At 70.5% G+C, this 56,453-nt stretch carries 55 protein-coding genes (2 of these 55 running past the window's edge); 40 read left to right on the top strand and 15 right to left on the bottom strand.

Annotation, left to right across the window (positions count from 1 at the left end):
- The 4 genes from IE325_RS26640 to IE325_RS26625 form a co-directional block, all read left to right on the top strand.
- Positions 1-238, top strand: partial view of a HAMP domain-containing protein gene (locus IE325_RS26640; RefSeq protein ID WP_190072613.1) — the final stretch only. The gene continues 1,997 nt to the left of window position 1, outside the view; 238 of the gene's 2,235 nt are visible here — the last part of the coding sequence; the start codon falls outside the window, past its left edge; it ends in the stop codon at positions 236-238.
- A gap of 6 nt (positions 239-244) precedes the next feature.
- Entirely contained in the window at positions 245-1,813 is a 1,569-nt protein-coding gene (gene pgsB, locus IE325_RS26635) for a poly-gamma-glutamate synthase PgsB (RefSeq protein ID WP_190072585.1), read from the top strand.
- A gap of 63 nt (positions 1,814-1,876) precedes the next feature.
- A complete protein-coding gene (locus IE325_RS26630; RefSeq protein ID WP_019753111.1) occupies positions 1,877-2,359 on the top strand; it encodes a poly-gamma-glutamate biosynthesis protein PgsC/CapC in 483 nt (160 codons plus the stop codon).
- A 17-nt stretch (positions 2,360-2,376) separates the two neighbouring features.
- On the top strand, positions 2,377-3,453 hold the full coding sequence (locus tag IE325_RS26625; protein WP_190072584.1) for a C40 family peptidase: 1,077 nt from the start codon (positions 2,377-2,379) through the stop codon (positions 3,451-3,453).
- Between the two features lie 58 nt (positions 3,454-3,511).
- Here IE325_RS26625 and IE325_RS26620 read toward each other — a convergent pair whose 3' ends face one another.
- Positions 3,512-4,378 (bottom strand): hypothetical protein, encoded by an 867-nt coding sequence (locus IE325_RS26620; RefSeq protein ID WP_190072583.1) that lies wholly within the window; start codon positions 4,376-4,378, stop codon positions 3,512-3,514.
- A gap of 73 nt (positions 4,379-4,451) precedes the next feature.
- On the opposite strand from IE325_RS26620, the gene IE325_RS26615 reads away from it, so the two are divergent.
- The 4 genes from IE325_RS26615 to glmM all read left to right on the top strand — a co-directional run bounded on the left by IE325_RS26615 (position 4,452) and on the right by glmM (position 8,510).
- Entirely contained in the window at positions 4,452-5,696 is a 1,245-nt protein-coding gene (locus IE325_RS26615; protein ID WP_229912049.1) for a glycosyltransferase family 87 protein, read from the top strand.
- 206 nt (positions 5,697-5,902) lie between these two features.
- Positions 5,903-6,346: a 50S ribosomal protein L13 gene (gene rplM / locus IE325_RS26610; protein WP_190072581.1), complete on the top strand. Its 444-nt coding sequence runs from the start codon at positions 5,903-5,905 to the stop codon at positions 6,344-6,346.
- Between the two features lie 42 nt (positions 6,347-6,388).
- The gene (gene rpsI, locus IE325_RS26605; RefSeq protein WP_190072580.1) at positions 6,389-6,913 is read left to right on the top strand and encodes a 30S ribosomal protein S9; all 525 of its coding nucleotides are present in this window, start codon (positions 6,389-6,391) and stop codon (positions 6,911-6,913) included.
- 238 nt (positions 6,914-7,151) lie between these two features.
- Positions 7,152-8,510: a phosphoglucosamine mutase gene (glmM, locus tag IE325_RS26600; RefSeq protein WP_190072579.1), complete on the top strand. Its 1,359-nt coding sequence runs from the start codon at positions 7,152-7,154 to the stop codon at positions 8,508-8,510.
- Positions 8,511-8,624: 114 nt separating this feature from the next.
- Here glmM and IE325_RS26595 read toward each other — a convergent pair whose 3' ends face one another.
- On the bottom strand, positions 8,625-9,578 hold the full coding sequence (locus IE325_RS26595; protein WP_190072578.1) for a DUF389 domain-containing protein: 954 nt from the start codon (positions 9,576-9,578) through the stop codon (positions 8,625-8,627).
- A 31-nt stretch (positions 9,579-9,609) separates the two neighbouring features.
- On the bottom strand, positions 9,610-10,578 hold the full coding sequence (gene coaA, locus IE325_RS26590) for a type I pantothenate kinase (protein WP_190072577.1): 969 nt from the start codon (positions 10,576-10,578) through the stop codon (positions 9,610-9,612).
- 223 nt (positions 10,579-10,801) lie between these two features.
- Between coaA and IE325_RS26585 the strand changes: the two genes are divergently transcribed.
- Genes IE325_RS26585 through IE325_RS26580 form a run of 3 tightly spaced genes read left to right on the top strand, consistent with a single transcriptional unit; the run spans position 10,802 to position 12,633 of the window.
- On the top strand, positions 10,802-11,821 hold the full coding sequence (locus tag IE325_RS26585; RefSeq protein WP_190072576.1) for an ATP-binding cassette domain-containing protein: 1,020 nt from the start codon (positions 10,802-10,804) through the stop codon (positions 11,819-11,821).
- Positions 11,818-12,048 carry a hypothetical protein gene (locus IE325_RS46245; RefSeq protein WP_229912046.1) on the top strand — a complete coding sequence of 77 codons (231 nt, stop codon included), beginning with the start codon at positions 11,818-11,820 and terminating at the stop codon, positions 12,046-12,048. The genes IE325_RS26585 and IE325_RS46245 overlap by 4 nt, the downstream gene beginning before the upstream one ends.
- A 3-nt stretch (positions 12,049-12,051) precedes the next feature.
- Positions 12,052-12,633 carry an ABC transporter permease gene (locus IE325_RS26580; protein ID WP_268256372.1) on the top strand — a complete coding sequence of 194 codons (582 nt, stop codon included), beginning with the start codon at positions 12,052-12,054 and terminating at the stop codon, positions 12,631-12,633.
- A gap of 223 nt (positions 12,634-12,856) precedes the next feature.
- Here IE325_RS26580 and IE325_RS26575 read toward each other — a convergent pair whose 3' ends face one another.
- Positions 12,857-13,228, bottom strand: coding sequence for a hypothetical protein (locus tag IE325_RS26575; protein WP_190072575.1), 372 nt, complete (start codon positions 13,226-13,228; stop codon positions 12,857-12,859).
- Positions 13,229-13,317: 89 nt separating this feature from the next.
- Between IE325_RS26575 and IE325_RS26570 the strand changes: the two genes are divergently transcribed.
- The 4 genes from IE325_RS26570 to IE325_RS47095 all read left to right on the top strand — a co-directional run bounded on the left by IE325_RS26570 (position 13,318) and on the right by IE325_RS47095 (position 16,627).
- The gene (locus IE325_RS26570) at positions 13,318-13,722 is read left to right on the top strand and encodes a hypothetical protein (RefSeq protein WP_190072574.1); all 405 of its coding nucleotides are present in this window, start codon (positions 13,318-13,320) and stop codon (positions 13,720-13,722) included.
- 173 nt (positions 13,723-13,895) lie between these two features.
- Positions 13,896-15,743, top strand: coding sequence for a glutamine--fructose-6-phosphate transaminase (isomerizing) (glmS, locus tag IE325_RS26565; protein WP_190072573.1), 1,848 nt, complete (start codon positions 13,896-13,898; stop codon positions 15,741-15,743).
- Positions 15,744-15,842: 99 nt separating this feature from the next.
- Complete coding sequence (locus tag IE325_RS47100; protein WP_190072572.1) at positions 15,843-16,319, top strand: hypothetical protein; 477 nt, start codon at positions 15,843-15,845, stop codon at positions 16,317-16,319.
- Between the two features lie 68 nt (positions 16,320-16,387).
- The gene (locus IE325_RS47095; RefSeq protein ID WP_373315219.1) at positions 16,388-16,627 is read left to right on the top strand and encodes a hypothetical protein; all 240 of its coding nucleotides are present in this window, start codon (positions 16,388-16,390) and stop codon (positions 16,625-16,627) included.
- 296 nt (positions 16,628-16,923) lie between these two features.
- On the opposite strand, the gene IE325_RS26550 is transcribed toward IE325_RS47095, so the two are convergent.
- The 3 genes from IE325_RS26550 to IE325_RS26540 form a co-directional block, all read right to left on the bottom strand.
- The gene (locus IE325_RS26550; protein WP_190072571.1) at positions 16,924-18,090 is read right to left on the bottom strand and encodes an FAD-dependent monooxygenase; all 1,167 of its coding nucleotides are present in this window, start codon (positions 18,088-18,090) and stop codon (positions 16,924-16,926) included.
- Positions 18,091-18,117: 27 nt separating this feature from the next.
- Positions 18,118-19,554 carry an NAD(P)H-hydrate dehydratase gene (locus IE325_RS26545; protein ID WP_190072570.1) on the bottom strand — a complete coding sequence of 479 codons (1,437 nt, stop codon included), beginning with the start codon at positions 19,552-19,554 and terminating at the stop codon, positions 18,118-18,120.
- Between the two features lie 180 nt (positions 19,555-19,734).
- Complete coding sequence (locus IE325_RS26540; RefSeq protein ID WP_190072569.1) at positions 19,735-20,106, bottom strand: holo-ACP synthase; 372 nt, start codon at positions 20,104-20,106, stop codon at positions 19,735-19,737.
- Positions 20,107-20,205: 99 nt separating this feature from the next.
- Between IE325_RS26540 and IE325_RS26535 the strand changes: the two genes are divergently transcribed.
- The 5 genes from IE325_RS26535 (at position 20,206) to IE325_RS26515 (ending at position 24,720) form a co-directional block, all read left to right on the top strand.
- Positions 20,206-21,339, top strand: coding sequence for a L,D-transpeptidase family protein (locus IE325_RS26535; protein WP_190072568.1), 1,134 nt, complete (start codon positions 20,206-20,208; stop codon positions 21,337-21,339).
- Between the two features lie 38 nt (positions 21,340-21,377).
- Positions 21,378-22,550, top strand: coding sequence for an alanine racemase (gene alr, locus IE325_RS26530; RefSeq protein WP_190072567.1), 1,173 nt, complete (start codon positions 21,378-21,380; stop codon positions 22,548-22,550).
- Positions 22,551-22,710: 160 nt separating this feature from the next.
- Positions 22,711-23,952, top strand: coding sequence for an alpha/beta fold hydrolase (locus IE325_RS26525; protein ID WP_190072566.1), 1,242 nt, complete (start codon positions 22,711-22,713; stop codon positions 23,950-23,952).
- Positions 23,918-24,430 carry a tRNA (adenosine(37)-N6)-threonylcarbamoyltransferase complex ATPase subunit type 1 TsaE gene (gene tsaE, locus IE325_RS26520; RefSeq protein ID WP_190072565.1) on the top strand — a complete coding sequence of 171 codons (513 nt, stop codon included), beginning with the start codon at positions 23,918-23,920 and terminating at the stop codon, positions 24,428-24,430. Before IE325_RS26525 ends, tsaE begins: the two co-directional genes overlap by 35 nt.
- 119 nt (positions 24,431-24,549) lie before the next feature.
- Positions 24,550-24,720 (top strand): hypothetical protein, encoded by a 171-nt coding sequence (locus IE325_RS26515; RefSeq protein WP_190072564.1) that lies wholly within the window; start codon positions 24,550-24,552, stop codon positions 24,718-24,720.
- Here IE325_RS26515 and IE325_RS26510 read toward each other — a convergent pair.
- On the bottom strand, positions 24,717-25,271 hold the full coding sequence (locus IE325_RS26510; protein ID WP_190072563.1) for a hypothetical protein: 555 nt from the start codon (positions 25,269-25,271) through the stop codon (positions 24,717-24,719). The two genes, IE325_RS26515 and IE325_RS26510, sit on opposite strands and share 4 nt — an antisense overlap.
- Before the next feature lie 114 nt (positions 25,272-25,385).
- Here IE325_RS26510 and tsaB point away from each other — a divergent pair, with 114 nt between their 5' ends.
- The 4 genes from tsaB to IE325_RS26490 are packed head-to-tail and all read left to right on the top strand — an operon-like array spanning position 25,386 to position 27,901.
- Entirely contained in the window at positions 25,386-26,042 is a 657-nt protein-coding gene (gene tsaB, locus IE325_RS26505; RefSeq protein ID WP_190072562.1) for a tRNA (adenosine(37)-N6)-threonylcarbamoyltransferase complex dimerization subunit type 1 TsaB, read from the top strand.
- A gap of 26 nt (positions 26,043-26,068) precedes the next feature.
- A complete protein-coding gene (gene rimI, locus IE325_RS26500; RefSeq protein WP_373315222.1) occupies positions 26,069-26,542 on the top strand; it encodes a ribosomal protein S18-alanine N-acetyltransferase in 474 nt (157 codons plus the stop codon).
- Entirely contained in the window at positions 26,535-27,641 is a 1,107-nt protein-coding gene (gene tsaD, locus IE325_RS26495) for a tRNA (adenosine(37)-N6)-threonylcarbamoyltransferase complex transferase subunit TsaD (RefSeq protein WP_190072560.1), read from the top strand. Before rimI ends, tsaD begins: the two co-directional genes overlap by 8 nt.
- Positions 27,638-27,901, top strand: coding sequence for a hypothetical protein (locus IE325_RS26490; RefSeq protein WP_190072559.1), 264 nt, complete (start codon positions 27,638-27,640; stop codon positions 27,899-27,901). Before tsaD ends, IE325_RS26490 begins: the two co-directional genes overlap by 4 nt.
- Before the next feature lie 14 nt (positions 27,902-27,915).
- Here the strand turns inward: IE325_RS26490 and IE325_RS26485 are convergent, their stop codons facing one another.
- Positions 27,916-30,243 carry a beta-xylosidase/alpha-l-arabinosidase gene (locus IE325_RS26485; protein ID WP_190072558.1) on the bottom strand — a complete coding sequence of 776 codons (2,328 nt, stop codon included), beginning with the start codon at positions 30,241-30,243 and terminating at the stop codon, positions 27,916-27,918.
- Between the two features lie 139 nt (positions 30,244-30,382).
- On the opposite strand from IE325_RS26485, the gene IE325_RS26480 reads away from it, so the two are divergent.
- The 5 genes from IE325_RS26480 (at position 30,383) to IE325_RS26460 (ending at position 35,890) form a co-directional block, all read left to right on the top strand.
- Positions 30,383-31,498: a LacI family DNA-binding transcriptional regulator gene (locus tag IE325_RS26480; protein ID WP_190072557.1), complete on the top strand. Its 1,116-nt coding sequence runs from the start codon at positions 30,383-30,385 to the stop codon at positions 31,496-31,498.
- A 100-nt stretch (positions 31,499-31,598) separates the two neighbouring features.
- Positions 31,599-32,954, top strand: a complete 1,356-nt coding sequence (locus tag IE325_RS26475; protein ID WP_190072556.1) for a glycoside hydrolase family 10 protein — start codon at positions 31,599-31,601, stop codon at positions 32,952-32,954.
- An 86-nt stretch (positions 32,955-33,040) separates the two neighbouring features.
- On the top strand, positions 33,041-34,102 hold the full coding sequence (locus IE325_RS26470) for an LCP family protein (RefSeq protein ID WP_229912044.1): 1,062 nt from the start codon (positions 33,041-33,043) through the stop codon (positions 34,100-34,102).
- A gap of 110 nt (positions 34,103-34,212) precedes the next feature.
- A complete protein-coding gene (locus tag IE325_RS26465; protein ID WP_190072555.1) occupies positions 34,213-34,566 on the top strand; it encodes a YciI family protein in 354 nt (117 codons plus the stop codon).
- 46 nt (positions 34,567-34,612) lie between these two features.
- Complete coding sequence (locus tag IE325_RS26460) at positions 34,613-35,890, top strand: RNA polymerase sigma factor (RefSeq protein WP_190072554.1); 1,278 nt, start codon at positions 34,613-34,615, stop codon at positions 35,888-35,890.
- 3 nt (positions 35,891-35,893) lie between these two features.
- Here IE325_RS26460 and IE325_RS26455 read toward each other — a convergent pair whose 3' ends face one another.
- Entirely contained in the window at positions 35,894-37,084 is a 1,191-nt protein-coding gene (locus IE325_RS26455) for a class I SAM-dependent methyltransferase (RefSeq protein ID WP_190072553.1), read from the bottom strand.
- Positions 37,085-37,174: 90 nt separating this feature from the next.
- Here IE325_RS26455 and IE325_RS26450 point away from each other — a divergent pair, with 90 nt between their 5' ends.
- From IE325_RS26450 to groL, 4 genes are all read left to right on the top strand, one after another.
- Positions 37,175-38,191 (top strand): polysaccharide deacetylase family protein, encoded by a 1,017-nt coding sequence (locus tag IE325_RS26450; RefSeq protein WP_190072552.1) that lies wholly within the window; start codon positions 37,175-37,177, stop codon positions 38,189-38,191.
- Positions 38,188-38,988: a polysaccharide deacetylase family protein gene (locus IE325_RS26445; protein WP_190072551.1), complete on the top strand. Its 801-nt coding sequence runs from the start codon at positions 38,188-38,190 to the stop codon at positions 38,986-38,988. Before IE325_RS26450 ends, IE325_RS26445 begins: the two co-directional genes overlap by 4 nt.
- Positions 38,989-39,178: 190 nt before the next feature.
- Positions 39,179-39,487 carry a co-chaperone GroES gene (groES, locus tag IE325_RS26440; protein WP_190072550.1) on the top strand — a complete coding sequence of 103 codons (309 nt, stop codon included), beginning with the start codon at positions 39,179-39,181 and terminating at the stop codon, positions 39,485-39,487.
- Between the two features lie 116 nt (positions 39,488-39,603).
- Positions 39,604-41,232: a chaperonin GroEL gene (gene groL / locus IE325_RS26435; RefSeq protein WP_190072549.1), complete on the top strand. Its 1,629-nt coding sequence runs from the start codon at positions 39,604-39,606 to the stop codon at positions 41,230-41,232.
- Positions 41,233-41,302: 70 nt separating this feature from the next.
- Here groL and IE325_RS26430 read toward each other — a convergent pair whose 3' ends face one another.
- On the bottom strand, positions 41,303-41,995 hold the full coding sequence (locus IE325_RS26430) for an ester cyclase (RefSeq protein ID WP_190072548.1): 693 nt from the start codon (positions 41,993-41,995) through the stop codon (positions 41,303-41,305).
- A gap of 86 nt (positions 41,996-42,081) precedes the next feature.
- Here IE325_RS26430 and IE325_RS26425 point away from each other — a divergent pair, with 86 nt between their 5' ends.
- A complete protein-coding gene (locus tag IE325_RS26425) occupies positions 42,082-45,732 on the top strand; it encodes a hypothetical protein (protein ID WP_190072547.1) in 3,651 nt (1,216 codons plus the stop codon).
- Here IE325_RS26425 and IE325_RS26420 read toward each other — a convergent pair.
- On the bottom strand, positions 45,695-46,468 hold the full coding sequence (locus IE325_RS26420) for an SDR family NAD(P)-dependent oxidoreductase (RefSeq protein WP_190072546.1): 774 nt from the start codon (positions 46,466-46,468) through the stop codon (positions 45,695-45,697). The genes IE325_RS26425 and IE325_RS26420 overlap by 38 nt on opposite strands.
- Positions 46,469-46,565: 97 nt before the next feature.
- Entirely contained in the window at positions 46,566-47,234 is a 669-nt protein-coding gene (locus IE325_RS26415; RefSeq protein ID WP_190072545.1) for an MOSC domain-containing protein, read from the bottom strand.
- An 80-nt stretch (positions 47,235-47,314) separates the two neighbouring features.
- On the opposite strand from IE325_RS26415, the gene IE325_RS26410 reads away from it, so the two are divergent.
- Positions 47,315-48,211: a LysR family transcriptional regulator gene (locus IE325_RS26410; protein ID WP_190072544.1), complete on the top strand. Its 897-nt coding sequence runs from the start codon at positions 47,315-47,317 to the stop codon at positions 48,209-48,211.
- A gap of 58 nt (positions 48,212-48,269) precedes the next feature.
- Here the strand turns inward: IE325_RS26410 and IE325_RS26405 are convergent, their stop codons facing one another.
- Positions 48,270-48,599: a WhiB family transcriptional regulator gene (locus IE325_RS26405; protein WP_190072543.1), complete on the bottom strand. Its 330-nt coding sequence runs from the start codon at positions 48,597-48,599 to the stop codon at positions 48,270-48,272.
- A gap of 381 nt (positions 48,600-48,980) precedes the next feature.
- Between IE325_RS26405 and IE325_RS26400 the strand changes: the two genes are divergently transcribed.
- The 4 genes from IE325_RS26400 (at position 48,981) to IE325_RS26385 (ending at position 53,376) form a co-directional block, all read left to right on the top strand.
- The gene (locus tag IE325_RS26400) at positions 48,981-49,592 is read left to right on the top strand and encodes a response regulator transcription factor (protein WP_003948568.1); all 612 of its coding nucleotides are present in this window, start codon (positions 48,981-48,983) and stop codon (positions 49,590-49,592) included.
- Positions 49,593-49,897: 305 nt separating this feature from the next.
- The gene (locus tag IE325_RS26395) at positions 49,898-50,485 is read left to right on the top strand and encodes a sigma-70 family RNA polymerase sigma factor (RefSeq protein WP_190072542.1); all 588 of its coding nucleotides are present in this window, start codon (positions 49,898-49,900) and stop codon (positions 50,483-50,485) included.
- Positions 50,486-50,638: 153 nt separating this feature from the next.
- Positions 50,639-52,147: an IMP dehydrogenase gene (gene guaB, locus IE325_RS26390; RefSeq protein ID WP_190072541.1), complete on the top strand. Its 1,509-nt coding sequence runs from the start codon at positions 50,639-50,641 to the stop codon at positions 52,145-52,147.
- Between the two features lie 104 nt (positions 52,148-52,251).
- Complete coding sequence (locus tag IE325_RS26385; protein ID WP_190072540.1) at positions 52,252-53,376, top strand: GuaB3 family IMP dehydrogenase-related protein; 1,125 nt, start codon at positions 52,252-52,254, stop codon at positions 53,374-53,376.
- Positions 53,377-53,927: 551 nt separating this feature from the next.
- Here IE325_RS26385 and IE325_RS26380 read toward each other — a convergent pair.
- On the bottom strand, positions 53,928-55,136 hold the full coding sequence (locus tag IE325_RS26380; protein WP_190072539.1) for a nucleotide sugar dehydrogenase: 1,209 nt from the start codon (positions 55,134-55,136) through the stop codon (positions 53,928-53,930).
- A 262-nt stretch (positions 55,137-55,398) separates the two neighbouring features.
- Between IE325_RS26380 and IE325_RS26375 the strand changes: the two genes are divergently transcribed.
- Positions 55,399-56,453, top strand: the 5' portion of a protein-coding gene (locus IE325_RS26375) for a glycerol-3-phosphate dehydrogenase/oxidase (protein WP_190072538.1). The gene runs 652 nt beyond the window's last position; only the first 1,055 of its 1,707 coding nucleotides appear in the window; it begins with the start codon at positions 55,399-55,401; its stop codon lies beyond the right edge, outside the window.

The following is a 56,453-nucleotide window of genomic DNA, read 5'->3' as shown; positions in this document are numbered from 1 at the left end:
GATCGTGGTCTGCCTGGGCTGGATCCATCTGGTCGTGGTCCGGCCGCTGCGGGCGCTGGCGAGCAGCGCCGAGAAGCTGGCCGACGGCGACCTCAAGACCGTGCTGTACCCCCGCTACCACGACGAGGTCGGGGCCGTCGTCCGCAGCCTCGAACTGGTCCGCCAGCAGTTGCAGGCCCGCAGACAGAACCAGGCGCGCCGGAGTGCCGAGCCCCGGCTCGGCGCCGGAGGAAGGTGACCGGCCGTGCTCTATCTCTACTTCGTGCTGCTGATCGGCTCGGTGTTCCTGCTGATCGCGGGCATCATCGAGCAGCGCAGGCACTACGCCGCCCTGCACACCATCCCCTCCCGGGTGCTGGTCAACGGCATCCGCGGCAAGTCCTCCATCACCCGGCTGTGCGCGGGCGCGCTGCGCGGCGGTGACCTGGTCACCGTGGCCAAGACGACGGGCACCGCGGCGCGCTTCATCCACCCGGACGCCACCGAGGAGCCGGTCTACCGCAAGTTCGGCATCGCCAACGTGGTCGAGCAGATCGGCATCGTCCGCCGCGCCGCCACCTACCGCCCCGACGCCCTCGTCATCGAGTGCATGGCGGTCATGCCGGCCCTCCAGGAGGTCAACCAGAGCAAGCTGATCCGCTCCACGATCGGCGTGCTCTGCAACGTCCGCGAGGACCACCTCGCCGAGATGGGGCCGACCCTGAACGACGTCGCGCGCTCGCTGTGCCGCTCCATGCCGGAGGACGGCATCTGCGTCACCGCCGAGAAGGAGCGGTTCCACATCCTCCAGGAGGAGGCGGACGCCCGTAACTGCAAGCTGATCTACGCCGATCCCGACACCGTCACCGACGAGGAGCTGCGCGGCTTCAGCTGGTTCACCTTCAAGGAGAACGTCGCCATCGCGCTGGTCGTCGCCGACCTCCTCGGCGTCGGGCGCGAGGTCGCGCTGCAGGGCATGTACGACGCCCCGCCGGACCCGGGTGTGCTGTCCGTGGAGAAGTACGTCGCCCCCGACGGCAAGCGGCTCGCCTTCGCCAACGTCTTCGCGGCCAACGACCCCGAGTCGACGCTGATGAACATCAACCAGCTGCTCGACCTCGGCGCGATCCGCCGCCCCCTGAACGTCGTGATCAACTGCCGCCCGGACCGGGTGGAGCGCAACGGGCAGATGGGCGAGATCATCCCCGACCTCAAGCCCGACAACGTCTTCGTCATCGGGCACCCCGCGAAGAGCGCCATCGACGCCATCCCGGCCGACTGGCGCGACCGTGCCGTCGACCTGGGCGGCGAGCGCCGCTCGGCGGACGAGTTCATGCCGACGCTGCTCGGGCGGATGTCCGACGGCTCTTCGCTGGTCGCCATCGGCAACATCCACGGGCAGGGCGAGGAACTCCTGGAGTACCTCGCCGAGCTCCCGGCCGACGAGAGCGAGCCGGAGGTGGCGGCCGGTGACGCGGTCGCCGCGGCGCCGCATCAGCCGCAGCGCCTGGATCCGTACGCCTCGTACCCCACCGCCTACGAGGAGCGGTACCAGGCGTCGCAGACGCAGGAGATCCCGGTGATCACCATCCCGGCCCCGGCCCAGGCGCCGCAGCACTACGCCGAGGTGCCCCAGCAGTACCCCGGGAACCAGCAGTACGCCGAGGCACAGCAGTACGCCGAGGCACAGCAGTACGGCCAGGCGCACGGGGCAGGGCAGGCGGAGGTCTCGGCCTGGTTCCGCACCGCGCGGCCCGCGGCGCAGTCGTACGGCGAGGACCCCTTCGGCCGGCCGACGGACGACGACGGAGGGGGACACCCGCCGCGCGCCTGACCCGCCCGCCGGCCCTCGCCCGCCCCGCCGCCCGCACCCGTATCCCTTCGTCCGGAGACCCCGTTGACCACCGCCGCCCTGACCCCCGAGATGGCTGCCCTCGGCATCGCCATAGGCCTGTTCTTCTCGCTGCTCTGCTATCTCACGACCAACCTGTCGCCCGGCGGCATGATCACGCCCGGCTGGCTCGCGCTCACCCTCATCGAGGACCTCCAGCGCGCGGCCATGGTCGTGGGCGTGACGGCGCTGACCTACGGCGGCACCAAGATCATGCAGCGGCTGGTGATCCTGTACGGCAAGCGGCTGTTCGCCGCGGTGGTGCTGCTGGGCGTGCTGCTCCAGGCCACGGTGATGATCGTGCTGTCGATCGAGTTCCCGCTGCTGTACGGCAACCAGACGCTCGGCTTCATCGTGCCGGGCCTGATCGCCTACCAGATGGTGCGCCAGCCCAAGGGGGCCACGCTGCTGGCCACCGGCACCGTCTCCCTCATGGCCTACATCGTCGTCGCCGCCGGCCTGCTGCTCGGCGTCATGCCGACCGTCTGAGAACCGAGGAGCTAACGATGGCAGGGAAGAAGAAGTCGAGGCCCGTAGTCACCGGCCTGGTGCTGCTGGCGCTCGTCGGTACCTCCGGCTACCTCACGATCGAACTGCGCAAGCAGGACGAGCAGGGCGTCACCGAGGTGCGCAACGTCGGTGTCCTGGAGGGCGGCCGCAGCACCGGCGCCGCCACGGAGAGCGGCAAGGAGACCTGGTCGCGCCTCGAGAACCCGGCGCGGTCCGTGCTGCGCGGCTCCGACGGCCAGATCAAGGCCGTCTTCACGGACGGCGCCCGCACCGCGACCCTGAGCGGTCCGGCCCGCACCTTCCAGGAGCCCACCTCGACCGCGTCCAAGGTCAGCACCACGGACTGGGTGCGGCTGATGCCGGAGGCCTGGAAGAAGGGCGCCGAGTCGAAGAAGTGGTTCAAGGACTGGTACGCCGAGTTCAAGGACAGCAAGAAGGACGACATCTTCGCGTACGCCTTCCAGTACGTGGCGGGCGCGCCGGTGAAGAAGGACGCGCAGGGGGTCGCCTACGCCGGTGACGCGAACTTCGGTCCGCTGAACACGACCGGCGCCGAGGGCGGCGACCTGCGCCTGGAGCAGTCCGACTTCTACGACTACCTCGGCATGCAGTACCCGTTCCGGGACGGCGTCATCGGACAGCCGGAGAGCGCGAAGGCCCGCTCGATCGACTGCTCGGGCTTCATGCGCATGGTGCTGGGCTATCGGGCCCGCTACCCCCTGATGTCCTCGGACACCTCCGGCGACGGACTGCCCCGTACCGCCAATGGCATGGCCCGCTCCAAGGCGGGCGTCGACATCCTGCCGCTGGCCGGTATCACCGCGAAGGACCGGCCCTCCGCGATCGACCAGCTCCAGCCGGGCGACCTCGTCTTCTTCAAGCTCGACACACGGACGGGCGAGCGCCTGGACCACGTCGGCATGGTCCTCGGCCATGACACCGAGGGACACCTGATCTTCGTGTCGAGCCGCGAGGAGGTCAACGGGCCGACGATCGGCGATGTGGGCGGCGTATCGCGGCTGGACGGCAACGGGTACTACGCGAAGACGCTGAGGAGCGCGAAGCGACTGTGAGCCCGTGAGGCTGTGAGTGCCTCGGGGCCGACCGGTGGTCGGTCGGCCCCGGCCGGTGCTACTCGCTCGCCGCCGCCGAAGCCTGCGCCTCGCCCCGCCTGCGGATCTGCTGGAAGGCGAACTCGGCCAGGTCGTCGCCGGTCCGGAAGACCTTCGTGTCCTTCTCCGTCACATCCCGGTCGGTGGTGAAGCCGGAGATGGTGAAGTAGGCGTAACGGCCGTAGGAGTTCGAGGTCATCAGGCAGACCGTGGAGTTGCAGAAGTCCTTGATGCCCTTGCCGGACAGCGACCGGATGAAGTCCTCTTGGGTGTTCACCTGGCTCTTGACCTTCGTGGCCTGCGCCGCGGTGTCGAAGACGGCCACGCCGACCGTCGCCGCGATGCCGTCCTTGATGTAGGAGGCGCGCAGGAACCGGGTGCAGTCATTGGCAGTGAGGATCTTCGGGAGCCCGCCCTTGGTGGCCGCGGAACAGCTCTTCGTGTCGTCCGTCGCGCCCTTCTTGTACACCGTCTCGCCCACGGGCTGCTGGGTGCCGGGGAAGAGGATCTGCGCGCCGAGCGGGGCGGTGTCCTTGCTCTTGCTGGAGATGAAGTCCTTCGGGTCCAGCGGCGGCGGAGCGCTCGTCGGCGCGAACGACGGGGCCGAGGTCGTCTCGCCCGGCAGCTCCGAAGTCGGCTTGTTCGAGGCGGAGTTGCTGTCGTTCGCGGACACCACGGCCATGGCGACGGCGGCACCGATGGCGACGGTGGCCAGCGCGCCACCGCCGATGAACAGCAGCCGGCGCCGCTTGTTGCGGGTCTCGGAAGCCTCGGCGAGCGCGGCCCAGTCGGGAGTCTGATCGGCGCCGTCGTTCCACGGCTGCTGGGAATGCGGTGTCCAGGGATCCCACTGGGACTGGGGTCCCCCCTGCTGCCCATAGCTCATGGGGCGCATCTTAGACGGCCCACGGGTGTGCCGGTCCGCCCCAAGAGGCGCATGGGCACCTAGCGTTCACGTGGTGAGCGAGCGCAAAAGCGACATCTCCGGGTGGTTGGTACGACGCGCCACGTGGCATCTGTGGGTGGTGCTCGGGGTCGTACTGGGCGCCCTCGTGACGCGTACGGCCCGGGTGACCTCGGACGGAGGGATGGACAACGCCATCGTCGTGCGGGCGGCGAGGGTGTGGCTGGCCGGAGGGTCGCCGTATGACGACCCCCACTTTCTCTATTTGCCGAGCGCGGTGCTGGCGGCGGCTCCGCAGGCGATGGTGCCGCGGGGTGTGCTGAGCGTGGTGGTGCCGGTCGCGGTGGTCGGGTGTCTGGTGGGCGGCTGGGTGTGCGCGCTACGGCTGCACGGTGTGGGGCTGCGCACTCGTTTCGCGGCGCTGGGGCTGATCGGCCTCGCGGTGGGGTTCGCTCCCTTCGCCCACCTCGTCCTGCTGGGGAACTGGACGGCGACGGCGGCGCTCGCCCTGCCGCTCGCGCTGTTGCTGGCGGGGCGGGGGCGGTGGGTGGCCGCGGGGGTGGTGTGCGGGGCGGCGATCGCGCTGAAGCCGTTGCTGGCGCCGATGGGGCTGCTGTTCGTGTTCGCGGGCCGGTGGCGGGGGCTGGGGGCGCTGGTGGGGGTGCCGGTGGTGGCGTCGGTGGGAGCGGGGCTGCTGATGCCGGACCCTGCGGGGTTCTTCACGCGGACCCTGCCGTTTCTGCTGCGCGGGGACGACGGGTTCGTACGGCTCTATGAGGCGTCGCCGGGGGCGGTGCTGGCGCGGGTGGGGGCGCCGGGGGTGGTGGCCGCGGTGGTCGGGTTCGGGATGGCGGGGGTAGGGGTGGGGTGTGCTTATCGGCGGTGGCGGGGTGGGGAGGGTGAGGACGGTGGCGCGGGGGCGTCGCGGATCGTGGAGACGGCGGTGATGTTGATGCTGTCCGCGTTTCTGGTGTCCCGGCCGTCGTACGACCACTATCTGCTGGTGGTGGTGCCGCTGCTGGTGGCGGGAGCGGTCGGGCGGGGGCCGTGGTTGTGGATGGCGATGGTGCCGCAGTTGCCGGGGGTGGTGTGGCCCGGGCTGGAGGCGGTGGAGCGGCGGGCGTTTCGGGACGCGGTGACCTTGTGTGGGGTGGCGGTCACGGTCGCGGTGCGCTGCTGGCGGGCCGGCGGGAGTTTCTCGCCCCCGCCGCCCCTACCCGTCCCGTCCTCCAGGGGCTCCGCCCCCTGGACCCCCGCTCCTCAAACGCCGGAGGGGCTGAATCGGGCAGACCCGTTTTGACCCGGCCGTGGCGCCGCAGGTATCCTGCGTGTTCGTTGTGTATTGGCCTGCTCATTCTCACGGGAGTGGCCTCTACCTAGGTTCCCTGGAGCAGTTACCAGTGGGCGGCATACGGGCAGCGTCCCCGGCATTGTCGTCCCCAGCTGCACGATCGCTTCAGTGATGCCATGTGTCAGCACCCATCCACTGAAGAAGAAGGCTGCGAAGTGCGTACGTACAGCCCCAAGCCCGGCGATGTGACTCGCCAGTGGCACGTCATTGACGCTCAGGACGTCGTCCTGGGCCGTCTCGCCACCACCGCCGCGTCCCTTCTCCGCGGCAAGCACAAGCCGATCTACGCGCCCCACGTCGACACCGGTGACTTCGTCATCATCATCAACGCCGACAAGGTGCACCTGTCCGGCAACAAGCGGACCCAGAAGATGGCGTACCGCCACTCCGGCTACCCGGGTGGTCTGCGCTCCGTCCGTTACGACGAGCTGCTGGACAAGAACCCCGAGAAGGCCATCGAGAAGGCCGTCAAGGGCATGCTCCCCAAGAACTCCCTGGGCCGTCAGATGCTCTCGAAGCTGAAGGTCTACAAGGGTGACCAGCACCCGCACGGCGCGCAGCAGCCGCAGCCGTACGAGATCACCCAGGTCGCGCAGTAAGTCCGGCCACCCCCTAAGACTGAAGAGAATCTGAGGAGAATCGTGGCCGAGACCACTGCCGAGCAGCCGCTCGACGAGAACGTCGAGAACATCGACATCGACAGCTACACCACCGAGTCCGAGGTTCCGGTGGAGGGTGAGTACACCTCCGAGTCCCTCGCCTCGCGCTTCGGTGAGCCCCAGCCGGCCGCCGGCCTGGGCCGCCGTAAGAACGCCATCGCGCGCGTTCGCATCGTGCCGGGCACCGGCAAGTGGAAGATCAACGGGCGTACGCTCGAGGACTACTTCCCGAACAAGGTGCACCAGCAGGAGGTCAACGAGCCGTTCAAGGTTCTTGAGCTCGAGGGTCGCTACGACGTCATCGCCCGCATCGCCGGTGGCGGTGTCTCCGGCCAGGCCGGTGCGCTCCGTCTCGGTGTCGCCCGCGCCCTGAACGAGGCCGACGTCGACAACAACCGCGGCCCGCTGAAGAAGGCCGGCTTCCTCAAGCGCGACGACCGTGCGGTCGAGCGCAAGAAGGCCGGTCTCAAGAAGGCCCGCAAGGCCCCGCAGTACAGCAAGCGCTAAGCGCAGGCTGCCTCTGCTCGTACTCCGGTACGCCCGAGTACTCCGAACGCCCCGGCGGCACGCCACTGTGCCGCCGGGGCGTTCGTCTTATCCATGGGCTCGGGCGTATAACGGCACAAGACGTTCTAAGGCTTGTGTGATCCGATGCCCAGGCATGGAATGCCTGGAAGCGGCCGGCTCCGCTTCCGGAGTTGCTTCCGGAGTCACTTCCGGAATTGAAGTTTCCTCAGGAGGACAAGTGGGACGACTCTTCGGCACGGACGGCGTGCGGGGTGTCGCCAACGCGGATCTGACGGCCGAGATGGCGCTCGGTCTCTCCGTGGCGGCGGCGCACGTACTGGCCGAGGCGGGCACCTTCGAGGGCCACCGGCCGACCGCGGTGGTCGGACGGGACCCGCGCGCGTCCGGGGAGTTCCTGGAGGCCGCCGTGGTGGCGGGCCTGGCCAGCGCGGGTGTCGATGTGCTGCTCGTCGGTGTGCTGCCGACGCCCGCCGTGGCGTATCTCACCGGCTCGCTCGGCGCCGACCTCGGCGTCATGCTCTCCGCCAGCCACAACGCCATGCCCGACAACGGCGTCAAGTTCTTCGCCCGCGGCGGCCACAAGCTCGCCGATGAGCTGGAGGACCGGATCGAGGCCGTGTACGAGGCCCACCGGCACGGCGAGCCGTGGGAGCGGCCGACCGGTTCCGGGGTCGGGCGGGTGCGGTCGTACGACCAGGGCTTCGACGAATACGTCGGTCATGTCGTCGGCGTCCTGCCGAACCGGCTGGACGGGCTGAAGATCGTCCTCGACGAGGCGCACGGTGCGGCGGCGGGCGCGTCGCCGGAGGCGTTCACGCGGGCCGGGGCCGAGATCGTCACCATCGGCGCCGAGCCGGACGGGCTCAACATCAACGACGGCTGCGGGTCCACGCACATGGACAAGCTCAAGGCCGCGGTCATCGAGCACGGCGCCGACTTCGGCGTCGCGCACGACGGGGACGCCGACCGGTGCCTCGCCGTGGACCACACCGGTGAGGAAGTGGACGGCGACCAGATCCTCGCCGTGCTCGCGCTCGCCATGCGGGAGCGGGGCGTGCTGCGGTCGGAGACCGTCGTGGCGACCGTGATGTCCAACCTCGGCTTCAAGCTGGCGCTGGAGCGCGAGGGGCTGAAGCTGGTGCAGACGGCCGTCGGTGACCGTTATGTGCTGGAGGAGATGAAGGAGCACGGCTACGCCCTCGGCGGCGAGCAGTCCGGGCATGTCATCATCCTCGACCACGCGACGACGGGCGACGGCACGCTGACCGGGCTGCTGCTGGCGGCGCGGGTCGCGCAGACCGGCCGTACGCTGCGGGATCTCGCGGCCGTCATGGAGCGGTTGCCGCAGGTGCTGATCAATGTGCCGGACGTCGACAGGTCGCGGGTGAAGACGTCCGCGGAGCTGGCGTCGGCGGTGGCGGAGGCCGAGCGGGAACTCGGGGCCACGGGACGGGTGTTGCTCAGGCCGTCGGGTACCGAGCCGTTGGTGCGGGTGATGGTCGAGGCCGCGGACATCGACCAGGCGCGGTCGGTGGCCGGGCGGTTGGCGGATGTGGTGAAGTCCGCGCTCGGGTAGTTGGTTGTGCCGGGTAGGGGGTTGAGGGGTTCTGCCTCGTCGCGGGCTGCGGGTTCGTTGTGGCTTGTCGCGCCCGCGCGGCAGTAGCCGCAGGTTGGTACAGCCCCGCGCCCCTTACGGGGCGCTGCCCTGGCCGGCGCTCGTGTGTCCGCGTTGCTTCGACCACAGCCACTTCTGGGCCAGCAGGGTGAGCGTCCCCGCGAGGACGATGCCCAGCAGGTTCAGCAGGAGCTGTTCCGTGGAGCCCCAGGTCTGCTTCGTGTCGCCGTAGCTCAGGGCCACGGCCGCGTTGGCGGCGGCCGGGACCGTGGTGACCGAGATGGCCACCCCGACCAGGGCGCCGGACTTGGCGGAGGTCAGGGAGAGGGTGCCGGCGATGCCGGCCAGGACCGCCACGATGAACGAGAAGGCGTCGGGGGCATAGACGAACGCGGTGTTGGGGCGGTCGCCTTCCAGCTGTTCCTCGGAGAACTGACCCAGTGCGTCCATGAACCAGCTGAAGCCGACCGTCACCGCCATGGCGACGGCGAACCCGGCGACCAGCGCGATCAGGGAGCGCAGCGCGAGGCGGGGGGCCCGCTGGATCAGGGCCGTACTGAGCCCGGCCAGCGGGCCGAACTCCGGGCCCACCGCCATCGCGCCCACGATCAGGATCGCGTTGTCCAGTACGACGCCGCAGGCAGCGATCATCGTGGCGAGCGTGATGAAGGCGAGGTAGGTGACGGAGAGCGTCGACTCCTCGTGCGTCGCGTCCGTCAGGTGCTCCCACAGCACCGCGTCCGCGCCCTCGCCGGGCGCCTCCTCCTCGGCCTTGTCGGCCCGCTTGGACAGCGACAGGTCGATGTTCTCGACGGCGATCGAGCCGGTGTCCTCGATGCCCAACTCCTGTAGCCCGGTGAGGAGTTCGTCGCCCGCCTCGCGCGCGACGTCGCACAGCACCACGTCCCCCACGGGGTTACGGGCGGCGCCGGCCAGGACGGCGAGGTGGGCCGTGCCGACCGTGTTCTCGATCAGGCGGACCACGTCGTCGGTCCGGTCGGCCGGGGTGATCAGACGCAGATGCAGCATGACGCCTTTTTAACAGGCGTCCGTAACGCACCTACAGCTTGCGCAGGCTCAACCGGCGCACCTTGTGGTCCGGGCCCTTGCGGAGGATGAGGGTGGCGCGGCCGCGGGTCGGGGCGATGTTCTCCACCAGGTTGGGTTTGTTGATGGTGCGCCAGAGGGTGCGGGCGTAGTCGAGGGCCTCGTCCTCGGAGACCTGGGTGTACTTGCGGAAGTACGAGTTCTGCTTCTGGAAGGCGGTCTGGCGCAGCTTCTTGAAGCGGTTGAGGTACCAGCGCTCGATGTCCTCGGCGCTCGCGTCGACGTACACGCTGAAGTCGAAGTAGTCGGCGAGGCCGACGCGGGTGCGGCCGTCCTTGCCGGGGAGGGCGGGCTGCAGGACGTTCAGCCCCTCGACGATCAGGATGTCGGGGCGGCGGACGGTGAGCCGCTGGTCCGGGACGATGTCGTAGATGAGATGGGAGTAGACGGGCGCCGTGACCTCGTCCTTGCCGGCCTTGATGTCGGCGACGAAGCGGGTCAGCGCACGGCGGTCGTAGGACTCGGGGAAGCCCTTCCGCGACATCAGGCCGCGGGCCTGGAGCTCCTTGGTGGGCAGCAGGAAGCCGTCCGTGGTGACCAGCTCGACGCGCGGGTGCTCGGGCCAGCGGGAGAGCAGGGCCTGGAGGAGGCGGGCGACGGTGGATTTGCCCACGGCGACGGAGCCGGCGACCCCTATCACGAACGGTGTGCCGGACTGGGAGCCCTGCTCACCGAGGAAGGTGTTGAGCGCCCCTCTGAGGCCGTCGGTGGCACCGATGTAGAGGTTGAGGAGCCGGGACAGCGGGAGGTAGATGTCCCGCACCTCGTCGAGGTCGATGACATCGCCCAGGCCGCGCAGCTTCTCGACCTCCTCCGCGGTGAGGGGGAGCGGCGTCTTGTCACGCAGGGCGCTCCACTCGGCGCGGGTGAGGTCGACGTAGGGAGTCGCCTCCGGGCGGGGCCGGTGGGCGCTCCGGGGCATCGAGGAGACCGGAGAGATCACAGTCCATTGTTACGGGAGTGCGAACGGATGGTGGGGTGGGATCCGTCACGCGGAGCTGATTGGAGCTGATCGGGGCTGATTGGGGCTGATCGGGGCTTGTTTTCGGGCGAACCGGGACAAGGTGGGGAATGTCAGTGGCGTGCGTCACAGTTGTGGGAGAGGTGGGCTCGGGCCGGGGTCCATGAACGCCGAGGGGTGACCCATGACGACGTATGCGATAGAGGCGGAAGGCCTGGTCAAGCGGTTCAGGGAGACCGAGGCGCTGGCCGGGGTCGACCTGGCGGCCAGAAAGGGCTCGGTGCTCGGGCTGCTGGGCCCCAACGGCGCGGGGAAGACGACCGCCGTACGGATCTTCGCGACACTGCTGCGGCCCGACGGGGGCCGGGCCCGGGTGGCCGGGCACGACGTGGTCCGCGAGGCCGGGGTCGTACGGGCCATGGTGGGACTGACCGGGCAGTACGCGGCGGTCGACGAGAACCTGACCGGCACGGAGAATCTGCTGCTCATCGGGCGTCTGCTGGGGCTGCCTCGGCGGGAGGCGCGGGCGCGGGCCGCCGAGCTGCTGGAGCGGTTCCAGCTGTCGGATGCGGCGGGGCGGGCCACGAAGACGTACTCCGGGGGTATGCGCAGGCGCCTGGACCTGGCGGCCAGCCTGGTGGGCCGGCCCAGCATTCTCTTCCTCGACGAGCCCACCACCGGCCTCGACCCGCACAGCCGCGGTGAGCTGTGGGACCTGCTGCGGGGGCTGGTCGCGGACGGGGCGACGGCCCTGCTGACCACGCAGTATCTGAACGAGGCCGATGTGCTCGCCGATGACATCGTGGTGATCGACAAGGGGAGGGTGATCGCCGAGGGCACGCCGGATCAGCTGAAGTCGCAGGTCGGCGGGCAGGTGCTGGAGCTGCGGCCGGTGCTGGCGGACGATCTCACGCGGGTGCACGCGCTGGTGGCCGAGGCGGCGGGACCGCAGACCCAGATCGAGGGCGAGACGATCACCGCGCCGGTGAAGGACCCCGAGCTGATGCCGACCGTCGTGCGCACGCTCGACCGCGAGGGGATAGCGGTGGGGGAGCTGGCGCTGCGGCGCTCCTCGCTGGACGAGGTGTTCCTGGCGCTGACGGGGCACCGGGCGGAGCCGGACGGCGACGGCGATGTCGCGGCCGTCAGGGACGGTGAGGGTGAGAGTGAGGGCGAGCGGGAGAAGGCGGTGAGCCGGTCATGACCGCCACCGCCACGACCGTCACGGCGCCGATCTCCAGGTCGGGCCGGGTGCGCCCGCTGGACGGGCTGCGGCAGACCTTCACCATGGCGTGGCGGAGCCTGGTGGCGGTCAAGCACAACCCGCTGGAGCTGGTGGACTACAGCATCACGCCGATCATGTTCGTGTTCCTGTTCACCTACGTTCTGGGCGGGCAGATGGCCGGATCGCCCGAGGCGTATCTGAAGTAAGCGTTGCCGGGGATCATCGTCCAGAACACGCTGTTCATGACGATGTACACGGCGATGGCCCTGAACACCGACCTCACCAAGGGCGTCTTCGACCGCCTGCGCAGCCTGCCGATCGCCCGCTCCGCCCCGCTCATCGGCCGCATCACCGCGGACCTCGCCAAGCATCTGTGGGCCCTGCTCCTGATGATCGGCCTGGGGCTGCTGCTCGGCTTCCGGATCACCGGGGGAGTGGACGGGTTCCTGCTCGGGACGCTGCTGGTGATCGTGTTCGCGGCGGCGGTGTCCTGGAGCGCGGTGCTGATCGGGATGCTGGCGGGCGACGCGGAGAAGGTGCAGGCCTTCGCTTTCACCATCATCTTCCCGATCACCTTCACCAGCAGCGCGTTCGTGATGGTGGACACGATGCCGGGGTGGTTGCAGGCATGGAGCGATGTGAACCCGGTGACGCATCTGTCGGACGCGTTCCGGGGGTTGCTGCTGGGCGGGCCGGTGGCCGAGCCGGTGCTGTGGTCGTTGGTCTGGGCCGTGGGGATCGCGGTGGTGTTCTATCCGCTGGCCATGCGGGCGTACCGGGCGAAGACGTGAGGAAGGCTTCAGCGGCGGCCGGGACGGCGGCTGGGTCCTCTCCCGTCGCACTCACATGGACGACCGTTTCGCCTTTGAACAGGATGACGACACCGAGGTGAGCCCTGCTGCCGTCCCGCTCGACCACGGCCCCTGAAGCCGTCGGCACAGGCTTCGACCGCTTCACTCAGGGCTTCCAGGGCGGCCGGCGCCGCTGCCTCGTCGTACGACACGAGCACCACCGTCACGGGCGCCGACCGGCCGCCTGCCGTACCTGTGTGCCGGACGGCTTGCCGACGGCGGTGCCCGCGAGGGCGTACGCCACCGGGGCGCAGGCCGCGTCGGACGGCCGTACGTCGCCCTGGCGGATGGTCACTTCCGCGTCCGGAGCCGTCACCGAGAACCCGGCCACGTCTGTCGACGCCAGTGCCAGCTCGCCGAGGCCCGTAGCGGCCGTCCCGCCCGGGCTGGCCTCCATCCCCGCCTTCAGGCCGAGTTCCGACGATCCACCCCCTCCGCTCCTCTCCGTGCAGCCGGAGAGGACCGCCGTCAGGCACAGCGTGAATGCCGCACTCAGCCGTCCAGGGGTCGCTGTGGCTTCGCGTGCTCCTGGCATCAGCCCACCGCATTCTTGGCGTTCCAGCCGTTGCTCACCAGTGGTGTAGGCGCCGACGGCGGAGGTGCCGCCCTGATCTCGGCTTGCTCGTGGAGGCGGTCACCGCGTGGCGGGAAGGTGTGCCGTTTGACGAGTTGGCGTCGAGATTCGAGTTCCTGGAGCTCGATGAATTCGCCGGGGCGCTCGAAAGGGGAGAACCCACCGCTTCGCAGTGGTCCGGCCTTCTGGCCTCCGGCTTTCACGGGAGGCAACGGAACCTGCTGAGTCGCCTCCATGTGAATGAGATGCTGCGGCACATGTTCCCAACGATCACGCACGGTGCTGTTCGCCTGTGTGTGGATCTGTTCGACGGAACGAGCCGTCAGGTCCTTGTGCAGGAGCTGGACGGAGATCGCTACGAGGCCACTCGCCCCGGGATGCCCGGTGCCGACTGGGTCGAGGTGCCGACCGGCGATCTGATCGCCTACCTGCGAGCCGCCTTGAGTGAACGGTGATCTCGGCAGATCGATGAAGTCGAAACCCCGCCAGTCACCCTGGCGGGGTTTCCTCGCTCGATCCGCGCCAGGACCCCTTCACCATCCAGTGGGCTTCGTACCCTGGTGGGAATTTCCGAATTCGGGCACGCTACGGCCCTTTCGGGCGCCGTTTCGGTCGTAGGCTGCCGCGCATGTGCGGAATCGTGGGATACGTGGGGTCGCAGTCGGCGCTGGAGATTGTTACCGCTGGGCTGAAGCGGCTGGAGTACCGGGGGTACGACTCGGCGGGGGTTGCCGTGCTGGCGGATGGAGGGCTGGCGGCTGCCAAGAAGGCGGGGAAGCTCGTCAATCTGGAGAAGGAGCTCAAAGAGCGGCCCCTGCCGACCGGGAGTACCGCTATCGGGCATACGCGGTGGGCCACGCACGGCGGGCCGACCGATGCCAATGCTCATCCGCATCTCGACAACGCCGGGCGCGTTGCCGTCGTGCACAACGGGATCATCGAGAACTTCGCCGCGCTGCGCGCCGAGTTGGAGGAGCGGGGGCATGAGCTCGGCTCCGAGACCGACACCGAGGTCGTCGCGCATTTGATTGCGGAGGAGTTCTCCGGGTGTGCCGATCTCGCCGAGGCGATGCGGCTGGTGTGCCGGCGGTTGGAAGGAGCCTTCACGCTGGTCGCCGTGCATGCCGATGAGCCTGATGTGGTGGTGGGGGCGCGGCGGAACTCGCCGCTTGTGGTGGGGGTGGGGGAAGGGGAGGCCTTTCTTGCCTCCGATGTCGCCGCGTTCATCGACCACACTCGGGCTGCCATTGAGCTGGGGCAGGATCAGGTTGTGGAGTTGCGGCGGGATGGTGTGTCCGTCACCGGGTTCGACGGGCGGCCGGCCGATGTGCGGTCGTATCGCGTCGACTGGGATGCCGCCGCCGCGGAAAAGGGCGGCTACGACTACTTCATGCTCAAGGAGATCGCCGAGCAGCCGAAGGCTGTCGCCGATACGTTGCTCGGACGTATCGATGCCAGCGGTTCACTGACGCTGGACGAGGTTCGGATCAGTGCCTCCGCGCTGCGGGAAGTCGACAAAGTGGTGATTGTGGCGTGCGGTACGGCTTTTCACGCCGGGTTGATCGCCAAGTACGCCATCGAGCACTGGACTCGGATTCCTTGTGAGGTGGAGCTCGCGAGTGAGTTCCGGTACCGGGATCCGATTCTCGATCAGCAGACCCTCGTCATCGCCATCTCGCAGTCCGGGGAGACCATGGACACGCTGATGGCGCTACGGCATGCCCGTGAGCAGGGGGCTCGGGTGCTGGCGATCTGCAATACGAATGGGTCCACCATTCCTCGGGAGTCGGATGCCGTGCTTTACACGCATGCCGGGCCTGAGGTTGCGGTTGCCTCGACCAAGGCGTTTCTGACTCAGCTGGTTGCCTGCTATCTGGTCGCCCTGTATCTGGGGCAGGTCCGTGGGACCAAGTGGGGTGATGAGATCGGGGCCGTCATCCGGGAGCTGTCGCGGATCTCGTGTGAGGTCGAGCGGGTTCTGGAGACCATGGAGCCGGTACGGGAGCTGGCGCGGTCGTTGGCCTCGAAGAACACGGTGCTCTTTCTTGGGCGGCATGTGGGGTATCCCGTTGCCCTTGAGGGGGCGCTGAAGCTGAAGGAACTCGCCTATATGCATGCCGAGGGGTTTGCGGCGGGGGAGTTGAAGCATGGGCCGATCGCGCTGATCGAGGACGATCTGCCGGTGGTCGTGGTGGTGCCTTCGCCTCGGGGGCGGTCCGTGCTGCACGACAAGATCGTGTCCAACATGCAGGAGATTCGGGCGCGGGGGGCTCGGACGATCGTGATCGCGGAGGAGGGGGACGAGGCGGTGGTGCCGTATGCGGATCATCTGATTCGGATTCCGGCTACGCCGACCCTGCTTCAGCCGCTTGTGGCCACGGTGCCGCTGCAGGTGTTCGCGTGTGAGCTGGCCACCGCCCGGGGTAACGAGGTGGATCAGCCTCGGAACCTGGCCAAGTCGGTGACCGTGGAATGAGCTGACCTCGATGGGGTGAACGTTTACTCGCTGCTCGAAAGGGTGAACGTATCCAGATCTTCTGGATCTTCGGTCCAATGGGCCATCAAGGTTGCGCACATGGTCACATCAGCTCACGAGGGCATGCACCGCATCTTTCAGGAGCGGCCCGAGATTCTGGCGCCCGTGTTCGGGGTGTTGGGGGTTCCCTTATCCGCGAAGGCGACCGTGGATGCCGTCACCACGGACGTGACGGAGACCCGGCCGCTGGAGCGGCGCGTGGACACGGTGCTGCGCGTCGGGCCGTCCGACGGCGAGGACTTCCTGCTCGCGGTTGAGGCGCAGTCGGGCAAGGTCCCGGGCAAGGAGGCGAGTTGGGCGTACTACATCGCCTATCTCCAGGCGAAGTTCGGGTTGCCCGTGTTGCTGCTCGTGGTCTGTCAGGACAGGGCCACGGCCAAATGGGCTGCAGGCCCCTTCGACTGCGGCACGCGCGGTTGGACGGCTCTGCGGACACACCCGCTGGTCGCCAGCCCGGAGAACCTGCCGGTGATCACCGATGCGCGGACCGCGGCCAAGAACCTCGACCCTGGGTAAGACTCCAGCCGGAGAGAAATGGAAGGACATCATGTCGTTCGTCAGCTACTTCCCCGGCCGGGGGGGCGGTGCGTGAGGCGGCCTACCTGGAAGGCAAGGCTGAGGGCAAGGCTGAGGTGATCCTGTCCGTGCTGGAGGTGCGCGGCGTCCCCGTACCGGACAGTGTGCGTGAGCGCATCTCCTCCTGTAACGACCTCGACCGCATGGACGCCTGGCTGAAGCGTTCCCGTACGGTCGAGCGGGCCGAGGATCTCTTCGCCGAGGACCCGGAGGTTCCGGGTACCAGCCCTGATGGGCGTGAGCGTTGACGAACCTGCAGCAGCGCTTGACCCCGGAGCTGCAAGAGGAAGTCTCAGGCATCGCCACCTCGCTCATGGTGGGCGTCGCCTTGGGGCTCGAACCAGGGAAGGCCAGAGCCGAACTCCATGGAAGGTACAAGGAGATCCTCAAGCGGGAGGGGCCGTGCTGGAGGTGCGGGGAATCCCCGTATCGGACAGCGCGTGTGAGTGCATCACCTCGTGCACTGATCTCGACGTCCTCAACCTCTGGCTCGACCGATCTCTGACGGCCGCGGCGGTCGAGGACCTGTTCGCAGGCCCGGCTCCTAGCCCCGTACCCCCACTCCCCACGCCGACGCCTGCGGCATAAACCTGTGCGCAGCCGCGTACGCCGCCATACGGGCATTCCGCTCCTCCGCCTCCGGGCCGTCCGGCAAATGGAACTCGCTGCCCGCTTGTGCGGAACGGGACTGCATGCTCGTGGCGCCCGCCAGCCGGCGGCGGACGTAGCGGTCCAGGGCGTCGGGTACCCCGGCCGGTGTCCCGCCCGTCAGGACATCGCCCAGTACCGCCGCATCCAGAATCGCCTGCGCAGCCCCCTGTGCCTGGAACGGGACCATCGCGTGGGCGCTGTCGCCCAGGAGGGTGACGCGGCCGAGGTTCCAGTGGGTGAGGGGCGTGCGGGTGTAGATGCCGTAGCGGTACACCTCACCGGCGCGTTCGAGGGCGCTGCGCACCCGGGGGTCCCAGCCGGTGAACTCGCGTAGTTGTTCGCCGGGGTCCGCCTTCGCCGTCCATGACTCCTGGGCCAACTCGCCCGTGCTGAACACCGCCACGACGTTGAGCAGTTCGCCGCGCCGCACCCAGTAGTGGACGAAGTGGCGGTCGGGGCCGAGCCAGACGGCGAGTGGGGGCAGGCCCAGGTCCTTCACCTCGGACGATGGCAGCAGGGCACGGTATGCGGCCGTTCCCGAGAACACCGCCTCGTCCTTGCCGAAGAGCCACTGGCGGGCCGAGGAGCGGATTCCGTCCGCCGCCACCACGAGGTCCGCGGTGAGGCGCTCACCCGTCGCCGTCATCACCTGGGCGTAGTCGTCGTGCTGGCCGATGGCGACGACCGGTGTGTTCAGGTGGAGTGATTCCGGGGGTACCGCTGCCGCCAGTGCGCTGTGCAGGTCCGCTCGGTGGAGCAGCAGGTACGGGGCGCCGAACTCCTCCTCCGCCTCCCTGCCCAGCGCGTAGCGGCAGATCTCCGAGCCGTCCGACCAGGTGTGGAAGCTGACGTGGGCCGGGTGGGCCGCCCGTGCCGCCACCGTGTCCAGGACGTCCAGGCGGCGTAGCTCCCGGGTGGCGTTGGGGGCGAGTTGGATTCCGGCGCCCACGTCCGTGAAGCGCGGTGTCTGTTCGAGCAGCGTCACCTGGACGCCCGCGCGGCGCAGGCTCAGCGTCGCCGCCAGGCCTCCGATGCCGGCTCCTACCACGATCGCCCTCATGTGGCGCTGCCCTGCAACGCAGAACCGTCAGCCCCGTACATCCCGCCAAGCCCCCGGAATCCCCTCGGCCACATCATGCGCCCCCACCGGCGCCCCGTCCGCCGCGAATCTCGCCGAGAGACCATGGAGATACGCCGCCACGCTCGCAGCGTCCAACGCCGGGAGCCCCGCCGCCAGCAGCGATCCCGCCAATCCCGACAGCACATCACCGCTGCCTGCCGTGGCCAGCCAGCCGGTTCCGGTCGGGTTGACCCGTACCGCGCCTGTGCCGCCCGCCCCTGCCACCAGCGTCGTCGAACCCTTCAGCAGCACCGTCGCCGCATATCGCCCCGCCAACTCCCGTACCGAAGCCAGCCGGGCCCCCTCGACCTCCTCCCGGGAGATGCCGAGCAGGGCCGCGGCCTCGCCGGCGTGCGGGGTCATCAGAGTGGGTGCCGTACGGCCACGTACCGCATCCGCGTGCGCCAGGCGCAGCCCGTCCGCGTCCAGCAGCACCGGTACGTCCGCCGCCAGCACCTCCGCCACCGTCGCCGCGTCGTCCCCGGCGCCCGGGCCGACCACCCAGGCCTGGACGCGCCCGGCCTTCTTCGGGCCCCCGTCCGACACCAGCGTCTCGGGGAACCGGGCGATCACCGCGTCCCCGGCCGGACCGACGTAGCGAACGGCCCCCGCCCCGCCTCGCAGCGCTCCTGCCACCGCCAGTACCGCCGCGCCCGGGTAGCGGGCCGAGCCCGCCGCGATGCCCACCACGCCCCGCCGGTACTTGTCCGTCTCCGGTGAGGGGAGTGGCAACAGCCTTGCCACGTCGGCGTGTTGGAGCGCCTCCAGCTCCGTCGCGTCCGCCGGCGGCGCCAGTCCGATGTCCACCAACCGCACCACACCGGCGTACTCCCGTGCCGGGTCGATCAGCAGGCCCGGCTTGTGCGTGCCGAAGGTGACGGTGAGGTCGGCGCGCAGAGCCGCACCGCGTACCTCGCCCGTCTCGACGTCCACGCCGCTCGGCAGGTCCACGGCGACCACGGCCGCACGGGACCGCTCGGCCGCCTCGGCCAGCGGTACCGCCTCCGGACGCAGGCCGCCCTTGCCGCCGATCCCGACGATGCCGTCGACGACGAGATCCGCGCGCTCGATCAACTCCTCGGCGCCGGCCACCCCCACCGACCGGCCGCCCGCCCGCCGCAGCGCCGCCAGGCCCCCCGCGTGCGCCCTTTCCGGCGACAGCAGCACCGCGGTGACACCCGCTCCGCGCCTCGCCAGCCGGGCCCCGGCGTACAGGGCGTCACCGCCGTTGTCGCCGCTGCCGGTCAGCAGCACGACCCGGCTGCCGTACACCCGGCCCAGCAGGTCCGCGCAGGCCGCGGCGAGTCCGGCCGCCGCCCGCTGCATCAGCGCGCCGTCCGGAAGCCGTGCCATCAGCTCCCGTTCGGCCGCCCTTACCGTCTCCACGCCGTACGCAGTCCGCATACGGTCGAGTCTCCCGCACGCCTGCCCCGGAAGCCGTGGATTCAGCCCTCCGCCACCACCATCGCCGGCGCGAGGCCGGGGTCGTGGCTCAGCGGCACATGGGGTGGACGCATGCTGAGTTCGGCCGTTCGTGGCGCATACGGTCGGGTCTCCCGCACGCCTGCCCCGGAAGCCGTGGATTCAGCCCTCCGCCACCACTACCGCCGACGCCACGCCGGCGTCATGGCTCAGCGACACATGCCACGAACGCACGCCCAGTTCGGCTGCCCGTGCCGCCACCGTCCCCGTCACCCGCAGTCGCGGCTGCCCGCTGTCCTCGACGCAGACCTCGGCGTCGGTCCACAGCAGGCCGGCCGGTGCGCCCAGCGCCTTGGCGAGGGCCTCCTTCGCGGCGAAGCGTGCGGCGAGCGAGGCGATGCCCCGGCGGTCGCCGCTGGGCAGCAGCAACTCGCGCTCCAGGAACAGCCGTTCGGCCATCCCCGGGGTGCGCGCCAGCGCCGCCTCGAACCGGTCGATCTCGGCCACGTCGATGCCGACGCCGATGATGCTCATGCCGAGCACCCTATGGGGCCCCGGAAAGATGGTCCTCAAACGAGTGACCCCGCCGCGCGGCGTCCCCGCGCGGGCGGGCCCTCACGCTTCCCTGTGCGCATGATCAGCAGACGTATCGCATGCCGCAGCGTCGCCGTGCTGCTCGCCGGGGCGGTGCTGTTGCCAGTCCCCGCCGGCAGCGCCACGGCGGACTCCGTGGATTCTGTGGACTCCGTGGACGCGGTGAACTCGGTGGATTCCGTGGACGCCGAGGGTTCGGCGGGCTCGATGGACTCCGTGGACGCGACCGGCTCGGTGGACGCGACCGGCTCTATGGACTCCGTAGACGCGACAGGACCCATGGACTCCGTGGACGCGACTGGCTCCAAGGACTCCGTGGACGCGACTGGCTCCATGGACCCCGTGGACGCGACCGGCCCCATGGATCCCGTCCCCCCGGCCCCCGGCCCGCAGGCCGTCGAGCTCGTGCCCGGGCTGCCCTTGCACCTGCTTCCGCCCCGGCAGATGGACACGCCCGACCAGTCGTTGCCGCCGAAGGTGTACAAGCCGAGCAAGAAGGAGGACGCCGTCGAGCCCAAGGACGCGCCGAAGAGCGCGTACGACCTCGTGGAGTACGTCGATCCCATCGACGCCTTGGGTGGCGTGACGTGCAGCGAGGAGGACGGGCTGCGGCAGCGGGAGATCGAGCGGTGGCTGAAGCGGCCGGTCGACGGGGAGCAGTCGAAGGGCGACTGCAAGGCCATCCGTGCCTTTCAGAAGAAGTACGGCATCAAGCCCGCCATCGGCTACGCCGGTCCCGTGACGTGGGCCACCATGCAGTTGGTCGCCGCCCGCAAGAACCCGAACGCCGACAAGAAGTGCCCCGTGCGCAAGTACCGGGTCGCCTGTGTGGACCTCGACCAGCAGCTGGCCTGGGTGCAGGACGGCAAGCGCGTCGTGTTCGCGCCCGTGCCCATCCGGAGCGGACGCGAGGGATACGGGACGCGCAACGGCTGGCACGCGGTCTACTGGCGGCACAAGAACCATGTGTCGACGCTGTACAAGAGCCCCATGCCGTACTCCCAGTTCTTCAGCGGGGGCCAGGCCTTCCACGGCGTCTACGGCAACATCTTCACCGCCGTCGGCTCCCGGGGCTGCGTCAACATGACGCTGAGGGACGCCCGGAAGCTGTGGGGGCTGCTGAAGAAGGGCGACCGGGTGTACGTGTGGGGACACCGGCGCGAGGACTTCTAGGCGGCGTTGTCGGACCCCTCTGAGACACTGGGGGCGCGATGACAGAGACAACAGCCCTGCGGACCGCGCCCCTGCGGGCCCGCGCCGAGATCGATCTGGCCGCCCTGCGGGCCAATGTGCGGACCCTGCGTGCCCTCGCGCCGGGCGCGGCCCTGATGGCCGTCGTCAAGTCGGACGCGTACGGCCACGGGGCGGTGCCGTGTGCCCGCGCGGCCGTCGAGGCGGGCGCGACCTGGCTGGGTACGGCGACGCCGGAGGAGGCCCTCGTGCTGCGGGCCGCCGGGCTGCGCGGTATGCGGATCATGTGCTGGCTGTGGACGCCGGGCGGGCCCTGGCGGGAGGCGATCGAGGCCGACCTCGACGTCTCCGTCAGCGGGATGTGGGCCCTGCGCGAGGTCACCGCGGCCGCCAGGCAGGCCGGCGCCCCCGCTCGCGTGCACCTCAAGGCCGACACCGGGCTCGGCCGCGGCGGCTGCCAGCCGGGTGACGACTGGGCCGAGCTGATCCGTGAGGCCCTGCGCGCCGAGGCCGAGGGGCTGATCCGGATCACCGGGCTCTGGTCGCACTTCGCCTGCGCCGACGAGCCCGGGCATCCCTCCATCGCCGCCCAGCTCACCTGCTTCCAGGGGATGGTGGCCTACGCCGAGGAGCGCGGCGCCCGGCCCGAGGTGCGGCACGTTGCCAACTCGCCGGCCACGCTCACCCTCCCGCAGAGCCACTTCGACCTGGTGCGCACCGGCATCGCGACCTACGGCATCTCACCCAGCCCCGAGCTGGGCGGCCCCGCCGACTTCGGGCTGCGGCCCGTGATGACGCTCTCGGCGTCGATCGCCCTGGTCAAGCAGGTGCCGGGCGGCCATGGCGTGAGCTACGGCCATCGGTACATCACCCCGGGCGAGACCACCCTCGGCCTCGTCCCCCTCGGCTACGCGGACGGCATCCCGCGGCACGCCTCCGGCGCGGGGCCCGTGCTGGTCGGCGGCAAGTGGCGGACGGTCGCCGGGCGGATCGCGATGGACCAGTTCGTCGTCGACCTGGGCGGGGACGAGCCGGAGGCGGGCGCGCAGGCCGTGCTGTTCGGGCCCGGCGACCACGGTGAGCCCACCGCCGAGGACTGGGCACAGGCGGCGGGGACGATCGCGTACGAAATCGTCACCCGGATCGGAACGCGCGTTCCACGCGTCTACGTCCATGAGAGTGCCTCGGTGTGATGTGGCCCGTGCATGTGATGCGTCTTCGTGACGTGGCCATGTGACGCGGGCAATGTGATGTGTTCGTCCGCATGCGGTTATGTGAATGAGGAACGAGACGGGTAACCGGTAGCGGGGCACCTCCGGACCCATGGCACCACCCAGCGAAGAGGAGCGGTACGTGAGCGAGAGCAGTGCGGAGGCCGTCGCGGCCGTCGCCTCCGCCACGGGGGCGGCCGCGAACTGGCGCAGGGCGACCGGCATCGCCGGTGCGGCGATAGGCGTGATCGCGGCGGGCGCGGCCGCGGGCGTCGCCATAGAGCGGATGACAGTGGGCCGCGGCATGCGGCAGAAGGCCAGACTCGCCCTCGACTCGGCGGGACCGTACGGCTCGTTGCGCGGCACTCCCGGCAAGGCGTACTCCGACGACGGCACCGAGCTGTACTACGAGGTCGACGACATCGACCCCGAGGCCGCTCCCGCCCTCACCCCGCGCCGGCGACGGCTCTTCGGCCGCAAGGCGCCGGCCCCCGTCACCGTCGTCTTCAGCCATGGCTACTGCCTGAGCCAGGACTCCTGGCACTTCCAGCGGGCGGCCCTGCGGGGCGTCGTACGCACCGTGCACTGGGACCAGCGCAGCCACGGCCGCTCGGGGCGCGGCGTCGCCCAGACGGAGGAAGGCAAGCATGTCGACATCGAGCAGCTCGGGCGGGATCTGAAGGCCGTCATCGACGCGGCGGCTCCCGAGGGGCCGCTCGCGCTGGTCGGGCACTCCATGGGCGGGATGACCGTGATGGCGCTGGCCGACCAGTTCCCGGACCTGATCCGCGACCGGGTCGTCGCCACCGCCTTCGTCGGTACGTCGTCCGGGAAGCTCGGCGAGGTCAACTTCGGGCTGCCCGTCGCGGGAGTGAACGCGGTGCGGCGGGTGCTGCCGGGCGTGCTCAAGGCGCTGGGGCAGCGGGCCGAGCTGGTGGAGAAGGGGCGGCGGGCCACCGCCGATCTGTTCGCCGGGATCATCAAGCGGTACTCGTTCTCGTCCCGGGACGTCGACCCGGCCGTCGCCCGGTTCGCCGAGCGGATGATCGAGGGGACGCCGATCGACGTGGTCGCGGAGTTCTACCCGGCCTTCGCCGACCACGACAAGACCGAGGCGCTCGCCCTCTTCACTGACATGCCGGTGCTCGTCCTGGCCGGTGTGGGCGACCTGGTCACGCCGAGTGAGCACAGCGAGGCCATCGCCGACCTGCTGCCGGACGCCGAGCTGGTGCTCGTGCCGGACGCCGGGCACCTGGTGATGCTGGAGCATCCGGAGGTCGTCACCGACCGTATGGCCGACCTCCTCACCCGGGCGGGTGCCGTGCCCGCAGGAGCTACGGTTAGTGGCTATGGAAGCACCAGCAGCACCGCACAACGCGGGTGACCTTCAGCTGACCGTCACCTCTCCCGACCAGATGCGGGAGCTGGGCCGCCGACTCGCCAAGCTGCTGCGCGCGGGCGACCTGGTGATGCTCAGCGGGGAGCTCGGCGCGGGCAAGACGACCCTGACGCGCGGGCTCGGCGAGGGGCTGGGGGTCAGGGGCGCGGTCACCTCCCCCACCTTCGTGATCGCCCGTGTCCACCCGTCCCTCGGTGACGGCCCGCCGCTCGTCCACGTCGACGCCTACCGGCTGTCCGGCGGCCTCGACGAGATGGAGGACCTCGACCTCGATGTCTCGCTGCCCGAATCGGTGATCGTCGTGGAGTGGGGCGAGGGCAAGGTCGAGGAGCTGACCGAGGAGCGGTTGCAGCTCGTCATCCACCGGGCCGTCGGGGACACGACGGACGAGGTACGGCATGTCACCGTGAGCGGGCTCGGGGAGCGTTGGGAGACGGCCGACCTCACCGTGCTTTCGGCCTGAACATTCCGACAAGGCGTCGGGAAGATATTGCGTTCGCGGTGTCGTGCGTGGTCACATGGTACCCAGTCCGTAGTTAGGTCTACCTAACTACGCCCGCCCCCGGCTCCCAGGAGGCGTCCATGTCGGCATCGGAGCACACACAGAACCCTGTCCAGCCGCGGCCCCGAGCGGTCGCCGGGGTGTCCATGCGGGATCTCCTGGCGGCCGGTGCCGCCGCGAAGGCGATCTCGACGCCGCCGCGCGAGCCGGAAGCCGAGCGGCCGGTGACGAGGCACCGCGAAGCCGCCTAGCGGATCACGATCACCGGACGGCCGACCGTCGCGAAGTCCCACATCGCGTTGCCGTTCGCACTCGACTCGCGGATGCCGCCCGTCTTCACGGTCGGGTCGGGGTTCGCCGTGGCGCCCTTGACTGCGGTGCTGAAGCCGATGGTGACGCCGTCCACCGTGGCGAAGCGGACGACATGCTCGACGGGCATGCCGTCGGTGCCGGTGACCGCGTTGGACCGGGACGAGACCGCGTACGCGCCCGGCAGGGGGTCGACCGATCCGGGGGAGACGCGGTACGTCCGCTTGACCTCGCCGTCCGTGTCGACCAGCCACACCCGGTCGTCGTCCAGGGAGTACACGACCCGTCGCCCGGTGCCGGACCCGGAGGGCAGCGCGTCCGGGTCCTTCTTGTCGCGGGGCGCCTTGGACGTACTCACCGCGGGTGAGCGGTCGGCGCGCGGCTTGCTCAGCTCGGCCGGGACGGTCGCCGAGGCCTGGAAGGCGAGGAAGCCCACGGTCGCGAGGGCGGCCGTGGTCAGCCCCACCACGATCCCGGAGCTGCTGCCTGCCACCGTCGTCCACCTCAGCGTTCGCGTCGTACCTGGTGATCCAGTGCGACCGTAGCAGCCGTCGGGCGCCGGGCCGGGGCGGCGCTTCCCGGGGCGCGGGCGCCGTAGGCTGTTTGCGTGCTCTTGCTCGCTCTGGATACCGCCACCCCCGCCGTCACCGTCGCGCTGCACGACGGCACGGACGTCATCGCCTCCTCGAGCCAGGTGGACGCGCGCCGGCACGGCGAGCTGCTGCTGCCGGCCGTCGACCGCGTCCTCGCCGAGGCCGGACTCGAACTCGACGCCGTCACCGGCATCGTCGTGGGCATCGGACCCGGCCCCTACACCGGGCTGCGCGTCGGCCTGATGACCGCCGACACCTTCGGACTCGCCCTCGGCATCCCCGTGCACGGCCTGTGCACGCTGGACGGCCTCGCCTACGCGGCCGACATCGAGAAGGGCCCGTTCGTCGTCGCGACCGACGCCCGGCGCAAGGAGGTCTACTGGGCGCGGTACGCCGACTCCCGCACCCGGCTGACCGACCCGGCCGTGGACCGGCCCGCCGACATCGCCGACCGGGTCGCCGGACTGCCGGCCGTCGGCGCGGGCGCGCTGCTCTACCCCGAGACCTTCCCCAGAGCCCATGAGCCCGAGCACGTGTCGGCGGCGGCGCTCGCGGCACTGGCCGCCGAGAAGCTGGCGGCGGGCGAGGAACTCCCGGCCCCCCGGCCGCTGTATCTGCGCCGCCCCGACGCCCAGGTCCCCAAGAACTACAAGGTGGTCACCCCCAAGTGACACAGCCGACCGTGGTGCTGCGCGAGATGCGCTGGTGGGACATCGACCGCGTGCTGGAGCTGGAGAAGGACCTGTTCCCCGAGGACGCCTGGTCCCGGGGCATGTTCTGGTCCGAGCTGGCCCACGCGCGCGGGCCCGAGGCGACCCGGCGCTATGTCGTCGCCGAGGGGCCCGAGCGGGTCGTGGGCTACGCCGGCCTCGCCTCCGCCGGGGACCTCGCCGACATCCAGACCATCGCCGTCGCCCGCGACCACTGGGGCACGGGGCTCGGCGCCCGTCTCCTCACCGAACTGCTGCGCGCCGCGACCGACTTCGAGTGCGCCGAGGTGATGCTGGAGTGCCGTGTGGACAACGTCCGCGCGCAGAAGCTCTACGAGCGCTTCGGCTTCGAGGCCATCGGCTTCCGGCGCGGCTACTACCAGCCGGGGAACGTGGACGCCCTGGTGATGCGACTGACCACCCCCGAGAACTCCGTACAAGGAACCGAGATCAATGGCTGACTCGCGCGACGAACCCCTCGTCCTCGGCATCGAGACCTCCTGTGACGAGACCGGTGTCGGCATCGTCCGCGGCACCACCCTGCTCGCCGACGCCGTCGCCTCCAGCGTCGACGAGCACGCCCGCTTCGGCGGCGTCGTGCCGGAGGTCGCCTCCCGGGCCCACCTGGAGGCGATGGTCCCGACCATCGACCGCGCGCTGAAGGAGGCGGGGGTGAGTGCGAGGGACCTGGACGGGATCGCCGTCACCGCCGGTCCCGGGCTCGCCGGTGCCCTCCTGGTGGGCGTATCGGCGGCGAAGGCATACGCCTACGCGCTGGGCAAGCCGCTCTACGGCGTCAACCACCTCGCCTCCCACATCTGCGTGGACCAGCTGGAGCACGGCGCGCTGCCGGAGCCGACGATGGCGCTGCTGGTGTCCGGCGGCCACTCGTCGCTGCTCCTGTCCACGGACATCACCTCGGACGTACGACCGCTCGGCGCCACCATCGACGACGCGGCCGGCGAGGCCTTCGACAAGATCGCCCGTGTGCTGAACCTCGGATTCCCCGGCGGCCCGGTCATCGACCGCTACGCCCGCGAGGGCGACCCGGACGCGATCGCCTTCCCCCGCGGACTGACGGGCCCGCGCGACCCGGCGTACGACTTCTCCTTCTCGGGCCTGAAGACGTCGGTGGCCCGCTGGATCGAGGCCAAGCGGGCCGCGGGCGAGGAGGTACCGGTGCGTGATGTGGCGGCCTCCTTCCAGGAGGCGGTCGTGGATGTCCTGACCCGCAAGGCCGTCCGCGCCTGCAAGGACGAGGGCGTCGACCACCTGATGATCGGCGGCGGAGTGGCCGCGAACACCCGCCTCCGGGCCATGGCCCAGGAGCGCTGCGAGGCGGCCGGCATCCGACTCCGCGTACCCCGCCCGAAGTTGTGCACCGACAACGGCGCGATGGTGGCGGCCCTGGGCGCCGAGATGGTCGCCCGCAACCGCGCCGCGTCCAGCTGGGACCTGTCGGCCGACTCCTCCCTGCCGGTGACGGACCCCCATGTGCCGGGCACCGACCACTCCCACGACCATGTGCACGAGGTCAGCAAGGAGAACCTGTACTCGTGACGATCGCGTTGATGTGGGAGGCACGGGCGGTTCCGGGCCGGGGCGAGGAACTCCTCGCGTGGGCCCGGGGGCAGGAGTTGGCGGTACGGCCGCTGCGCCGGGAGACGTTGCGGGCTGCGGGGGACCGGGTGCTGGTGATCACGTGGTGGGATGCGGAGCTCGACGCCGAACTGCCGGAACTGCCCGAACCGGAGGGGGAGTTGGTCACTCGGGCGGTGCATCGGTGGCGGTTCGAGTCGGTGGGGATCGAGGGGGCTTGAGCGGCGTGAGGTAGTCAGCCCGACGACGCCCGCACCTCCGACTCGCACCGCAGTCGCCGGTCCACGCCCAACTCCCGTACAGCACCGGTGAGTTCCAGCCGCGCGGCGTGCCGTACGTCCGCGCTGGACGCGCCCAACCGCAGCTCCAGCACCCCGGGTTCGACCACCTTCCGCCCCGAGCGGTCCGTGAACCCCGACAGGTCCGCATGGAAGCGGAACGTCACCTGTCGCGCCTCGCCCGCTTCCAGCTCCACCCGCTGATAGCCGATCAGGCGGACGTCCGGCCGGGTCACCGACGCCACCGGGTCGTGCAGGTACAGCTGGACGACCTCCGCGCCCGCCCGCTCGCCCGTGTTGCGGACGGTGAGGGAGAGGTCGTACGTGCCCTCTGTCGTGATCTTCGGTGCCGTGCCCTGGAAGTCGGTCCAGGTGAACTTCGTGTACGACCGCCCGTGGCCGAATGCGTACAACGGCGTCGGGTCCAGATTGCTGACCTCGCCCGCCAGGCCCAGCGGCGGCTGAAGGTACGTCCATGGCTGGCCGCCCGGCACCCGCGGCACGCTCACCGGTAGTCGGCCCGACGGGTTCACGCGGCCCGACAGCACTCCCGCCACCGCCGGGCCGCCCTCCTCGCCGGGGAAGAACGCCTGAACGGCCGCCGCCAGCCGTCCCTGCCAGCGGCCCAGGGCGTAGGGGCGGCCGGTCAGCAACACCAGGACCACCGGGACGCCCGTCGCCACCAGCGCGTCCAGCAGGTCGGCCTGGGCGCCGGGCAGGCGGAGGTCCGTGACGTCGCAGCCCTCGCCCGAGGTGCCACGGCCGAACAGGCCCGCACGGTCGCCCAGTACCGCCAGGCAGACGTCCGCCTCCGACGCCCGAGCCACCGCCTCATCGAAGCCGGACGTGTCGGGGTCCAGGACGTCGCAGCCCTCCGCGAAGGTCACCTTGGCGTCGGGGAGTTCGGCGCGCAGGGACTCCAGGATCGTGGGGATCTCGATGCCCATCGGCACCTCTGGGTGGTGCGTGAGGACGTGGGACGGGAAGGAGTAGCAGCCGAGCATCGCCAGGGCGTCCGCCGCGCGCGGGCCCACCACGGCGATGCGGGCGTCGGGGGGCAGGGGAAGCGTGTCGGCCTGGTTGTCCAGCAGCACCACCGACTCCTCGGCCACCCTGCGGGCCAGCACGCGGTTCGCCGGGGAGTCCAGGTCGATCCGAGACCCGGTCGGCGGCTCCGGGGTCCAGTCCTCGTCCAGGAGGCCCAGTTCGCACTTCTGGCGCAGGACTCGGCTGGTCGCCCGGTCCACCAGGTCCTCCGGGATCTCGCCTGCCCGGACGGCTTCGACCAGCGGTTTTCCGTAGCACTTGATGGTGGGGAGCTCTACGTCGATGCCCGCCGCCAGTGCCACATGCGCCGCCTGTGCCGGGCTGCCCGCCACCCGGTGCAGGGTCTCCAGGAAGCCGATGCCGAAGTAGTCGGCGACCACCGTGCCCGTGAAACCCCACTCCGTGCGCAGGAGTTCGGTCAGCAGGGCCGGGTCCGCCGACGCCGGTACCCCGTCCGTCTCGTTGTACGCCGCCATCACCGACCGCGCCCCGCCCTCGCGCAGCGCCATCTCGAAGGGAGGCAGCGTCACGTCCGCGAGCTCCCGGACACCGGCCCGTACCGGTGCCAGGTTCCGTGCGCCCGCCGAGGACGCGTACCCGGCGAAGTGCTTGAGCGTCGCGATGACGCCGGCCGACTCCAGGCCCCGTACGTACGCCGTGCCGATCGTGCCGGTCAGGTACGGGTCCTCGCCGATGGTCTCCTCGACGCGGCCCCAGCGCGGATCGCGTACGACGTCCAGGACGGGGGCCAGGCCCTGGTGGATGCCGGCCGAGCGCAGGTCCTCGCCGATGCGGTGGGCCATCTCCTCGATGAGCCCGGGGTCGAAGGTGGCTCCCCAGGCCAGCGGGACCGGGTAGGCCGTGGCCTGCCACGCCGTGAAGCCCGCCAGGCACTCCTCATGGGCCACTGCCGGGATGCCGAAGCGGCCCGCCTCCGCGATACGGCGCTGGGCGCGGGCCAGTGCCTGCGCGCCCAGCGCCGGGTCGACGGGGGCGGTGCCGAAGGAGCGGGTGAGCTGGCCGAGGCCGAGGGTGATCAGCTCGTTCCAGTCGTAGTCGGCGGTCATGTCGTGCTGGTGCGGGGCGACTCCGTCGGTCCGTGCCTCGCCCTCCGTGGCGGCGCCCACCCATACGCCGTACAGCTGGGCGGTCTTCTCCTCCAAGGTCATCCGGGAGAGGAGGTCGTCGACGCGGGCGGCGGCGGGCAGGGAGGGGTCGCGCCAGGGGGCGGTGGTCATGAAACTCCTGTCGGAAGCTCCTGTCGGGGCGATGGCCCACTCGACTCGCGAATGTTTCGTTGTTCACCTCGAATGTTCCGGAACCTAGGTGTGGTGAGAAGGGTTCGTCAAGAGGTCGCGCAGGGATACGATCGCCGCCATGACTGCCCGTGAACCCGCTGAAACCCGGACGTCGCCGGGTGAAACCCGGAAGACACAGTCGGAAACCCGGACGACCACGACTACGGCGCCGACGGCCGGCCGGTCCACCCAGACCGCGACGCTCGCCGAGATCGCCCGCGAGGCCGGTGTTTCGGCGCCGACTGTTTCGAAGGTCCTGAACGGACGTGCCGATGTCGCCCCGGCCACCCGCAGCCGGGTCGAGGAACTGCTGCGCGCCCACGGCTACCGCCGACGGCGGGCCGAGGCCAGCCGTTCGCCCCTGATCGACCTGGTCTTCCACGAGCTGGAGAGCGCGTGGGCGATGGAGGTCATCCGGGGTGTGGAGAACGTCGCCCGGGACTCGGGGCTGAGTGTGGTGCTGAGCGAGAGCGCGGGGCGGCTGACCCCCGGGCGGACCTGGGCCGACCAGGTCGCCGCCCGGCGTCCGCACGGCGTGGTCCTCGTACTGTCCGGCCTCGACGAGTCCCAGCGCGCCCTGCTCACCAGCCGTTCGATCCCGTTCGTGGTGATGGACCCGGCGGGCGACCCGGGCGCCGACGTGCCGTCCATCGGCGCGACCAACTGGCAGGGCGGGCTCGCAGCCACCCGGCATCTGGTCGAGCTCGGCCACCGCAGGATCGGCGCGATCACCGGGCCGTCCCGGATGATGTGCAGCCGCGCCCGCATCGACGGCTATCGAGCGGCACTGGAGACGGCCGGGCTGCCGGTCGACCCCGGGCTGATCCGGCCCGGCGACTTCCATCACGAGACCGGGTACCGGCAGGGCCTCGAGCTGCTGCGCCGCCCGGACCGGCCGACCGCCGTCTTCGCCGGCAACGACCTCCAGGCGCTCGGGCTGTACGAGGCCGCGCGCGAGCTGGGGCTGCGGATCCCGGAGGACGTGAGCGTGGTCGGCTTCGACGATCTGCCGATCGCGCGCTGGGTGGGGCCGCCGCTGACGACCGTGCGGCAGCCGCTGACGGAGATGGCGGAGGCGGCGGCGAAGCTGGTGCTCGATCTGGCGCGGGAGGAGGGGGCGCCGGTGGCGACGCGGGTGGAGCTGGCGACGAGTCTGGTGGTGCGCAGCAGTACCGGGGTGCCTCCGGCGGTTTAGCGGGAGAGGGCTGTTGCTGTATTGACGGGTGTTGCGTGCCGCTTCACACTGCACCGAAGCCAGTCGGATGTTCGACCGAAACTTTCGGAGGCGCCCGCACATGAGAACGCTGAGATCTCTGAGAACCGGCTTATCCCTGGCTGTACTTGGCACCTGCGTGGCGGCGCTGTTCACCGCGCCCGCGGTGTACGCCGCCGACCCGCCGCTGCGCGACCTCGCCGCCGCCAAGGGCAAGGTCATGGGCACGGCCGTCACCGGATCCAAGCTCACCGGCACCTACGGCGACATCACGGCACGGGAGTTCAGCGCGCTGACCCCCGGCAACGCCATGAAATGGGGCTCGGTCGAGCCCACACGCGGCAGCTTCAACTGGGCCGAGGCCGACCAGATCGTCGCCTTCGCCGAGGCGCACGGCCAGCAGGTGCGCGGCCACACCCTGGTCTGGCACAGCCAGAACCCGGGATGGCTGACGAACGGCAACTGGACGCCGGCCGAGCTGGGCGGGCTGATGAACGACCACATCGCGCTCGAAGTCGGCCGTTACAAGGGCCGGCTGGCGACCTGGGACGTGGTGAACGAACCCTTCAATGAGGACGGCACCTACCGCCAGACCCTCTGGTACAACGGCCTCGGCGCCGACTACATCGCCCAGGCCCTGACCGCGGCCCGCACCGCCGACCCGAGCGCCAAGCTGTACATCAACGACTACAACGTCGAGGGCGTGAACGCGAAGAGCACCGCCCTGTACAACCTGGTCAAGTCGCTGAAGGAGCGGGGCGTACCGATCGACGGGGTGGGGCTCCAGGCCCACCTCATCCTCGGCCAGGTCCCGTCGAGCATGCAGCAGAACATCCAGCGGTTCGCCGATCTCGGCGTCGACGTGGCGATCACCGAGCTGGACATCCGTATGCAACTGCCCTCGGACAGAGCGAAGCTGACCCAGCAGGCCGCCGACTACAAGGCCGTCATGAACGCCTGCCTGGCCGTGTCCCGGTGCGCCGGAGTCACGGTCTGGGGCTTCACCGACTCCGACTCCTGGATTCCGTCCACCTTCCCGGGGCAGGGCGCGGCGACGCCGTACGACGAGAACTACGCGCCGAAACCGGCGTACCACGCGATCGCCGAGTCGCTGGGCGGCGGCACGACCACCCCGCCGCCCACGGACGCGTGCACGGCGGCCTACAGCGTCACCAGCGAGTGGAACACCGGCTTCACCGGGCAGGTCCGGGTCTCCTGCTCGGGCGCGGCACTGTCGTCCTGGAAGGTGGGCTGGACCTTCGGTGCCGGTCAGCGGATCACCCAGGCATGGAACGCGAGTTGTACACAGTCGGGGGCGGCTGTCATCTGTTCCAACGCCTCGTACAACGGGACAGTTCCCGACGGCGGTTCGGTGACCTTTGGGTTCAACGGGTCGTGGAGCGGGAGCAATCCGGTGCCCGTGGTGGCCCTGGGGTGAGGCGTCGGCCGGGAAGTCTGAGAATTTCCGAAGAAAAGCGGTTCCGGCGTCCTCGCCCGTAATGATTCGGACGTACGTTCCTGCCTGTGACGGGACTTGGCGAGAACGGACGGGACACGGACGGGGACGACGGCAGACACCCGGGCCGGCGGCCGACAGCGCTCAAGGCCGCCGGCCTCGTCCTCGCGGCCACCCTGGCCCTGGCCGTCGCCGCGGCGGGCTGGGTCTACTGGCATCTCAACGACAACATCAAGAGCGTCGACATCGACAGCGCGCTCGGCGACAACCGCCCGCCCAGGGCGATGACCACCCCGTCGCCCTCGGCATCCCCCCTGCCCACGGGCTCGCTCAACATCCTGGTCCTGGGCTCGGACTCGCGCGCCGGCGAGGAGAACCACGAGCTGGGCGGCGGCAGCGCCGGGGGCGGGGCCCGCTCGGACACCGCGATGGTGGTGCACATCGACGCCGGCCGCACCGGGGCGACGTTCGTCAGCATCCCGCGCGACACCCTGGTCACCCGCCCGTCCTGCCCGCTGCCGTCGGGCGGTTCGACCGGGGTGTCGTACAGCTCGATGTTCAACAGCGCGTACGCGGTCGGCGGCCCCGTGTGCGCGGTCAAGACCGTCGAGTCCATGACCGGCATCCGTATGGACCACTACATCGAGATCGACTTCTCCGGCTTCGCCCAGCTGGTCGACGCTCTCGGCGGCGTCACCGTCACGACGGACGAGGACATAGACGACGAGGACAGCCACCTCACCCTCGCCGCCGGCACCCACCACCTCGACGGCGAGCAGGCCCTCGCCCTGGCCCGCACCCGGCACGGCATCGGCGACGGCAGCGACCTGGGCCGCATAGGCCTCCAGCAGAAACTGGTGAAGGCCCTGCTGGACCAGGTCGCCGCCACGTCCCTCCTCACCGACCCCGCCCGGCTCTACCGGGTCGCCGACGCGATGACGGCCGGTCTGACCACCGACACCGGCCTGGACTCGCTGAGCGAGCTGATGGGCCTGGGCCGCAGCCTGCGGGGGCTGTCGGCGGAGGCGGTGCGGACGGTGACGCTGCCGGTGGTGCCTGCGGCGTCGGACCGCAACCGGGTGGTGGCCCAGGAGCCGGAGGCGGGGAAGCTGTGGGCGTCGTTGCGGTGAGGAAGAAGTCCGCGAAAAAAAACCGGGGCGCGTGTCGATCCGGCGGTCCGCCGTTCGACGCAGTGGTGAGAGGCCGGGAACGACCCGGTCGCCGAACCACAGGAGTCACCATGCCGCGCTATCTCTCCATGATCCGCGTAGACGAGTCCGCCGCCGCCCAGGGACCCAGCGAGGCGCTGATGCAGCGGATGGGCGAGCTGATCGAGGAGATGACGAAGGCGGGCGTCCTGCTCGACACCGCCGGACTGACCCCGACAGCCGAGGGCTCCCGGGTGCACTACGAGGGCGGGCAGCTGTCCGTGACCGACGGGCCGTTCACCGAGGCCAAGGAGGTCATCGGCGGCTATGCGCTGCTGCAGTGCAAGGACCGGGCCGAGGCGATCGAGTGGACCAAGCGGTTCCTCAAGATCCATGAGGAGCACTGGACCATGACCTGCGAGGTGCGGGAGATCGTGGCGGGCTGAGCCGGTTCCTTGGCTCCATCGCCGTACGGGTGTCTGATGGTGGGTTGTGGAACCACAGCCCACCGCCGACCCACGGCCCACCACCGACCCGCGCGGAACCGTCGAGACCGTCTTCCGGATCGAGTCCCCGCGCGTCATCGCCACCGTCACCCGCATCGTCCGCGACGTCGGCATCGCCGAGGAGCTCGCGCAGGACGCGCTGGTCGCCGCGCTGGAGCAGTGGCCCCGAGACGGTGTCCCGGACAACCCCGGGGCCTGGCTCATGGCCGCCGCCAAGCACCGTGCCGTGGACCTGGTCCGGCGTCGCGAGAACTACGCCCGCAAGCTCGCGGAGATCGGCCGCGACCTGGAGACGACGGCACCGCCGGAGGAGCCGTCCGACCCCGAGGACATCGACGACGACCTGCTCCGCCTGGTCTTCACCACCTGCCATCCGGTCCTGTCGCCGCAGGCCCGCATCGCCCTCACCCTGCGTCTCCTCGGCGGCCTCGCGACCCCGGAGATCGCCCGGGCCTTCCTCGTCCCGGAAGCCACGGTCGCCCAGCGCATCGTCCGAGCCAAGCGCACCCTCGCGACCAAGAACGTCGCCTTCGAGGTCCCGTACGGCCCCGACCGCGAGGCCCGCCTCGGCTCGGTCCTGGACGTCATCTACCTGATCTTCAACGAAGGTTACGCGGCGACGGCGGGCGACGACCTGCTGCGCCCGGCGCTGTGCGAGGACGCGCTGCGCCTGGCCCGCCTCCTCTCGGGCCTGATGCCGAAGGAGCCGGAGGTGCACGGCCTCGCCTCCCTCCTCGAGTTCCAGGCGTCCCGCACGGCCGCCCGCACCGGCCCGTCCGGCGAACAGGTGCTCCTGAAGGACCAGAACCGCAGCCGCTGGAATCGCATGCTCATCGCCCGCGGCATCACGGCCCTGTCCCGCGCGGACGCCACGGCCACGGGCGCCCCCGGCCCGTACGTCCTCCAGGCCGCGATCGCCGCCTGCCACGCGCACGCGTACACCTACGAGGAGACCGACTGGAAGGCCATCGCGACGCTGTACGGCCTCCTCGCCGCCCGAGCCCCTTCCCCGGTCGTCGAGTTGAACCGCGCGGTCGCCGTGTCGATGGCCGACGGCCCGGAGCCCGCCCTGGAGATCGTGGACGCGATCGCCGCCGAACCGGCCCTGCGGGACTACCACTTGCTGCCGAGCGTGCGCGGCGATCTACTGCTGCGTCTCGGCCGTACGGTGGAGGCGCGGGCGGAGTTCGAGCGCGCGGCGGGGCTGACCCGTAACGAGCGGGAGCGGGAGATGCTGCTCAAGAGGGCGGACGGGGCGATGTGATGACTACGCGGGCCGCCCGACCAGCATCGTCGGCGCCCCCGCCACCCGGGTCAGGAACACCGTCGACGACCCCGGCCCCTGCGGCTTGACCTTCTTCCGCAGCTCCTCCGGCTCGACGGCCGAGCCGCGCTTCTTGACGGTGAGGACACCCACCTCCCGCTGCCGAAGCAGCGCCTTCAACTTTTTGATGTTGAACGGGAGCTGATCGGTGATCTCGTACGCGCTGGCGTACGGCGTGTTGTGCAGTTCGTCGGCGGTGACGTAGGCGATGGTCGGGTCGATCAGTCCGCCCTCCAGCTCCTCGGCGACCTGGGCGACCAGGTGGGCGCGGATGACGGCGCCGTCCGGCTCGTACAAGTACCGCCCGACCGGACGGACCTCGGGGTCCGGGAGCATGGTGGCGGGGGTGACGTAGATGCCGGCCTCGGCGGGCAGCAGGGTCGCCCGCCGCGCGCCCGGCGTCTCGTTCGGGCCGAACCACAGCATGGCTTCCTTGACGTCCCCGCCGTCCGAGACCCACTCGGCCGTCGCCTCCTCGGGGATCGCCTCGTGCGGGATGCCGGGCGCGATCTTCAGCACGCCGAGCGGGGCGCTGCGCGCGGCGGAGACGGCCCAGGACAGGGGCGGGGAGTAGGCCTCCGGGTCGAAGATCCGGCCGCGCCTGGAGGAACGCCTGGCCGGGTCGACGAACACGGCGTCGTACCCGGCCGTGTCGACCTCCGTCACATCCGCCTCGCGCACCTCGATCAGGTCGGCGAGCCCGAGCGCCTCGGCGTTGGCGCGGGCCACCGCGCAGGTCAGCGGGTCCCGGTCGACGGCCAGTACCCGGATCCCGGCGCGGGCCATGGCGATCGCGTCGCCGCCGATCCCGCAGCACAGGTCGGCGACGGACCGCACCCCGAGCGCCTCGAAGCACTCGGCGCGATGCGTCGCCACGCTCGCCCGCGTCGACTGCTCCACCCCGTTCGGCGTGAAGAACATCCGCCCCGCGTCCGCCGCCCCGAACTTCGCCACCGCCCGCTGCCGCAGCCGCGCCTGCCCGAGGGCCGCCGACACCAGCTCGGCGGGGTGCTCGCGGCGCAGCCGGGTGGCGACGGCGAGTTCGTCGGCGGGGTCGGTGTCGCGGACCGTTTCGAGGAGGGCGCTGCCCTCGGCGGTGCGGAGGGCGGCGAATGCGGCGAGGTGGTCGTTCACCGGGTCATTGTCGGCCAGTCGGTGGATGGTTCGCGTCCTGCGGCGGTGTCGGCGCGGGTTCAGGTCGGGAGCCTGCCAGGATCCGGCTCCATGCGACTAGTAGTACAAAATGACAAAAGTCCCCGATATGGGGCAGTGGTCGTGGGGTGCCATCCTCCGACGGCCCGCTACGCGCGCGTGCACGGCGTCATCGCCGTACTCGCCGCGGCCGCCGTCACCTCCGGCTGTGCGCAGCCCGGGTCGGCGGGGGCCGCGAGCGGCTCCGGGGTCGGCGGCGGGCCCGAGGCCTCGGGCTCCACCTCGATCCGTCAGCCCCTGGAAGCACCGCCCCCGACGGCCACTCCGCAGCCACCGGGCAGGAAGTTCCAGTCGGCCCAGGAGGCCCGCACCGCCCGTATCGCCGCCGCCCGGCGCTGGCGCCTGGAGAGCGTCCCGCTCACGCCCCCGAAGCCCCCCGCCCAGAGGCCGAGGATCACCACCCGCGAGGGCTTCGAGGTCGACGGCCACGAGGAACTCGGCCTCCCGCCCGTCTTCACCACCGTCCCGACCAAACAGCGGGTCGTCTTCCTCACCATCGACGACGGCGCCGAGAAGGACCCGACGTTCCTGCGGATGATGGACGACTTGCAGGTGCCGTACACCGCCTTCCTCAGCAACTACCTGATCAAGGAGGACTACGGCTACTTCAAGCGGATGCAGGGCGCCGGAGTGGTCTTGAACAACCACACCCTGCACCACCCGTACCTCCCGGCCCTGTCCTACCGCCGCCAGCAGCACGAGATCTGCGGCATGCAGGAGGTCATCGAGGAGCACTACGGCAAGCGCCCGCTGCTCTTCCGGCCGCCCTTCGGCAACTACGACCGGGCCAGCCTGCGCGCCGCGAAGTCCTGCGGCATCAAGTACGTCCCGCTGTGGAACGAGGAGGTCTTCGTCGACCACTGGGAGTACCGCGAATGGGACCGGAAGATCCGACCGGGTGACATCGTGCTCACTCATTTCCGGGGCCGGGACGACTGGAAGGGCACAATGCCCGACATGATCCGCCGGTTCCTGAACAAGGTGACGTCCGAGGGGTACGCGGTGGCCCGGCTGGAGGACTACCTGTGAGGCCGACGCCGGGAGCGCGGGCGTTCGCGGCCGTGGTCCTGGCGTCCGCCCTTCTCACCGGCTGTGCGACCGGTCCGGCCGACCCGCGCGAGCAGCGGGCGCGGTCGGCGAAGAACCCGACGCACACGACCCAGCCGTACCGCCAGTGGGGCCTGACCGCCCCGCTGCCCGCGCCCCCGACCGTGCGCAGGTCGGCTCGCCCGGCGGGCGGCCTGCCGCCCGTCGTGCACCGGGTCGCCACCCGCCACAAGGTCGTCTTCCTCACCTACGACGACGGCGCCGAGAAGGACCCCCGCTTCGTCGACATGGTCCGTGAACTACGGCTGCCCGTCAGCATGTTCCTCACGGACAGCGTGGTCGGCCCGGGCTACGGCCACTTCGCCCGGCTGCGCGCGGTCGGCGCGTCGATCCAGAACCACACCCTCGACCACGCCGCCCTGCGCGGACTGCCGTACGCCGGGCAGCGCGCCGAGATCTGCGGCCAGCAGAACAAGCTCCGCGCCCGCTTCGGCATCCGCCCCCGGCTCTTCCGCCCGCCCTACGGGACGTACGACACCACGACGCTCCGCGCGGCGGCCGACTGCGGGGTGACGGCGGTCGTGCTGTGGCGCGCGGCGATGGAGGGCGACGGCGGGCTGACGTACGCCAAGGGACCGGCCCGGCTGCGGGCCGGTGACATCGTGTCCGTCCCCTCTGCCGAACCGGCCGGGCTGAGTCTGAAGGAGCGGACGACGCGGCTGCTGCGGGAGATCCAGCGGAGGGGGCTGACGGTGGCGCGTCTGGAGGACTACCTGTAGCGCCGCGGTGTAGTGAATTAGCAGTCCGCTTGACCGAGTGCTAATCGCGGTCATAGTCTCGGGTCTGGCACTCCCCACTGGAGAGTGCCAACTACGCGACGGGCAGGTCCGGCACCCGCGACGACGGATCCACCTGGTCGCCACCTCAGACAGTTAACCCCGTGAGATCTCCGAAGGGGGAGGTCGGATCGTGACGACCACCAGCTCCAAGGTTGCCATCAAGCCGCTTGAGGACCGCATCGTGGTCCAGCCGCTCGACGCCGAGCAGACCACCGCCTCTGGCCTGGTCATCCCGGACACCGCGAAGGAGAAGCCCCAGGAGGGCGTCATCCTCGCCGTGGGTCCGGGCCGCTTCGAGAACGGCGAGCGTCTGCCGCTCGACGTGAAGGTCGGCGACATCGTGCTGTACAGCAAGTACGGCGGCACCGAGGTGAAGTACAACGGCGAGGAGTACCTCGTCCTCTCGTCCCGCGACGTGCTCGCGATCATCGAGAAGTAAGCACCACCTCAGAGTTTCCAGCTGCGCCCCTGGCCCCCGCGACCACTTAAAGAAGCCGGGCGCCCGGGGCGCAGTGTCTTTTTTAACCCCCAGATTCCGAGAGGGCTCCCGCTGTCATGGCGAAGATCCTGAAGTTCGACGAGGACGCCCGTCGCGCCCTCGAGCGCGGCGTCAACAAGCTGGCCGACACGGTCAAGGTGACGATCGGCCCCAAGGGCCGCAATGTCGTCATCGACAAGAAGTTCGGCGCGCCCACCATCACCAACGACGGTGTCACCATCGCCCGCGAGGTCGAGGTCGAGGACCCGTACGAGAACCTCGGCGCCCAGCTGGTGAAGGAGGTGGCGACCAAGACCAACGACATCGCGGGTGACGGTACGACCACCGCCACCGTGCTCGCCCAGGCGCTGGTCCGCGAGGGCCTGAAGAACGTCGCCGCGGGTGCCTCCCCGGCCGCCCTGAAGAAGGGCATCGACGCGGCCGTCGCCGCTGTCTCCGAGGACCTGCTCGCGTCGGCCCGCCCGATCGAGGAGAAGTCCGACATCGCCGCCGTCGCCGCGCTGTCCGCCCAGGACCAGCAGGTCGGCGAGCTCATCGCCGAGGCGATGGACAAGGTCGGCAAGGACGGTGTCATCACCGTCGAGGAGTCCAACACCTTCGGCCTTGAGCTGGACTTCACCGAGGGCATGGCCTTCGACAAGGGCTACCTGTCGCCGTACATGGTGTCCGACCAGGAGCGTATGGAGGCCGTCCTCGACGACCCGTACATCCTGATCAACCAGGGCAAGATCGCCTCCATCGCGGACCTGCTGCCGCTGCTGGAGAAGGTCATCCAGGCCGGCTCCTCCAAGCCGCTGCTGATCATCGCCGAGGACGTCGAGGGCGAGGCCCTGTCGACCCTGGTCGTCAACAAGATCCGCGGCACCTTCAACGCGGTCGCGGTCAAGGCCCCCGGCTTCGGTGACCGCCGCAAGGCGATGCTCCAGGACATGGCGACCCTCACCGGTGCCACGGTCATCTCCGAGGAGGTCGGCCTCAAGCTCGACCAGGTCGGCCTGGACGTGCTGGGCTCCGCCCGCCGCATCACGGTCACCAAGGACGACACGACCATCGTGGACGGCGCCGGCAAGTCCGAGGACGTCCAGGGCCGTGTCGCCCAGATCAAGGCCGAGATCGAGAACACCGACTCCGACTGGGACCGCGAGAAGCTCCAGGAGCGCCTCGCGAAGCTGGCCGGCGGCGTGTGCGTGATCAAGGTCGGCGCCGCCACCGAGGTGGAGCTGAAGGAGAAGAAGCACCGTCTGGAGGACGCCATCTCCGCGACCCGCGCCGCGGTCGAGGAGGGCATCGTCTCCGGTGGTGGCTCGGCCCTCGTCCACGCCGCGAAGGTCCTCGAAGGCGGTCTGGGCAAGACCGGCGACGAGGCCACCGGTGTCGCCGTGGTCCGCCGCGCCGTCGTCGAGCCGCTGCGCTGGATCGCCGAGAACGCCGGCCTGGAGGGCTACGTCATCACCTCCAAGGTCGCCGAGCTCGACAAGGGCCAGGGCTTCAACGCCGCGACCGGCGAGTACGGCGACCTGGTCAAGGCCGGCGTCATCGACCCGGTCAAGGTCACCCGCTCCGCCCTGGAGAACGCCGCCTCCATCGCCTCCCTGCTCCTGACGACCGAGACCCTGGTCGTCGAGAAGAAGGAAGAGGAAGAGCCGGCGGCGGCCGGTGGCCACGGCCACGGGCACGCCCACTAGGCACTGAGGCACGCCTCACCCGAAGAAGCCCCCGCTGCCATGGCAGCGGGGGCTTCTCCCTTCGCGGGCGTCACTGACCGAGTACCCCGAGCTGCTCCAGCAACCCGGCCCGGTCGTACATCCAGTGTCCCTCGCAGATCCGGCCGTCCCGGAACCGCTGCCAGGTCATGCCCTGCATGGTCACGTCCTGCCCGGTCGCCGGGATCCCCAGGAACTCACCGGTGTGCCGGGCGCTCCATGTCCACCGCGTGCACACCTGGTCGTCCTGGGCCAGCTGGTCGTCGATCCGGAACGCGAAGTCGAAGGCGGCACGCCACCCGGCGTACTGCTCCCGGATCCCGGCGACACCGTGCACCGGCTCCGGATACGACGGGTCGTGATCCACGTAGTCATCGGTGAGATGCCCGCCGATGGCCTCCGGCGCCATCCTCCCCATGTCCTCGAAGAAGCTCCGCGCGGCCAGGCAGTTCAGCTGCTCGTCCCGCACGACGTCGAGATCGGTGAACGTCGGCGTCTCGTCGCAGAGCGCGACCATCTCCTGGAAGATCCGGTCGGTCTCGGGCAGGTTCGAGTTGCGCATCGCGTCCTCGTACGACGCGAACTCCACGATCTCGATGAAGTGCCCCGAGTCGGACCGGTCCTTCCCGATGATGTCGTGCGTCGCCGTCCGTTTCCCCCGGGTCTGCTCGACCCACCTGTCCATCAGCCGGTTCATCTCGTCGAAGCGGCTGGTCCTGCAATCGATGAGCTGCACGAAGGTCATGGCGTCGCCTCCCGGTGGGGCTGGACACAACCATTGTCCCCACTGGCGCGGCACCGTGCCTGTCGGCGCTTTGGCATCATGAGCGCATGCGCTGGTGGGGGAAGCAGCGGTCGGTGGCCGCGGGACAGGACATCGGGGTCGTCGTCACCGGCGATCACAACCGCATCCTGCTCGCCTCGCCGGTGCGCTCGGCCTACTGGGAGCAGGTGCGGCGGATCGCCCCGCCCCAACTGGTCGGCAGGGACGACGAGTCGGCGGAACTCACCGACTTCTGCACCGCGGAATCCGGCCCGGTGTACGCCTGGTGGCGGGCACCGGCATGGGCGGGCAAGACGGCGCTGATGTCGCGGTTCGCACTGAACCCGCCGCCAGGGGTCCGAGTCGTCCCCTTCTTCGTCACGGCCCGCCTCGGCGCACAGAACGACGTCGTGGCGTACGTCGATGTCGTACTGGAACAGCTGGCGGAGCTGGCCGGCGAGGACCTCCCCGCCCATCTGACCGAGGCGACCCGCGAAGCCCACCTCCTGCATCTGTACGTGGCGGCGGCACGGGCCTGCGCCGCGCACGGCGAGCGCCTGGTCCTGCTGGTCGACGGCCTCGACGAGGACCGCGGCGTCACCACGGGACCCGACGCCCACAGCATCGCCGCCCTGCTGCCGGCCCGCCCCGACGCGGGCATGCGCGTCCTGGTCGCGGGCCGCCTGAACCCGCCGCTCCCGGGCGACGTACCCGACGACCATCCGCTGCGCGACCCCGCGATCGTGCGCACCCTGTCACCGTCGCCGTACGCCCGCGCGGTCCGCACCGAGGCGGAACGGGAACTGAAGCGGCTGATCGAGGCCGGCGGTCTGGAGTACGACCTGCTGGCGCTGGTGACGGCGGCGGGCGGCGGCCTGACCGCCGAGGACCTGGCCGCGCTGACCGGCGCCGTGCCCTATGACGTACGGGATGTGCTGCGCACCCGGGCGGGGCGCACCTTCGGTGTCCGGGCGAGCGTCTATCTGCTGGGCCATGAGGAACTCCAGTCCCAGGCCGAGGAGATGCTGGGTGCGCGGGAACTCGACCGGTACCGGGACGAGCTGCACGCGTGGGCCGAGGGGTGGCGGGCGCGGGGCTGGCCGGCGGACACACCGGAGTATCTGCTGCGCGGATACTTCCGGATGCTGCGGGGCCGGCGGGATCTGCGGCGCATGGTCGGCTGCGCGGGGGACGAGACACGGCACGACCGCATGCTCGAAGCCACCGGAGGCGACGCGGCGGCGCTGATCGAGATCCGGACCACCGAGGATCTGCTGGTCGAGTCGGGGACGCCTGATCTGCTGGACGTCACCCGGCTCGCCCTGCGGCGTGAGGAGCTGGACAGCCGCAACGACCTCCTGACCAGGGCCCTGCCCCGGGCGTGGGCGGCGCTCGGGCGCACCCGTCGGGCGGAGGCGCTCGCGCGCAGCATTCCGGATCTCAAGGAGAGGATGCACACGCTGGTCGTTGTCGCCGGGGAACTCGCGGACCACGGTGACCCGGAAGACGCCGTGCGGCTCCTGGAGGAGGCGGAGGCCGAGGCCGGGCCGGGCGGCCGGGTCGAGGAGCGGGACCGGCTGTGGATACTGATGGACACGTTCCGCGGTTGGCTCCACCTCGGACTGACCGACCGCGCCGACGACCTCTTCCATGCCGAGCCCGAGGCGTTCTCCCTCCCTCGTGCCAATTTCGTGTTCGAACTGGCCCTGTCCTGGGCGCGGTCCGGAGAGCTCGACCGGGCCGAGGCCCTGTGTCTGGCGCAGGAGAAGATCAGCGCCCGCGCCCTGGGCGCCGCCGGCGTGGCCTCCCTCTGGGTACGGATGGACCGCCTCGACCGGGCCGAGGCACTGGCCCGCGCCGCCGGACCCGAGGCCGAACCCCTGGTGCTGATCTGGACCGCCCAGGCACTGCGGCTGACCGGCCGGGAGGACGAAGCCCGACGGTGCTTCGCGCGCGTGGACGAGACCCTGAACGCGTCGCCCGCGCTGTGGTACATCGTCCGGCACCTCGTGGACGTGGGGGAGTACGACCGGGCCGAGACGGCGGCGTCGCTCGTGGAGGACGACAAGGACCGCGCCTGGAGCACATGCCATGTGGCGACGGCATGGGCCGCCGCCGGTGAGACCGACCGGGCGCGGGCGCTCGTCGAGCGCATCGAGCGGCCCGCACCGGGGTCCTTCGACCGGGACGTCAGGGCCGCGGCGCTGGTTGGTGTGGCGAGGGGCCTCGCGGAATCGGGAGCGTACGAGGAACTGGAGAGCCTGGTCCGGGACCACCCCGACCGGCCGGAACGGGCGAGGGCGGGCGCCGCTCTGATCGAGGTGCTGACCGCGGCCGGCGACCTCGACCGGGCCGAGGCCCTGGCGCGCGAGGCACCTAACCAGATGTTCGACGGCTATCCCCTGCACGGCGTCATCGAGGCACGGGCCCTGGCGGGGGACTTCGACCGGGCACTGGAGCTGGCGCGTCTGTTCTTCGCCATGCGCGAGCGCCGTGAGGCCGTGCAGGGCTACGAGGCGTTCCTGCGCGGTGCCGTGGCGGCCGCGACGAACGACGCCGCCGTCGCCGAGCGCGTGACGCGCCTGATCGCCGGGGTGGAGGCGGAACTGCGCAGGCCGAGCCGGGGCGGCAGCCTCGACGCGGCGCTCTCGGTGCCGGTCCTCGGACAGCAGGGCGAGGCCGAAGCGGCCGAGGCCTTGGCGGCCCAGATCGAGATGCCCGAGATCCCCGGACCCGACAGCGACGAGGGCACGGGGGACAGGGACCTGGAGTTCCGGGTGGCCGATGTGGTGCGCGCACTGGCCTGGACGGGGCGGTTCGAGGAGGCCGAGGACGTGGTGCGCAGGTTCCGCGCCGCTCCCAGGGACCGTTCCAGGGGCGCCTACTTCCACATGGAGGAGATCCTCGTCGAACCGCTCTGTGCGCGCGGGCAGTTCGACCGGGCGGCGGAGCTGACGACGGGGACGTACGGCGAGAACCGCGACCGTATGCGCACGACGATCGCCGAGAGCGCGCTCGGCGCGGGCGACGTGGCGCGGGCCCGCGCACTCATCGCCGGGATGGACCCCGGTCAGCATCGTGCCCGTGCCTGGGCCCTGCTCGTGCTGCACCTGGTGGCCTCGGGGGACGAAGAGGGCGCCGCGCGGGTCCATGCGGAAGCCGTGCCCGACTTCGAGCGGGGAATCTACGGGGCGGCGGTCGAAGACGTGCTGCGCGCGTACGTCGCGGTGGGGCAGGACGCGGCCGGTGAGCGGCTGCTGGGCCGCGTGATCGACCGCCCCCGGCACGACCCGGCGGACATCTATGCCGTTCTTCGGGGGATGGTGGCCATGAAGCAGTACGACCGCGCTCTGGAACTGGTGGAGGCCCGGGCACGCGACGAGGAGTACGGAAGCCGTCCGTATCTGTTGCGCGCGCTGATCGGAGCCCTCGTGAGCGCCGGTCAGTACACCCGGGCCGAGGAACTGGTCCGCACGGCAGGGCAGTCCGGCGCCGACCAGGCCCACCTCTGGCAGCTCCTCGCCCCCGCCGCGGACCCGGCCCGCGGCCGCCTGTTCCTCGCCCGGGCCCTGCAGCACCTGCCGCTCAAGGACGTGCTCCCCACCCTGATTCGGGTCGAGCCCGGCACCGTCCCGCTGATCGTCGACGCGCTGTCCGGCCGGGCGGCGGCCGGCAACCCGCCTACTGGGGCCCGTACTTCCGCCCGGTCCGCGAACTGATCCCGCCCAGCATCCCCCGGGGCACCAGCTTCGCCGCCCCCAGCAGCACCTTGTACCGGGGATCCGGGATCGACACGGCCTTCCCCCGCGCCAGATCATCCAGCCCCGACGCCACCAGCTTGTCCGCGTCCAGCCACATCCACCCCGGAATGTTGTCCGTCCCCATCCCGGCCCGCTCGTGGAACTCGGTCCGCACGAACCCGGGGCACAGCGCCATGAGCCGCACCCCGCTCCCGGCCAGATCCCGCGCCGCCCCCTGCGTGAACTGCACGACCCACGCCTTGGACGCGCCGTACGTCCCGCGCGGCACGAACGCCGCGACCGAGGCGACGTTGACGACACCGCCGCGCCCTCGCTCCCGCATCGCCTCCGCCGCGGCCGACGTGAGCCGCAGCACCGCCTCGCAGTGCACCTTGAGCATCTTCAGCTCGTCGGCCATGGAGACGTCGAGATAGCGGCCCTTGTTGCCGAAGCCGGCGTTGTTGATCAGCAGGTCGACGGGGTTGCGGCGGTCGCCGAGGCGGGTGGCGACCGACTCGATGCCGGTGTCCTCGGCGAGGTCGGCGATCAGCACCTCGGCCTCGATGCCGTGCCGGTCGTGCAGTTCGGTCGCCTGCTCGCGCAGCCGCTTGGCGTCCCGGGCCACCAGGACGAGGTCGTGCCCGTCGGCGGCCAGCCGCCGTGCGAACGCGGCGCCGATACCCGCGGTCGATCCCGTAATCAATGCCGTTGTCATGGCGCAAGATTAGTGACCCGGACCGGGTGCGTCCGCTTGCTGCACAGGCCCTCCCGATCGGTGAAGCCCCGGCGAAGACGTGCGCCGTGAGCGCCTATCAGCTTTCGTGCCGCGCCACGTACTTCCGCGCCGCCTCCCGCGCCTCCGGATGCAGCGCGTCCCCGGCCGCCAGCAACCGCGGCAGCAGAGCACGCTCCGTCGTCACCGCCCGGAACTGCAGCGCCACCGTCACATCGTGATCGGGCCGGTGAACGATCTCCACTGCGTCGCCCGCCCGGATCTCACCGGGCTCGATCACCCGGAGATACGCGCCCGGCGCACCCCGCTCCGTGAACCGCTTCACCCACCGCTGCTCACCCACATGGCCCTGGAAGGTACGACAGGGAATCCGGCCGCTGGTCACCTCCAGCACCACCTGGGACCCGATCCGCCAGCGCTCGCCGATCAGCGCGCCGGACACATCGAGGCCGAGGGTCGTGAGGTTCTCGCCGAAGCCGCCGTTCGCCAGCGGGCGCCCCAGCTCGCGCTCCCAGTCGTCGAGGTCCTCGCGCGCCACCGCGTACACGGCCTGGTCGTCGCCGCCGTGATGGCGCAGGCTGCACACGTCGTCCCCGGCCACGCCGCTTCCCCCGACCCCCTTGGGCCCGGGCGCCGCCAGCCGCACCGGCCCCTCGACCGGCCGTTTGTCGATCCCGGTCACGCCTTCGGGGTGATCGGTGTACTGCACGTACTTCCGACGGCCCAGGTTCACAGACAGAAGCTTCATGACGGCACGGTAGGCGAGCAGTGGTCAAAGCGTCCACGCACTATCCGGTGCCGTGCCCAAGGTTCGCTTATGCTCGACGGGTGATCGAGGCCCGTCATCTCCGTGTGCTGCGCGCCGTCGCCGCCACCGGATCCTTCTCCGCGGCGGGGCGTGAGCTGGGCTGCACCCAGCCCGCCGTCAGCCAGCAGATGAAGGCCCTGGAGGCATCCGTCGGCACCCCGCTGCTGGTCCGCAGCGGGCGCGAGATGCGGCTGACCCAGGCCGGTGAGTCGCTGGTGCGGCATGCCGCCGGGATCCTCGCCGGACTCACCGCCGCCGAGGAGGAGGTCGCCGCCATCGCCGGCCTGCGCGCCGGACGGGTACGCCTCGTCTCCTTCCCCAGCGGCAGCTCCACCCTCGTCCCGACCGCCCTCGCGGCCCTGCGCGCCGCGCACCCGGGCACCCGTGTCTCCCTGGAGGAGGCCGAGCCGCCGAAGTCGGTCGAACTGCTGCGCGAGGGCGACTGCGATGTGGCGCTCGCCTTCCGGTACGAGGGCGCGGCCCAGGACGGGGAGTGGGACGACCTCGTCGTACGCCCCCTGCTGACGGACCGTCTCGTCGGCCTCGTACCGGAACGGCACCGGCTCGCCCGCTCCGGGTCCGTCGCCATCGGGGAACTCGCCGCCGAGCCCTGGATCGCCGGGTGCCCGCGCTGCCGGGGACAGCTGGTCGAGGTGTGCGAGGGCGCAGGCTTCACGCCCCGCATCGACTTCGCCACCGACGACTATCCGGCGGTGGTCGGCCTGGTCGGCGCCGGCCTGGGCGTGGCCGTCCTGCCCCAGCTGGCCGTGGAGTCCGTACGGCCACGAGGTGCCCGCATGCTGACGCTGGAACCGGCGGTCCGCCGGGAGATCGTCGCGCTCACGCTGCCCGACCTGGCGCAGGTGCCGGCCGTCGCGGCGACGCTGGAGCAGCTGGCGCGGGCCGCCGGTCGCTAGCAGGGCGCGCAGAAGGAAGGGCACGCACGCGCGTGCCCTGCTGTGAAGAAACGTTCCTTCAGGAGTTCGGACCGGTGTCGCCGCTGGTTGTCGACGCCGACACCAGACGGTTGCGGGCCCGCCCCATGAGTTCCTCGCGCTCGTCCTCGGTCAGGCCGCCCCACACGCCGTACGGTTCGCGGACCGCCAGCGCGTGCGCCGCGCACTGCGCGCGCACCGGGCACCTCATGCAGACCTCCTTGGCCGAGTTCTCTCGAGCGCTCCGAGCCGCACCGCGCTCGCCCTCCGGATGAAAGAAGAGGGAGCTGTCCACCCCGCGACATGCAGCCAGCAGCTGCCAGTCCCACAGGTCCGCGTTCGGTCCGGGAAGGCGGGAGAAATCTGCCATTGCGTGACCCCTTGTAGCCGTTCTGGGCGGATACGGTGTCTACGACCGTACATCTACGATCTAAGGAGATGAAAATATGACTCATTGCGAATCTAGCTCCAAACGCCAAGAAACGGGAGCAAAAAGGTCTGAATGGGGCATGGGTTGTGATGAAACATTGAGGGTCCGCCCCGCATGTCTGCCCCGTGTCCGTCCCCTCACGTAGAGTGCCGAAGACGGCACATGCCCCCGTAACTCTTTCGAGTGACCGTCGTTGAGAGGGCGGAGGCGGTTGAAGCAACAAGCGCTCGGGCACGCGTCCGAGACGGTCGACCGCACAGGTGACGATTTCGTACCAGCCTGGAGGCTCAAGGTGACGTGCATCAGCTGCGGAGGGCGGCCATGACATCCGTCCTCGTCTGCGACGACTCCCCGCTTGCCCGAGAGGCGCTCCGCCGCGCGGTCGCGACCGTGCCCGGCGTCGAGCGCGTGACGACGGCGGCCAACGGCGAGGAAGTCCTCCGCCGCTGGGGCGCCGACCGCTCGGACCTGATCCTGATGGACGTACGCATGCCCGGTCTGGGCGGCGTCGAGACCGTGCGGCGGCTTTTGTCCGCCGACCCCGGTGCGCGGATCATCATGCTGACGGTCGCCGAGGACCTGGACGGCGTGGCCCTCGCGGTCGCCGCGGGTGCCCGTGGCTATCTGCACAAGGACGCCTCGCGCGCGGAGTTGCGGGCGACGGTCACGCAGGCGCTGGCCGACCCGACTTGGCGTCTTGCCCCGCGGCGGCTGCGGTCCGCCGAGATGGGCGCGGCGCCCACGCTCACCGCGCGTGAGATCCAGGTGCTCGAAGGTATGAGCCATGGGCGTTCCAACGCGGAGATCGGGCGGGAGCTGTTCCTGTCCGAGGACACCGTGAAGACGCACGCCCGGCGACTGTTCAAGAAGCTCGGTGCCTCGGACCGGGCACATGCCGTGGCGCTCGGCTTCCGGTGGGGTCTGGTTCGTTAATCGCCGCACCGTGGGTGCCGCGTTGTGTCGTATTGCGGCCGCGGGTTCGTCGTGGCTGGTCGCGCAGTTCCCCGCGCCCCTTTCGGGGCGCGGATGCGAGGCCCGTCAAGAGGTGCTGACGGTGCCCGCTGCTCGTTTCGGCGCGGATGCCGCATCCTTGAGATGTGGAGTCTCTCGGGGACGAGTCGGTAGAGCGGAAGGGGAGGGCGCAGGGGATGAGTTCCGGCGCACCTGCTCATAACGCTTCGGTGCACAACATCGGGCGCGATGCCACGGAGCAATCGGCCGCAAGGCACCATGGACCGATGCGCGACGACGAGGCGGCCAAAGCCGCAGGGGCGATCGGTGCACTCGTCCATCGCGCCGTGGACGGGGACGAGCAGGCCACGCACGATCTGCTCGCGCATGTCCACCCCCTGGCCCTGCGCTACTGCCGTACCAGGCTGTCGCGCCTTCCGGGCGATGCCCGCCACTTCGTCGAGGACCTCGCCCAGGAGGTCTGCGTCGCCGTCCTGCTCGCGCTGCCGCGCTACCGGGACACCGGCAGGCCCTTCGAGGCGTTCGTCTTCGCCATCGCCGCGCACAAGGTCGCGGACCTCCAGCGGGCGGCGATGCGGCACCCCGGTTCGACCGCGGTGCCCTCGGACGAGATGCCCGAGCGCCCGGACGACTCCCTCGGTCCGGAGGAGCGGGCGCTGCTCAGCAGCGACGCCGAGTGGGCCAAGAAACTGCTGGCCAACCTGCCCGAGAACCAGCGGGAGCTGCTGCTGCTGAGGATCGCGGTGGGGTTGACCGCGGAGGAGACGGGTCAGATGTTGGGAATGTCACCCGGAGCGGTCCGGGTGGCGCAGCACAGGGCGCTCAGCCGGCTGCGAGCGCTGGCCGAGCAGTAGCGCTCCCTTGGGTGCGCCCCGGATGAACAGGCTTCGCCTCGATTCCGTACGAACATACGAAGCCCTCAGCGATCGAGAACCGTGGAATTTGCTGGCTGTGCTTCCCGTTAGCATGGACATCCGCACCGATCAAGGCCATTTGGGGAAGGTGTCATGACTGCCAACGTCGACGGAGTGCCCGGAAAATTCGCGACTCTCGGGCTGACCTACGACGACGTGCTGCTGCTGCCTGGCGCGTCGGACATGGCACCGGACGAGATCGACACCGCCTCGTACGTCTCGAAGAACGTGCGGGTCAACATCCCGCTCCTGTCCGCCGCCATGGACAAGGTCACCGAGTCGCGCATGGCGATCGCGATGGCCCGCCAGGGCGGCGTCGGCGTACTGCACCGCAATCTCTCCATCGAGGACCAGGCCAACCAGGTCGACCTGGTGAAGCGGTCTGAGTCCGGCATGGTGGCCAACCCGATCACCATCCACCCGGACGCCACCCTCGCCGAGGCCGACGCCCTGTGCGGCAAGTTCCGCATCAGCGGCGTCCCGGTCACCGACGGCGCCGGCAAGCTGCTCGGCATCGTCACCAACCGCGACATGGCCTTCGAGACCGACCGCACGCGCCGGGTCCGCGAGGTCATGACCCCGATGCCGCTGGTCACCGGCAAGGTCGGCATCTCCGGTGTGGACGCCATGGAGCTGCTGCGCCGCCACAAGATCGAGAAGCTTCCGCTGGTCGACGACGAGGGTGTCCTCAAGGGCCTGATCACCGTCAAGGACTTCGTCAAGGCGGAGAAGTACCCGAACGCCGCCAAGGACGCCAAGGGCCGCCTCCTGGTCGGCGCCGCGGTCGGCGTCGCCGGTGACTCCTACGAGCGCGCCCAGGCCCTCATCGAGGCGGGCGTCGACTTCATCGTCGTCGACACCGCGCACGGCCACTCCCGCCTGGTCGGCGACATGGTCGCCAAGATCAAGTCGAACTCCTCCGGTGTCGACGTCATCGGCGGCAACATCGCCACCCGCGACGGCGCCCAGGCCCTCATCGACTCCGGCGTGGACGGCATCAAGGTCGGCGTCGGCCCCGGCTCCATCTGTACGACCCGAGTGGTCGCCGGTATCGGTGTCCCGCAGGTCACCGCCATCTACGAGGCCGCGCTCGCCGCCAAGGCGGCCGGCATCCCGGTCATCGGCGACGGCGGCCTGCAGTACTCCGGCGACATCGCCAAGGCGCTCGTCGCGGGCGCCGACACCGTGATGCTCGGCTCGCTGCTCGCGGGCTGCGAGGAGTCCCCGGGCGAGCTGCTCTTCATCAACGGCAAGCAGTTCAAGTCGTACCGCGGCATGGGCTCGCTCGGCGCCATGCAGACCCGCGGCGAGCGCAAGTCGTTCTCCAAGGACCGCTACTTCCAGGAGGGCGTCGCCTCCGACGAGCAGCTGATCCCCGAGGGCATCGAGGGCCAGGTGCCCTACCGCGGCCCGCTGTCCTCCGTCGTACACCAGCTGGTCGGCGGTCTGCGCCAGTCGATGTTCTACGTCGGCGGCAGCACCGTGCCCGAGCTCCAGGACAAGGGCCAGTTCGTCCGGATCACCTCGGCGGGCCTCAAGGAGAGCCACCCGCACGACATCCAGATGACGGTCGAGGCGCCGAACTACAGCCGCAACAAGTAGACGCCAGGCTTCCCGAGGGCGGTCCCGGAACCTCCGGGGCCGCCCTTGTCGTACCCGTCGGCGATACTGGAAGACGCTGAACGCATCAGGGAAAGGCCACAGACGTGACTGAGATCGAGATCGGGCGCGGCAAGCGCGGCCGCCGGGCGTACGCCTTCGACGACATCGCCGTCGTCCCCAGCCGCCGTACGCGGGACCCGAAGGAGGTCTCGATCGCCTGGCAGATCGACGCCTACCGCTTCGAGCTGCCCTTCCTGGCCGCCCCCATGGACTCGGTCGTCTCCCCGGCCACCGCGATCCGCATCGGCGAGCTCGGCGGCCTCGGCGTGCTGAACCTCGAAGGACTGTGGACGCGGTACGAGGACCCGCAGCCGCTCCTCGACGAGATCGCCGAGCTGCCCACCGAGGCCGCCACGCGCCGCCTCCAGGAGATCTACGCCGCTCCCATCAAGGAGGAGCTGATCGGGCAGCGCATCAAGGAGGTGCGCGACTCGGGCGTGGTCACGGCCGCCGCGCTCTCCCCGCAGCGCACGGCCCAGTTCTCCAAGGCGGTCGTCGACGCGGGCGTGGACATCTTCGTCATCCGTGGCACGACGGTCTCGGCGGAGCATGTCTCGTCCTCGCACGAGCCGCTGAACCTGAAGCAGTTCATCTACGAGCTCGACGTCCCGGTGATCGTCGGCGGCTGCGCCACGTACACGGCGGCCCTGCACCTGATGCGGACGGGTGCCGCGGGTGTCCTGGTCGGCTTCGGTGGCGGCGCGGCCCACACCACGCGCAATGTGCTGGGCATCCGGGTGCCGATGGCGACGGCGGTGGCCGATGTGGCCGCGGCCCGCCGGGACTACATGGACGAGTCCGGCGGCCGATACGTCCACGTGATCGCGGACGGTGGCGTGGGCTGGTCCGGCGACCTTCCGAAGGCGATCGCCTGCGGTGCGGACGCCGTGATGATGGGCTCCCCGCTCGCGCGTGCCACGGACGCACCGGGCAAGGGGTACCACTGGGGCATGGAGGCCGTGAACGAGGAGCTGCCGCGCGGCAAGAAGGTGCACCTGGGAATGGTGGGCACGATCGAGGAGGTGCTCACCGGGCCGTCCCACACGCCGGACGGTTCGATGAACTTCTTCGGGGCGCTGCGGCGGGCCATGGCCACGACCGGGTACAGCGAGCTCAAGGAGTTCCAGCGGGTTGAGGTGACGGTGGCGGACTCGCAGCACATGCGGTAGCCATCTCATAGGCGTCAGGGAAGGGCCGGTCACTCCGGGTGGGGTGACCGGCCCTCTTTGTGTCCAAGTGGGGGTGGGTGGGGGCGCGTTGGGCGGGAGGGGGCGCGTGGTTGCGTTTGGGGGGGAATGTGGGCTGAATGGGCGAGCGAAGTCGGTAATGTCGGTGATCGGCGACCCGTTCTCTTGGGTCGCCCCCTTCCAAGGAGATGTTCCGGACCCCGGCCCTCGGGGCCCGGCCCGAGCTCCAGACGGACCGCCTACCGGGCCACTGGGCGGCATCGTGGAAGGGGGCGCGCCCATGGGCCGTCACCGCAAGCCCACCCGCTGGGATCGCACCTGGCTTCGGCTGGTGAAGTTCCGGAGGAGGTGCATCTTGTGGTACTACGGACGGTGAGCGGCCGCCCCTATGAGAACTAGGGGCGGACACCCGTAATCCGTTCGGAGCCCATCGCAGTGGCCACTGTGGTGGGCTCCACCTGTTCCATACGGTACCGGCGCAGCATGTCCCACGCCACCAACCCCGGAGGCTCACGCACCCCACGCGCCCCCCTTCACAACCGATGCGCCGCCCCCGTAGGCGCCGCCCCCCGCGTATCCAGCAACAGCTGTGCCTTCACCGACAGGCCCTGCAAGTCGTACGTCCGATGCTGCTGAAGCAGAATCGTCAGATCCGCCTCCGCCACAGCCTCGTACAGGGCGTCCGCGCGCGGCACCGGCCGGTCCAGGACGCTCCAGGAGGCGACGTAGGGGTCGTGGTAGCTGATGCAGGCGCCCAGTTCCAGCAGGCGGGTCGCGACCTCCTGGGCGGGGGTGGACTGCTGGTCGGCGAGGTCGGGCTTGTAGGTGACGCCGAGGAGGAGGATGCGGGCGGCGCGCACGGATTTGCCGTGCTCGTTGAGGAGGGTGGCGGCGCGCTGGACGACGTAGCGCGGCATCTGGCTGTTGACCTGCTCGGCCAGTTCGACCATGCGCAGGGTGCGGCCGGCGGGGCCGTTGAGATCCTGCGGGACGGCGTGGCCGCCGACGCCGGGGCCGGGGCGGAAGGCCTGGAAGCCGAACGGCTTGGTCTCGGCGCAGCGGATGACGTCCCAGAGGTCGACGCCCAAGTCGTGGCAGAGGACGGCCATTTCGTTGACGAGGGCGATGTTGACGTGCCGGAAGTTGGTCTCCAGGACCTGCACGGTCTCCGCCTCGCGCGGGCCACGCGCGCGTACCACCTTGTCGGTGAGACGGCCGTAGAAGGCGGCCGCCGACTCGGTGCATGCGGGCGTGAGGCCGCCGATCACCTTGGGGGTGTTGGCGGGCGTGAAGTGGCGGTTGCCGGGGTCGACACGGCTGGGGGAGTAGGCCAGGTGGAAGTCGCGGCCGGCGCGCATGCCGGAGCCCTCTTCGAGGAGCGGGCGCAGGACGTTCTCGGTGGCGCCGGGGGGTACGGGCGACTCCAGGATGACGGTGGTGTGCGGGCGCAAATGCGCGGCCAGGGTGCGGGCGGCCGTCTCCAGCTGGCTCAGGTCGAGGCCGCCGTCCGCGCCGCGCGGGGTGGGCGGGCAGATGACGGCGGTGCGTACGCGGCCGAGCTCGGCGGGGTTGGAGGCGTGCCGGAAGCCCCCCGCGCGCATCCGGCGCAGTTCGGCGGGGCTGAGGGAGTCGGCCTCGGGCCCGGTCCGGTAGCCGAGTGTGGGGATGCCGACGGCGATGGCGGCCTTGGCCAGGGGCAGGCCGTACGGGCCTAGTCCGATGACGGCGAGATCTGCGGGCATGGCGTGGGCCGTCCTTCCCAGTAACCGAAGCGGGGCAGGTGCGCAACCCCTGTGGACAGGACGAGGGAGCGCAATGTCAGACTAGGAGTAAATATGACCGATTTGCGGCATTTAATGATCGCGTTTCCGTGAGTGTTGTCCACAGGCTGAGGGTGAGTGGTGGCTGAAGTCGGGCAACCCGGTCAGAATTTTGGGCATGGGGGGTTCGAACCGGGCTTCGCCGACGGGTGCGGCCTGACCGACCGATGAGCGGGAGGCAGCGGTGAGGACAGCGACACTGGGACCGGCGGAGCGCGCCGAGTCACTGGCGGCAATGGCCGAGCGCGAGCTGGACCTACTGGTCGTGGGCGGCGGCGTCGTGGGCGCGGGCACGGCGCTCGACGCGGTCACGCGCGGACTGTCCACCGGCCTGGTCGAGGCCCGCGACTGGGCCTCGGGCACGTCGAGCAGGTCCAGCAAGCTGATCCATGGCGGCCTGCGCTATCTGGAGATGCTCGACTTCGCACTCGTACGGGAGGCGTTGAAGGAGCGTGGGCTGCTCCTTGAGCGGCTCGCCCCGCACCTGGTCAAGCCGGTGCCGTTCCTGTATCCGCTTCAGTACAAGGGCTGGGAGCGGCTGTACGCCGGGGCCGGCGTCATGCTCTACGACGTCATGTCGATGGCGCGTACCCATGGCCGGGGCCTGCCCATGCACCGCCACCTCAGCCGCCGCAACGCCCTGCGCATCGCCCCGGCACTGAAGCGGGAGGCCCTGGTCGGCGGGCTGCAGTACTACGACGCCCAGATGGACGACGCCCGCTATGTGGCCACCCTCGTGCGCACGGCGGCGGCCTACGGTGCGACAGTCGCCAACCGCGCGCGCGTGACCGCGTTTCTGCGTGAGGGCGAGCGTGTCGTCGGGGCCCGGGTGCAGGACGTCGAGGCGGGCGGGGAGTACGAGATCCGCGCCAAGCAGATCGTCAACGCGACCGGGGTGTGGACCGACGACACCCAGTCGATGGTGGGCGAGCGCGGGCAGTTCCATGTGCGCGCCTCCAAGGGCATCCACCTCGTCGTCCCCAAGGACCGCATCCACTCCTCGACAGGGCTGATCCTGCGCACCGAGAAGTCCGTGCTGTTCGTCATCCCCTGGGGCCGGCACTGGATCGTCGGCACCACCGACACCGACTGGGACCTCGACAAGGCCCACCCCGCCGCGTCCAGCGCGGACATCGACTACCTGCTGGAACATGTGAACTCGGTGCTCGCGGTGCCGCTGACACGCGACGACGTGGAGGGCGTGTACGCCGGACTGCGGCCCCTGCTCGCGGGGGAGTC

The organism is Streptomyces lanatus (assembly GCF_014655715.1).
In the GTDB taxonomy this organism is placed as follows: domain Bacteria; phylum Actinomycetota; class Actinomycetes; order Streptomycetales; family Streptomycetaceae; genus Streptomyces; species Streptomyces lanatus.
This window is presented reverse-complemented; position numbering and strand designations above follow the sequence as displayed.

Excerpts from the sequence above, each read along its gene's own strand:
- tsaD (WP_190072560.1), top strand. The coding sequence starts at position 26,535 with ATGGCTGACTCGCGCGACGAACCCCTCGTCCTCGGCATCGAGACCTCC.
- IE325_RS47100 (WP_190072572.1), top strand. The coding sequence starts at position 15,843 with ATGGTCACATCAGCTCACGAGGGCATGCACCGCATCTTTCAGGAGCGG.
- IE325_RS46245 (WP_229912046.1), top strand. The coding sequence starts at position 11,818 with ATGACCGCCACCGCCACGACCGTCACGGCGCCGATCTCCAGGTCGGGC.
- IE325_RS26415 (WP_190072545.1), bottom strand. The coding sequence starts at position 47,234 with ATGAAGCTTCTGTCTGTGAACCTGGGCCGTCGGAAGTACGTGCAGTAC.
- IE325_RS26430 (WP_190072548.1), bottom strand. The coding sequence starts at position 41,995 with ATGACCTTCGTGCAGCTCATCGATTGCAGGACCAGCCGCTTCGACGAG.
- alr (WP_190072567.1), top strand. The coding sequence starts at position 21,378 with ATGACAGAGACAACAGCCCTGCGGACCGCGCCCCTGCGGGCCCGCGCC.
- guaB (WP_190072541.1), top strand. The coding sequence starts at position 50,639 with ATGACTGCCAACGTCGACGGAGTGCCCGGAAAATTCGCGACTCTCGGG.
- rimI (WP_373315222.1), top strand. The coding sequence starts at position 26,069 with ATGCGCTGGTGGGACATCGACCGCGTGCTGGAGCTGGAGAAGGACCTG.
- IE325_RS26400 (WP_003948568.1), top strand. The coding sequence starts at position 48,981 with ATGACATCCGTCCTCGTCTGCGACGACTCCCCGCTTGCCCGAGAGGCG.
- groL (WP_190072549.1), top strand. The coding sequence starts at position 39,604 with ATGGCGAAGATCCTGAAGTTCGACGAGGACGCCCGTCGCGCCCTCGAG.
- IE325_RS26485 (WP_190072558.1), bottom strand. The coding sequence starts at position 30,243 with ATGACCACCGCCCCCTGGCGCGACCCCTCCCTGCCCGCCGCCGCCCGC.
- IE325_RS26550 (WP_190072571.1), bottom strand. The coding sequence starts at position 18,090 with ATGAGGGCGATCGTGGTAGGAGCCGGCATCGGAGGCCTGGCGGCGACG.
- IE325_RS26465 (WP_190072555.1), top strand. The coding sequence starts at position 34,213 with ATGCCGCGCTATCTCTCCATGATCCGCGTAGACGAGTCCGCCGCCGCC.
- tsaE (WP_190072565.1), top strand. The coding sequence starts at position 23,918 with ATGGAAGCACCAGCAGCACCGCACAACGCGGGTGACCTTCAGCTGACC.
- IE325_RS26450 (WP_190072552.1), top strand. The coding sequence starts at position 37,175 with ATGCGACTAGTAGTACAAAATGACAAAAGTCCCCGATATGGGGCAGTG.
- IE325_RS26405 (WP_190072543.1), bottom strand. The coding sequence starts at position 48,599 with ATGGCAGATTTCTCCCGCCTTCCCGGACCGAACGCGGACCTGTGGGAC.
- IE325_RS26620 (WP_190072583.1), bottom strand. The coding sequence starts at position 4,378 with ATGAGCTATGGGCAGCAGGGGGGACCCCAGTCCCAGTGGGATCCCTGG.
- IE325_RS26595 (WP_190072578.1), bottom strand. The coding sequence starts at position 9,578 with ATGCTGCATCTGCGTCTGATCACCCCGGCCGACCGGACCGACGACGTG.
- IE325_RS26395 (WP_190072542.1), top strand. The coding sequence starts at position 49,898 with ATGCGCGACGACGAGGCGGCCAAAGCCGCAGGGGCGATCGGTGCACTC.
- IE325_RS26420 (WP_190072546.1), bottom strand. The coding sequence starts at position 46,468 with ATGACAACGGCATTGATTACGGGATCGACCGCGGGTATCGGCGCCGCG.
- IE325_RS26380 (WP_190072539.1), bottom strand. The coding sequence starts at position 55,136 with ATGCCCGCAGATCTCGCCGTCATCGGACTAGGCCCGTACGGCCTGCCC.
- IE325_RS26545 (WP_190072570.1), bottom strand. The coding sequence starts at position 19,554 with ATGCGGACTGCGTACGGCGTGGAGACGGTAAGGGCGGCCGAACGGGAG.
- IE325_RS26535 (WP_190072568.1), top strand. The coding sequence starts at position 20,206 with ATGATCAGCAGACGTATCGCATGCCGCAGCGTCGCCGTGCTGCTCGCC.
- IE325_RS26585 (WP_190072576.1), top strand. The coding sequence starts at position 10,802 with ATGACGACGTATGCGATAGAGGCGGAAGGCCTGGTCAAGCGGTTCAGG.
- IE325_RS26480 (WP_190072557.1), top strand. The coding sequence starts at position 30,383 with ATGACTGCCCGTGAACCCGCTGAAACCCGGACGTCGCCGGGTGAAACC.
- IE325_RS26540 (WP_190072569.1), bottom strand. The coding sequence starts at position 20,106 with ATGAGCATCATCGGCGTCGGCATCGACGTGGCCGAGATCGACCGGTTC.
- IE325_RS26425 (WP_190072547.1), top strand. The coding sequence starts at position 42,082 with ATGCGCTGGTGGGGGAAGCAGCGGTCGGTGGCCGCGGGACAGGACATC.
- IE325_RS26575 (WP_190072575.1), bottom strand. The coding sequence starts at position 13,228 with ATGCCAGGAGCACGCGAAGCCACAGCGACCCCTGGACGGCTGAGTGCG.
- coaA (WP_190072577.1), bottom strand. The coding sequence starts at position 10,578 with ATGCCCCGGAGCGCCCACCGGCCCCGCCCGGAGGCGACTCCCTACGTC.
- IE325_RS26515 (WP_190072564.1), top strand. The coding sequence starts at position 24,550 with ATGTCGGCATCGGAGCACACACAGAACCCTGTCCAGCCGCGGCCCCGA.
- IE325_RS26475 (WP_190072556.1), top strand. The coding sequence starts at position 31,599 with ATGAGAACGCTGAGATCTCTGAGAACCGGCTTATCCCTGGCTGTACTT.
- glmS (WP_190072573.1), top strand. The coding sequence starts at position 13,896 with ATGTGCGGAATCGTGGGATACGTGGGGTCGCAGTCGGCGCTGGAGATT.
- IE325_RS26625 (WP_190072584.1), top strand. The coding sequence starts at position 2,377 with ATGGCAGGGAAGAAGAAGTCGAGGCCCGTAGTCACCGGCCTGGTGCTG.